We start from the raw sequence: 50,691 nt of genomic DNA, 5'->3' as shown, positions 1-50,691 counted from the left end.
GCTGCGCGGCCCGGCCTGTTGCTCACCCCACGCTGCGAGGCGTAACTAACCCAAGGACTCTGGTCGCCGCTGGATGAAAACTCAGGGGCACGTCACCTCTTGGACGGTACAGGAAACGATGATGTAGACGTGATGTATGGCGTCGGGCAGCGCATCAGCACGCAATCCCTTGAGAGCCTTTCCACCAGACTTGCTAAATTATCCGCCGATGCCCACGACCACGGCATAGCATTGGCGCAAGGACTTCCTTCCCGCATCGATCCCCGTAGCTGGTCCACTGCGATCCAGCGCCTTCTGAACGGTCAAGCTCAACGAGCGGATTCAGGCGACTCCGACGCGCTTCCTCTCGTGGAACTTCGTATTCGCAAGAGGGATGCCGCTCTCCTGTCGGAACAGCTTGTCGACAGACCGCTAATGGGTTCTGCATCATGCAGGGACGCCGCCTTGGCGCTGGGCACATCGGGTCAGTTCGTCGCAGCCGCCGTTTCGGCCGGCCTTATAGAGGGCGATACAAAGAAGCGGGGCGCCGGCGTGTCCTTGGACAGCCTCAAGCAATTCCATGCGCGCTACATCCTGGCGTGTGAGATCGCCGCGCGCCTCGAATGCCGCCTTCATCAGGTGCGCAGCAGGCTGGATGTAGAAAACCTCGTCCCTATTCACACCGTCTATCGCGTGAGAATTTGGGAAAGGAGAGCCATCGAGGGTTTCCTCCGTGCTCATGAATCAATCTGATGAAATCGAATGCAGAACTGACTCAAGTTGATGAAAGCGCATCTGATTCCCGAAAAATTAGCTGAGATATTTCCCTTAGAATTCTGTTTGATCTTTTCATCGCTGAATCACATCGTATGAAAGTGGACAGCGAAGGCGCGACGTCGTCGCCGCGCCTTCCTTCCGACCTCAGTTCGCCGCTTCGACCGTCACGCCGCGCTTTTGCAGGATGGCCTGGACGCTGTCGTCGCCGGTCAGGTGGGCCGCGCCGACGGCGATGAAGGCGGTGCCGGAGCCTTCAAGCATCGTCTGGATCTGGTTGGCCCAGTCGGTGTTCCGATCAACCAGAACGGACTGATAGGGGGCCGGCGAGGCCTCCTTCATTTCCGTGATCGTGACGCGGTCCAGCGTCGCGACGTCGCCCCGGGCCCAGGCCTCGACCATTTCATCCAGCTTGGTGGCGGCGTTCTCATAGTCCTTCAGGGTCTCGCGCAGGAAAGCCAGCTGCACATCGTCGGGCAGGCCGGCCAGGATGCCGATCTGTTTGTCGATGGTCTCGAAGCCGTGGATCGGCTTGCCCGCCGCCTCGGCCCGCGCCTTCAGCACCAGCTCGACGCCGGACTTTGGGTCGTAGCCGGCCTTGATCAGCGGCGCGACCGACAGGCTGAGCGCCGCCAGCCAGGGCTTCATCGGTTGAAGCTGGGCGGCCGAGGCGCCCATGACCTGGGCGGCCGCGTCCAGTTCGGCGTTTTCTTGCGGCGTCAGGCGGCTGGACAGGGGCGTCTCGGGCGACAGACCATGCTGCTGGATCAGCGGCATGATGGCGGCCTGGTCGTCGGGGTTGCTGATCTCGAACCAGATGTCCGAGGCGCTGTCGAAGGCGGCCTCGACACGGGGGCTGGACCAGCCGGTCGTCGGGCGAAGCACATGGACCGAGCCGAACAGATACAGGGTCGAATCCGCATCCCTGACCACCCACAGGGCAGGGCCTTCGCCCTGGATCGGCGCTGGCGCGGCGGGCGCGGCGGTCTGGGCCAGGGCGTCGGCCGGGACGCCGGCGATGGCGACGAACAGGGCCAGGCCGCCGGCGACGCCCACGGCGCCGCGCGCCAGGCTGGAAACGGACGACAGAAGACGATCGGTGAAGGTCATGAGAGGTCTCGCTGTTTTCGAAAGGGAAGGAGAAGAAGGACCGATCAGGCCAGGCCGCGACGCACGCTGATCCACACGGAGCAGCCCAGATAGAGCGCCATCAGCACGGCGTAGATGTCCCAGGCCGTGATGGCGGGCGCGGCGCCCAGACGCTCGGCGGCGGCCCAGAAGAACAGGACCAGCTGGCCCGCAAAGAAGGTGACGGCCGCCGCCTCGATCACCGCCCGACGCAGAAGCTCGTCGGCCTGGCGATAGACGCGCACATTCATTACTGTGTGGAGCACCAGCAGAAGGCCGATGGCACTGAGGCCGAGCAGAGGATTGACGCCCGCCAGGCTGAAGACGACCGGCAGGGTCAGGATGACGCCGGAAAAGCCCATGACCAGCGCCTGAAACCGGGCCAGAGCCGTCTCATCCGGCGAGGCGGGACCGTCCAGATTATACATCCGGCCGAGGCGGTCGGGGTTCAAACTGACGTAAAGCGCCCACAGCGATCCCGCGACCAGGGCCAGACCGACCAGCATCGCCAGGCCATCCGACCAGCGCAAGTCCATGTCGGTCGGTCCGAATCCGCCGGGCGCGATCCTGGCCAGCCAGGCGCCGACGCCGTAACCGATCACCCCGAAGACGGCGCCGAAAACAAAGGCGCGAACCCAGCGCGGCCAGGATGCGGGAGAGAGGGTGGAAGGCTTCATTTCGTCGGCTCCTGATCGTCCGAGAAGATGGATTCGATGGGCTGGCCGAAGACGCGGGCGATCTTGAAGGCCAGCGGCAGGGAGGGGTCGTAACGGCCGGTCTCCAGCGCGTTCACGGTCTGGCGCGACACGCCCAGATGTTCGGCCAGCTGCGCCTGGCTCCAGTCGCGCTCGGCGCGCAGGACCTTGAGACGATTGTTCATGGCTCAGCCCCGCATCCGCGCCAGCCACCACCACACCCAGACGACGGTGTAGCCGATCAGGATGGGAGCGATCATCAAGGCGGCGCCGGCGGACACATAGTCGATGGGCGCACCGCCCGAGCCGATCTGGCGCGCGATGATGTCGCGCCACGGTCCGGCCGAGGACAAAATCAGGCCGACGCCGCTGACGCACATGCCCGCCGTGCCGCCCCAGTACCAGGCCGCCTTGTGCGCCTCCCGCGCAGCCTCATCGATCACGCGCATCCATTCGGCGCCGATCCACAGGGCGCCGGCCATGATGGCGGCGGCGAAGACTGCGGTCACGATCAGTTCGCCCATCTCGGGCGCGATCCATCCCGAACTGGAGGCGTAGCCGACCGCGATGCCGCCGAGGAAGGCGAACAGCAGGCCGCCGCCGAACGTGATCACCGTCGCCTTGATTACCGGCCGCCACTTGCGCATCCGTCAACACCCCTTGTCCTATTGACAAGCTACATTGACATTCCTGCTCGGACGCTGTCAAGCGCCCTTTCCACGCCGAGCCTTTTTATTCGACCTTGGCGGCGGCGATCAGTTCGGGACGGGCGATGGCGCGGGGCGCGGTTTCGACCGGCGTCAGATCCGGCAAGGCCTTGCCCTCGTGATCGACCTGCAGATCCTCGAACCGGCGGGCGGAGACCATGACCTGGCTTTCCAGCGAACCGACGAACTGATTGTACTTGCCGACGGCCGTATCCAGGGCGCGTCCGACGGCTGAGGCATGACCGCCCATGACCGACAGCCGCTTGTAGAGTTCGCGGCCCAGGGCGGCGACCTTGTCGGCATTGGCCGCCTGCTCTTCCGCGCGCCAGCCATAGGCCACGGCCTTGCACAGGGCGAACAGGGTCGAAGGGGTGACGATGACGACGCGGGAGGCCATGGCCTGGGTCATCAGGTCCGGCTCGTGGTCCAGAGCCGTGACCAGGAAGGCATCGCCGGGCACGAACAGGACGACGAAATCCGGGCTAGGCTTGAACTGGTCCTGATAGGCCTTGGACGACAGCTGGCGCACGTGGGTCTTCAGGCTGGCGGCGGTGCGCAGGCCGACCGAGCGGGCGCGCGCCTCCTCGTCGCCCTCTCCGTCGTCGAAGGCCAGCGGGACCTTGGCGTCGATCACGAACATGCCGCCGCCGGGCAGGCGGACGATGAAGTCGGGGCGGTTCTGGCGGCCCTCGTCGTCGGCGCTGGAGGTCTGTTCGGTGAAATCGAACCGCCCCGCCATGCCGGCGGCCTCCAGGACGTTACGGCACGTCTGCTCGCCCCAGCGGCCGCGACGGCCCGTATTGCCGCGCAGGGCCTCGGTCAGCTTGCGCGCCTCGTCGCGCGTGGCGGACGAGGCCGTCATCAGCTGGGCTAGTTGTTCACGCAGCCCCCCGGTCTCCTCAGAGCGCGTCTTCTCCAGCGCGGCGACATGCTCCTGAAACTTGGTCAGGGTGTCGGCGACGGGTTTCAGCTGGGCGGCCATCCGCTCGCGCGCCAGCTGATCCTGGGCGCGAAAGGTTTCGGTCGCGCGGCTGACCATCTGATCCGCCACGACCTGGGCCGACTGCGCGGCCTGGGCCTTGAGCAGTTCGCCCATGGTCACACGGCTTTCCTCGACCAGATCGATGCGGGCCTCCGCCGCCGCAAGCGCGCCGCTTGTCCTCTGCCAGCCCATATAGGCCCACAGAAAACCGCCCGCGAAGGCGGCGGCCAGGACAGCGAGGATCGGCACAAGCATGTTCATGCTCCGTTCCTAGCGGGAGTCGCCATCAATGAGAAGCGGGGCCCTTCCGGCGCCGCTTGCCCGGAACGTCGCCGTTGCGATGACGTTGGTGTCTCAGCCATTTGCACGAAGGACCCGCTCATGACCCCGGAAAAGCCCCACCGCCACGACACCGCCGCCGATGCGGTGCACGACGGCCGGCCGGTCGACGCCGAACTGGCGCGCAGCGGCCGCAAGAACCCGCGCATCGCCGTCATCCTGGCGATCTCGACGCTGGCGGCGGCCATTCTGCTGCTGGGCCTGTGGTTCGTGACCAACGGGGCGTTCGATTCAAAGAACGCGGAGACCGGGCCCGAGGCGGCCGCCGCCGAAACCCAAGCCTTCGCCGGCGACAGCCAGACGCCGCCGGCCGCCGATGCGCCGACGGATGAAACGGGCCGCGCCGTGCCGACCCCGACGGGCGAAGCGCCGAACGTCAACGCCCCGACGGTTCCTTCGAACTAACTCGGTCAGGCCGGGCGGCGGGCGCGAAGGGCCTGGACGATGGTGCCGTCGTCCAGCCAGTCCAATTCTCCGCCGACCGGCACCCCGCGCGCCAGCGAGGTGATCTCCACATCCGGACCGGCGATCCGCTCGGCGACATAGTGGGCGGTCGTCTGGCCATCGACCGTGGCCGGCAGGGCCAGCACGACCTCGCGCACGCCCCCGCCCCTGACGCGCCCGACCAGTTCCGTGACCCGCAGATGCTCGGGCCCGACACCGTCGAGAGCGGACAGCAGTCCGCCCAGCACATGATATTTGCCGCGAAAGGCGCCGGATCGCTCCATCGCCCACAGGGCCCCGGCCTCCTCGACCACGCAGATCAGACTGTTGTCTCGCGCTCCATCCGAACAGATGGCGCAGGGGTCGCGCGTATCCGGCGCGCCGCAAACCGAGCACGACACGACCTTTTCCGCCGTCTCGGCCAGCGACGCCGCCAGCGGGACCAGCAACTGCTCGCGTCGCTTCAACAGCGCCAGCGCCGCGCGCCGCGCCGAGCGCGGACCCAGGCCCGGCAGTTTGGCGAGAAGGGAGATCAGCCGTTCGATCTCCGGCCCGGCGGAGGCGGCCATCAGAACAGTTTCGGCATTCCGGGAATGTTCATCCCGGCCATGGGGCCTGCGGCCTCGCGCATCAGGGCGTTGTTCTGCTCATCCAGCTTGCGCTTGGCGTCGGCATGGGCGGCGACGATCAGATCGGCCAGGATTTCGCCCTCGCCCGGGCTCAGCAGGCTGTCGTCGATCTTGATGGCCGTAATCTCGCCAGGGCCCTTGAGGGACACCGAGACGAGGCCGCCGCCAGAAGAACCCTCGGCGATCGTTTCGGCCATCTTGGCCTGGGCGTCCTGCAGCTTTTGCTGCATCGCCTGGGCCTGCTGCATCAGTTGGGTCAGATCTTTCATGCCCTCTAGATAGGGCGAACCAAGCCTGGGCGACAGAGGGGTTGTGCGCGGTGCGCGATATCGAAACCCAGCCTTTCGAGATTGGCGCTTGCGGCTGTTTCAAAACACCCTAATTAGCACCCGTGCTCGTTGCTATTTAAGTCAGGACGCATCCCATGGCCTATGACGCTACTCATCAACGCGACGTCCCGCTGTCGGACGCCGCCCTGTCGCAACTGTTCACCGAGGCGCGTACGCGCAACGGCTGGACCGACCGCCCCGTCGCGCCGGAACTGCTGCACAAGCTGTATGACCTGACCAAGTTCGGGCCCACGGCGGTCAACGGGTCGCCCGCCCGCTTCGTCTTCGTCACGTCTCCCCAGGCCAAGGCCCGCCTGATCCCGCTGATGAGCGAGGGCAATCGCGACAAGACGCAGCAGGCCCCGGTGACGGTGATCGTCGGTCAGGACATGGATTTCCACGACCATCTCGACGCCCTGTTCCCCCACGCGCCGGGCGCCAAGGCCTGGTTCGCCGACGAGGCCGCTCGGCGTGAGACCGCCTTCCGCAACGCCTCGCTGCAGGGCGGCTATTTGACCATCGCCGCCCGCGCCCTGGGCCTGGATGTCGGCCCGATGTCCGGCTTCGACGCCGCCGGCGTGAAGGCCGAGTTCTTCCCCGACAGCCATGTCGAGCCGAACTATATCCTCAACCTCGGCTATGGCTCGGACGAGAACCTGTTTCCACGCTCGCCGCGCCTGTCGTTCGATGAGGCCGCGCAGATTCTCTGAGCCGAGCTCTCGGCCCGAAACGAAGAAGGGCGGCCCGTCGGGCCGCCCTTTTGTCGTTCATCGCCGGAACGATCAGGTGTTGGGGGGCGCAGACGCCGTCGCGGCGGGCGGGGCCGCCGGGGTCGCCTGAGACGCGGCGGGGGCGCCGGCGGCCGGGGTCGTGCCGGTCGCTTCCGTCGCCGCAGCGCCTTCGGTCACCGGGGCCTCGCCCGTCGCAGGCGCGCCGGCGGCCGGCGCGGCCGCGCCAGGCTGACGGGTGGGATCCGGCGCGGGGATGGCGAAGCCGCCCGAGCCCTGCGTGCGCAGCCAGGCGATCAGATTGATGCGCGTCTGGGTGTCGCGGATGCCGGCGAAGGACATCTTGGTGCCGGGCACATATTTGGCCGGGGCCGTGATGAAGCTGTTGATCTGGTCATAGCCCCAGGTCGGCGCCTCGGCCTTGTGCTTGGCCATGGCGTCGGAATAGGCGAAGCCCGGACGGTGCATGACCGGCCCGCCGACCACGCCCCACAGGTTCGGACCGATCTTGTCGGCGCCGCCCTGGTGCGCGTCATGGCAGGCTTGGCAACGCGCGAAGGCGGCCTCGCCGGCGGCCAGATCGGCGGTCGGCAGCACCGTGCCCCAGTCGGGCGCCAGTTCGGCGGCTTCACCGCCGGCGGCCTCTTCCGGCGCATCGACGAAATAGCCCATCTTTTCGGGGGCTTCCGAATGATAGACGAGGCCCGAGGCCTGCTGGACGACCAGGATGACGAACGCCGTCCCCAGAGCCGCGCCGAAAATCTTGTTCCACTTAAGATCGCCGCTCATACGCCTGGTCGTTTCCCTCTGCCGGCCGGGCCCCTCGAAAACACGCCCCGGACATAATCTTGCTTTGGCGTCTCTGGCACGGTAGCGCCGCCTTCGCAACCGGCCCAACGCGCGACGGGCCAGACAGGCGTCAGGGAAGTCGATGAATCCGTTGATAATGATACCGGCTCGCATGGCCGCCACCCGCCTGCCGAACAAGCCGCTGGCCCTGATCGGCGACACGCCGATGATCGTGCGCGCCTATCGCCAGGCCGAGGCCTCGGGCCTGCCGGTCGTGGTCGCCGCCGGGGATCCCGAGATCGTCGAGGCGGTGGAAGCCGCAGGCGGCCGCGCCGTCCTGACCGACCCGGCCCTGCCGTCGGGCTCGGACCGCATCCGCGCCGCCGTGGACGCCATCGACCCCGAGGGCGATTTCGACGCCGTCATCAACGTTCAGGGCGACATGCCCTTCGCCAGCCCGGGTCTGGCCGTCGCCTGCGCCGCCATCCTGCACGGCGAGCCGACCTGCGACATCGCCACCCTGGTCGCCGCCGAGGCCGAGGCGTCGGATCGGACCAATCCCGACGTGGTCAAGGCGGTGCTGGCCCTGGGCGAAGGCGAACGCCAGGCGCGCGCCCTCTATTTCACGCGCTCGACCCTATATGGCGACGCGCCCGTCTGGCGCCACATCGGCGTCTATGGCTATCGCCGCGAGGCGCTGAACCGTTTTTGCGCCGCATCGCCGTCGCCGCTGGAGAAGCGCGAGAAGCTGGAGCAGCTGCGCGCGCTCGAGATGGGCATGCAGATCTGGGCCGCCGTCATTGATGAAGCCCCCCTGTCCGTCGACAATCCGGCGGACCTTGAGGCGGCGCGGGCGCTGGTCTGACGCCGGAATTGCATCCGGCGAAAATGGTGCAATGGCGTGCAATTTCGGCGGGCAGGACTGTTTTTATTCAGGAATAGTTTGCGCCGAATTGCACCGGTGCAATTCCGTTTGCGATGCTGGTCGCGCGACGATGTCAAAGACCCGTCGGCATCATAGGCCGGGCCGGGGCCCTGTATGGCAGACGGTCGGTGCGAAGCCGTAAACCCCTGAAACGACGCCGATTCGTTCTCTGGGTTAGGATGGAAAGTCATTGAATGCTCTCCCTCCCCGTTGCGGGAAGGGAGAGGCAGTCGTCAGGCCTCCTCGACCCAGGCCTGGATCAGGCTGTGGGCGATGGCGAAGGGCGGCGGGGCCTGAATGCTCGGATGCTCGCCCGCCAGCACGGCGCGCGCCTCGGCCCGCGTCAGCCAGGCGACGGCTTCCAGCTCGGTCTGGTCCGGTTGCGCCTGATCATCCGACACCTCCGCGATCAGGCCGATCATCAGTTGCGACGGAAAGGGCCAGGGCTGGCTGGAGTGATAGGCCGTGGCGATCACGGTCAGGCCGGCCTCCTCCTTCACCTCTCGGGCGCAGGCCTCCTCGATAGATTCACCCGGTTCCAGGAACCCGGCCAGGGCCGACATCCGTCCGGCAGGCCAGGCCGCCTGGCGTCCCAGCAGGCAGATGGGCTCGGCCCCGCCCTTATAGACCGGCAGCATGATGGTGACCGGATCGACGCGCGGGAAATGCTCGGTCCCGCAGGCCGGACAGACCCGCTTCCAGCCGCCCGACGCCGTCTCGCCCAGCGTGCCGCAGTTGGCGCAGAAACCGTGTTTGCGTCGCCAGTCGAACAGGCTCTTGGCGCCGCCGGCCATGGCCGCATCCGCCGCCGGCAGGCTCGCCGCCGCCGCACGCATCTCCTGAAAGGCGCCCAGCCCGGCCAGCGGCCCGTCGGTCGGATCGATGGAGCCTTCGAACTCGATGGCGAAGACGGGTTCGTCGTTCCACAGGCCCAAAAACGCCTCGCGGTCCCGCACCAAGGTGCGCGCATGACGCATCTGCAGCCATGCCAGCCTCGGCCCCTCGCCCGTCTCCTCGATCAGCGGCCGCCCTTCCCAGAGCGCCAGGGCCTGGGCGTAGGGTTTGGCGGCCTGCTCGGCCAGCCAGTCGGGATCATTCCTCAGGTCGCCGGCCCGATCGAGCGGATTGCCGGCGAAGGTGTTCTGATGGGCCATGCGGGTTTGTAGCTCTTGATTCCGGCGTCCGCACCCGTCATATCTCCGCTTGGAGATCGCGGGCGAAGGCTTCGCCAATCTGGTCAGGGCCGGAAGGCAGCAGCCACAACGAATTCCCCTTCGGGTCGCGGTCTCTACTTCCTCACATCTTTAGTGCGCTATCGCTCGCCGCGCGGCGGCTCGCTGCTTGAGCGCGTCTGGTGCGCTAACGCTCGCAACGCGGTTGCGCGCTGCTTGAGCGCATTGGTGCGTCTGTCTCCTCCCTGCGCAGCGGGGAGGGGGACCGCGAAGCGGTGGAGGGGCTCTTGACGTCCCACAGACAGCGATGATGCGGCAAGAGCCCCTCCGTCACGGCGCGAAGACGCGCCGCGCCACCTCCCCGCAAAGCAGGGAGGAGACGAGGGCCGAGAATCGCTTCTTCCCGCCCGTCACCCGCTGTAAGACTTCCTCCCATGACGGACAGCGATACGAATCTCGACGGCCCGCCCTGGGAAGAGGATGACGTCGCCCCGCGCGACGAGAACACCGACGACATGTTCGGCGGGCCCGCCGCGGCGACGCCTGAGCCTGTCGTCGCGCCTGCTCCCGCTCCCGTCGAAGTCGAAGCTCACGCCGATGACGGCGCCGCCTATCAGGTGCTGGCGCGCAAATACCGGCCGCGCACCTTCGAGGATCTGATCGGGCAGGAGGCGATGGTGCGCACCCTGACCAACGCCTTCGCCACGGGCCGCATCGCCCACGCCTTCATGCTGACGGGCGTGCGCGGCGTCGGCAAGACGACCACCGCCCGCCTTCTGGCCCGCGCCCTGAACAACGGGACCGACGTCATCGACAAGCCGTCGCTGACCCTGAGCGCCCACGGCCGGCACGACGCCGCCATCATGGCCGGCCAGCACATGGATGTGATGGAGATGGACGCGGCGTCGCACACCGGCGTCAACGACATCCGCGACATTCTGGAAAGCGTCCGCTATGCGCCCGTCGAGGCGCGCTACAAGGTCTATGTGCTGGACGAGGTCCACATGCTGTCGACGCAGGCGTTCAACGCCCTGCTGAAGACGCTGGAAGAGCCGCCGCCCCACGCCAAATTCATCTTCGCCACCACCGAAATCCGCAAGGTGCCGGTGACGATCCTGAGCCGTTGCCAGCGCTTCGACCTGCGTCGGGTCGAGCCGGAAATCCTGGTCGAGCATCTGGGCCGGATCGCCGACCGAGAAGGCATGAAGATCGAGACCGACGCCCTGGCTCTGATCTCGCGCGCGGCCGAGGGGTCGGTGCGCGACGGCCTGTCGCTGCTGGATCAGGCCCTGGTGCAGGCCGAGCGGGGCGAGACGGTCAAGACCGAGACGGTGCGCGACATGCTGGGTCTGGCCGACCGGACCCAGACCATCGCCCTGTTCGAAAGCGTCATGGCCGGCCGTACGCCCGAGGCGCTGGAGAGTTTCCGCACCCTATATGGCTTCGGCGCCGATCCGGTGCAGGTGACCAACGACCTGTTGGAACATTGCCACGCCGCCTCGGTCGCCAAGATGCTGGGCCCGAACGCGACCCGCCTGCCCAATGATCAGGCGCAGAAGCTGGCGGCCCTGGGCGCGGCCATTCCGGCGGCGACATTGTCGCGCACCTGGCAGATGCTGCTGAAGGCGCTGGACGAGGTGCGGCGCGCGCCCAATCCGGCCGATGCGGTGGAAATGACCATCGTGCGCCTAGCCTACGCCGCCGACCTGCCGGGACCGGAGGAGGCGCTGAAGCGGCTGCAGTCCGGCGAACTTATCGGCGGCGGCTCGGCCCCGCGTGGCGGCGGCGGAGGCGGCGGCGGAGGAACCTCGGCGCAACTGGCCGCTCGCCCGGTGATGGCGCCCGCCCTGCCCGATCCTCAGACTTTCGAACAGGTCGTCGCCCTGATCGGCGAGAAGCGCGAGGTCGGGCTTCAGATGGATGTCGAGCGGTATGTGAAGCCGGTCTCGTTCAAGCCCGGCGCCATCGTTTATGAAAGCGTCCAGGGCGCGCCCATCGAACTGGCGCGCAAGCTGTCGGCCCGCCTGCGCGAATGGACCGGCCGCACCTGGCTGATCGCCGCCAACGGCCAGGGCGGGGCCGAGACGGTCATTGAGATCCAGAAAAAGGCCCGCGCCGCCGAACGGGCCGAGGTCGAGGCCAATCCCTTCGTCCAGGCGGTGCTCCAGGCCTTCCCCGGCGCCAAGCTGGGCGAGATCAAGACCATCGCCCCGACCGTGGTCACTCCTGAAATCCCCGACGTGGTCGAGGACGACGACGAGGATTGAGGGTTCGGCCTACCGCGGCGCGCGCTTGGCCAGGATGCGTTGCAGGGTGCGGCGGTGCATGCCCAGGCGGCGCGCCGTCTCCGAGACATTGTGGTCGCAAAGCTCATAGACGCGCTGGATATGTTCCCAGCGCACGCGGTCGGCGCTCATCGGGTTTTCGGGCGGTTCGGGCGAATCGCCGGTGGCGAGCAGGGCCTTGACCACGTCGTCGGCGTCGGCAGGCTTGGACAGATAGTCGACGGCGCCGGCCTTGACCGCCACGACCGCCGTGGCGATGGCGCCGTAGCCGGTCACCATGACGATGCGGGCGTCCTCGCGCTTCTCGCGCACCGCCTCGACGATCTTCAGGCCGTTGCCGTCCTCAAGCCGCATGTCCAGCACGGCGAAGGCCGGCGCCTTGTCGCGCAGCAGCTGCATCGCCTCGGCGACGGATTCGGCGGTCGTCACCTGAAAGCCGCGCGCCTCCAGCGCCCGCCCCATGCGGGTGCGCAGGGCCTGGTCGTCATCCAGCAGCAGCAGGGTTTTGTCGGGCAGGGCGGCGATGCGGGCTTCGAGTTCTGACATGCGTTTCTCTCTCCTGCCGCTTCAAGTCGGGACGGGTAGCGCGCGGGTCAAGGCCAAGGTTCCACCTGCGACGCTTCGACCCAATCCGCTTATGCCGCGACCTCCAAGGCGGGCCGCGCCCAGCGCACCGCCACGCGTGCGCCGCGCAGTGAACCCTTGGCGTCCGACTGCGGCAGGCCCTGGCCCACGCTGACCGACCCGCCGGTCCGTTCCAGCAGGGTGCGGGCGATAAAGAAGCCCAGCCCCATGCCGCCCTGGCTGGGGGCGATGGGCGGCTCGACCGTTGCGCGCGGTTTGGACGGACGGGCCGCGGCGGCGATCTGGGCGGCCAAGGCTTGGCGCGCCTTGCCCTGAGGCCGGCTGGTCACATAGGGCTCGCCCAGCCGGGGCAGAATGTCGCCTGCGAAGCCCGGCCCATCGTCCAGAATCTCGATCTCGATCCAGCCGGCGTCCACCACCGCCTGGACCCGCACGGTCGTCTTGGCGAAATCGGCGGCGTTCTCGACCAGGGTGGACAGGCCGTGGATCACCTCGGGCATCCGGCGCACGCGCGGCGCGGGCTGACCCGGCGGCGTCTTGACCAGAACGTCAAAGGCTAGGTCGAAGCCCCGGTGCGGCTCCACCACCTCTTCCAGCAAGGCCTTCAGAGAGACGTCGGCATAGAGGGCGTCGTCGCCCTCGGGCTGCTGCGACAATTGGGTCAGGATGCCCCGGCACCGTTCGGCCTGTTGCAGGATCAGGGCCGCATCCTCGGCCGCGTCGCTGTCGGGGGCCGAGGCGCGCTGAAGCTCTTTCGCCACCACCTGAATGGTCGCCAGCGGCGTGCCAAGCTCATGCGCCGCCGCCGCCGCCAGTCCGCCCAGCGCCGCCAGCCTCTGTTCGCGTTGCAGCACGTCCTGGGTGGTCGCCAGGGCCAGTTCCAGCTTCTCCGCATCGGCCGCCACCCGCCAGGCGTAGCCGGCGGTGAAGACCACGCCGGTCACCAAAGCCATAGCCATGCCGAGGCGATACAGGGTCGGCAGGTGGAAGTTCTCGTGTGGTCGCCACGGCAGAGGCTCGGACCAGAAGAACAGCACCCCGACCGCGATCAGGGCCAGCACGCCCAGCATCAGGGCCTGACGCGCCGGCAGGGCCGCCGCCGCGATGGTGACGGGCGCGACCAGCAGCAGGCAGAACGGGTTCTCCAGCCCGCCGGTCAGACCCAGCAGCACGCCCAGCTGGAAAATGTCGAAGCCCAGGTGGATCGCCGTCGTGCGCCCGTCCGGCAGGCTGGCCTCCAGCCGGCGCACCCGCGCCATGGCCCCCACATTCACAGCCGCGCTGATGGCGATCACGATCAGGCAGGGCCAGAGCGGCAAGGGAAAATGCAGCCCCTGATGCGCCGTCAGGATCGCCGCGCTCTGGCCGATGATCGTCAGCCAGCGCAGAACGATCAGGGTCCGCAGCGAAAACCCCCGACCGCGACGCGGCGCGTCGCCCCAGCCGTTCAACGGCTCCGAAGAGGATACGCCGTGCGGCGCCATGCGGGCTTCTGTCGAGGTCACACGCCTTCTATAGACCGATCACATCCGTTTCGTGAGAGGCCGTCATGCCGCGTCGTTCCATCCTGCTGTTCGCGGGCGCCTGCATCGCCATCGCCGTGGCGCTGGCCATCATCACCGTCGTGGTGGTCAGCGGTCGTGCGCCCACGTCGGACGGCGCCGAGGTGACGTCGACCGGTCAGCCTCTCGTCGGCGGCGACTTCCAACTGGTCAATCAGGATGGACAACCCGTCGATCAGACGATTCTGAACGGCAAATGGAGCCTGGTCTTCTTCGGCTTCACCTATTGCCCCGAGTTCTGCCCGACCACCCTCGCTGAGCTGGGCGCGGTGCAGCAGCGGCTGGGCGACAAGGCGGACAATCTGCAGATCGTCTTCGTCAGCATCGACCCTGAACGCGACACGCCCCAGGCGCTGAAGGACTATCTGTCGTCAGACGGCTTTCCCAAAGGGACCATCGGCCTGACGGGCACGCCCGAACAGGTGGCGACGGCCGCCAAGGCCTATCGCGCCTTCTACCAGAAGGTCGGCGAGGGCGAGGGCTATACGATGAACCACTCCCTGACCGTCTATCTGATGAGCCCGGACGGAAAATTCCGCACCGCCGTCGCCTATGGAATGGGTCCGGACAAGACGACCAGGATCATCGAACAGGCGATGGCGCGGGGTTAGCGGCGATCCCATAATCCTTTTGCAGGGTGATGCATTATATGTTGCCCTGCACAAACGGCGCTCGGCCGTATCGGATCGTCATGCTCTACGCCTTTCATGAACTCGCCTACCAGTCGGCCCTGCCGTTCCGTGTCGGCGCGCAACTGGCCCGCAGCTTCTGGACCTCGCCGTTCAACCCGGCGGCCGACACCGCCATCGGCCGCACGGCCTACGCCTCGGCCGAACTGTTCGAGAGCGTGACGCGGCGCTACGGCAAGCCGGCCTGGAAGCTGGAAACCATCGACATCGGCGGCAAGCCGGTGCGCACCACCGAACAGGTGATCTGGCAGAGCCCGTGGTGCCGCCTGGTTCGCTTCGCCCGCAACATCGGCGATCTGAAGCGCGCCAAGAAGCCCGCCTCCGGCCCGGCCGTCCTGATCGTGGCCCCGCTGTCGGGCCATTACGCCACCCTGCTGCGCGGCACGGTCGAGGCCTTCCTTCAGGACCACGATGTCTATGTCACCGACTGGGTCAACGCCCGCCAGGTGCCGATGCTGGAAGGTCGGTTCGACTTCTTCGACTACATCGACCACGTCCGGCTGATGCTGGCCGAGATCGGCGGCCGCGCGCACGTCGTCGGCGTGTGCCAGCCTGGCCCGCCCGTTCTGGCCGCCGGCGCGATCATGGCCGAGGACGAGGACGAAAACCGCCCCCTGTCGATGACCTTCATGGGGTCGCCCATCGACGCGCGCCTGTCGCCGACCGTGACGAACCAGCTGGCCGAGGAAAAGCCCTTCACCTGGTTCAAGTCGAACATGATCCACACGGTGCCCCTGCCCTATGCGGGCTTCGGGCGGCGCGTCTATCCGGGCTTCGTCCAGCTCTACAGCTTCATGTCGATGAACGAGGATCGCCACCGCGACGCCCACTGGAACTATTTCACCAGCCTGATCGCCGGCGACGGCGACGAGGTCGAAAAGCACGAGGAATTCTACGACGAATATCTGTCGGTGCTGGACCTGACCGAAGAGTTCTACCTCCAGACCATCGACATCGTCTTCCAGCAGCATCTCTTGGCGCGGGGCCTTTTGGAGCATCGCGGGCGCAGGGTCGATCTGTCCAGGATCACCGACATCGGCCTGATGACCGTGGAGGGCGAGAAGGACGACATCTCCGGCGTCGGCCAGACCCAGGCCGCGCACGGCCTGTGCCCCAATATCCCCGAGGATCGCCGCGTCCTCTACGTCCAGCCGGGCGTGGGCCATTACGGCGTGTTCAACGGCCGTCGATTCCGTGACGAGATCTATCCCCGCGTGCGCGATTTCATCGCCCAGAACGAGGCCGCCGGTGGCGTACCGCAACGGTCAGCGGCTGCCGCTTGACGAAAGCGGGGCCGGCGCGGGTCCCGTTCTAAGACTGTCGGTCAATCCGCGCGCCCGGCGTCTGTCGGTGCGGATCGACGCGCGCGCCGGCGAGGCCGTGGTCATCGCCCCGACCGAGCGCGGCCTGAGCCAGGCCGTCGCCTTCGCCCGATCCAAGGCCGTCTGGATCAGCGAACGCCTGGCCGTCCGCCCCAAGAGCCGCCCGCTGGAACCGGGCCAGGTCATCTCCCTGCGCGGCAAGCCTGTGCGGCTTGAGGCGGCGCCCGGCGCGGGCGCCGCACGCCTGGTTGAGGACGGGACGATCATCCGCTCGGGCGGGGAGGGCGAGGCCTACGCCCGCCGCGTCGAGAACCTGCTGAAGCGCGAGGCGCGCGATACGCTTCTGGAACGCACCGACCACCATCTGCGCGCACTTGGCCAGGGCCCGGTCAAGATGGGCATCGCCGACACCCGGTCGCGCTGGGGCTCGTGCAGCCCGCACAACCGCACCATCCGCTACTCCTGGCGCGTCATCATGGCCCCGCCCCCGGTCATCGACTACCTCGCCGCCCACGAGGTCGCCCACCTGGTCCACGCCGACCACAGCCCGGCCTATTGGTCCGTGGTCGAACGCCTGGTCGGGGATCACAAGCCCTGGCGCAAATGGCTGAAAGACTACGGCGCCGCGCTGCACGCCGTGGGGCGCTAGCTGACGACAGTCTCCTCCCCATCGCTGCGCGACAGGGAGGAGACTGTCGTCAGAAGAACAGGGCGTCGCCCTTTCGCTCCGGCGCCGGACGGCCTTCGGGCTGCTGCGGGTTCGGCGCATTGCGATAGCCGCCCTTGGGGGACGCCGGGCTGGACGGCTGCGGCGACTGCGGCTGCATCGGCGCCTGGTCGTCCGGGACATAGGGTTCGCCCGCCAGAGGATCGACGGGTTCGATGGGCAGGCCGTTCTGGTCCAGACCGCTCATGAGATCGCCGACCGGATCGGGCGCGACCCAGCCCTCGGGCATCGGCGGTCCGTTGGGGATGGCGGGGGCGTCCAGGCGCGGCAAGGCCGCCTCCATGAAGCCCTTCCAGATGGCGGCGGGCGACGAGCCGCCGGTCACGCCGCGCATGGCGGTGTTGTCGTCCTTGCCCACCCAGACGGCGGTGACGAAGCCGCCGGTATAGCCGACGAACCAGGCGTCCTTGTAATCCGAGGTCGTGCCGGTCTTGCCCGCCAGGTCGCGGCCCGAGATCGCCGCCGACCGGCCCGAGCCGCTGGTCACCACGCCGCGCAGCATCTGGTTCATGTAGTACAGCGACGGATTGTTGATCGCCTGACCGCTCTGGCCCGACTGGCGCTGATAGATGACGCGGCCCTGGGGGGTGCGGATGCGGCTGATGCCATAGGCGTCGACGCGGCGCCCGCCGTTGGCGAAGGCGTCATAGGCTGTGGCCATCTCGATCGGCGAGACCTCGACCGCGCCCAGCGCCATCGCCGGCTCCAGACCGATGCGGCTTTCGATGCCCAGACGCCGCGCGGCGCGGGCCACGCTGTCGCGCCCGACCTGATCGGCGACATAGGCCGCCACCGTATTGGTCGACTGGGCCACGGCCTGGGCCAGGGTCATGTTGCCGCTGAAGGTGCCGGAATAGTTGCGGGGCGACCAGTTGCCGATGGTGATCGGCTGATCGACCACCGGGGTCTGGGGCGTATAGCCGGCCTCGACCGCCGCCAGATAGACGAAAGGTTTGAAGGCCGAACCCGCCTGGCGCCTGGCGTCGACGGCGCGGTTGAACTGGCTGTCGGCATAGGAGGAGCCGCCGATCATGGCGCGCACCCGGCCGTCGCCGTCCAGCGCGACCAAAGCCGCCTGCTGCACGCCCTTGCCGGCGTCGCGGTCCAGGATGCGGCGCACCGACCGCTCGGCCGCCGTCTGCAGCGTCAGGTCCAGCGTGGTCTCGACCACCATGTCCTCGGTCGGTTCGCCGACCAGGCTGCGGATCGACTTGTCCAGCCAGTCGATGAAATACTGGGCGTGCTGGGTCGCCAGGGTGCGCGAGACGATGACCGGCTGGGTCACGGCCTGTTCGCGCTGGGCGGCGGTGATGACGCCGGCCTCTTCCATCTCGTTCAGCACGACGGTGGCGCGGGCGGCGGCGCGCTCGCTCTCGGACACCGGCGAATAGCGCGAGGGCGCCTTCAGCAGACCGGCCAGCAGCGCGGCCTCTCCGACCGTCAGATTCTTGGCCGACTTGTCGAAATAGCGTTGCGACGCCGCCTCGATCCCATAGGCGCCGGCGCCGAAATAGACCCGGTTCAGATACAGGGCCAAGATCTCCTTCTTGGAGAATTTCATCTCCAGCCAGACGGCCAGCATCAGCTCCTGCACCTTGCGGCGCATGTTCTGGTCGGGCGTCAGGAACAGGTTCTTGGCCAGCTGCTGCGTCAGGGTCGAGCCGCCCTGCACCACCCGCCCGGCGCGGACGTTGGTCGCCATCGCCCGCATCATGCCGATGGGGTCGAAACCGGGGTGGTGATAGAAGCGCCGGTCCTCGATCGCGATGAAGGCGGCCGGCACATAGTCCGGCAGAGCGTCCAGATCGGCGGGCGGCGCCATCTGGGTGCCTCGCGTCGCGATCAGCGCCCCATTGCGATCCAGATAGGTGATCGAGGGCTGGCGATCGACCTGATACAGGCTGGAGGTGTCCGGCAGGCCGCGCGCGAAGACGGCGAAGAAGACGACCAGGAAGATCAGCCCCCAGACGGCCAGCACGGCGCTCCAATAGAACAACCGTCCCAGGGCCGACCGGCGGGGCTTGCCCTGCGCCTGTGGTCCGCCCGCATTCACCGGTCCCGCCATGTCCGTCCTTCAGATGCCGCCTTGGGCGAGTTTTCGTTCATCGGCTGTGTATCGCGTATGAACGCCCGCCGAAACGGTCCCGCCGACTTCACGGGATCGTGAGCGGCTATTTCGCCGAAAGAAAGGCGCGCCGGGCCAGCCACACGCCGGTTTCCGCCCCATCGTATTCGACGCGCAATCCGGCGTCAGCCAGCAGGGCGCGATAGGCCTCTGGGTCCAGACTGGCGTGATAGAGCGGCTCGCCCCGCCACTGTCCGATGGTCTCGCCGTGCGCCTGGCCAGAGGTGAACATCAGCCGCCCGCCCTCGGCGACGCACGCGGCCAGCTTCGGCAGCACCCTGCTCTGATCATCTGGGCTGAGATGAAACAGACTGTGCCAAGCCAGAACGCCGTCGAACGGACCCGGCGGAAGGGCATCGCGCATATCCGCCACGGACCACACGCCCGTCGGCAGCGTCGCCTGAGCATGGGCGATCAGGCCCGGCGACGCATCCATGCCCGTCACCTGATGTCCCAGCTCCAGCAGGGCGGCCCCTATGGGCCAGCCCGAACCGCAGCCGGCGTCCAGAATAGATGCGCCTGCAGGCAGGCCGGCGACAAACCGATCCAGCCATATCGCTTCGTCCACCCCGCCGTCGCCGGAATACAGGGTCGCGCCCCGATCCCGGACCCAGTCGTCGGCCTTGTTCCGATAAAGGCCGACGATCCGTTTCGCGGACGGATGGGTCACGGCGCCTATTTCGCCACGAAGGCGTCCAGGTCGGCGTAGAAGGCCTGGGGCTGGTCAAACATGATGAAGTGAGCGCTGTCGTCGATCCGTTTCAGCGTCACGCCCGGCAGGCCGGCATAGGACATCTGATAGATGCTGTCGGTGATCTGGGGCGTCATGCGCGGATCGTTGAACTTGGCGTACACCACCTCGGTCGGGACGGTGATCCTGGACAGTTCGGGACGCAGGTCCGTCGTGATCAGCTCGCGGAAGGCGGCGGCCGAGACCTTCTGGTCGCTATCGCGCATGTCTTTCAATGCTTCGGCGCGGCGGCTTTCGGTGTTGATCATGCCGTTGATGCTGGCGGTCGCCTGGGCGACATAGGCCTCGCGCGGGCTGTTGGCTTGGGCGGCCCAGATCTGGTCCGCAACCGGGGTCACGCTTTCGGCCGAGGCGCCCGGCGCGGCGAACATCGCGCCCATGAAGGGGATCATGTCCACGACCATCAGCTTGCCGACCGCATCGGGATGGCGCGCGGCCAGCATCATGCCGATGGTCCCGCCCATCGAATGGCCGACGACGACGGGCTTGGTCAGGCCCTTGTCGCGGATGTAGCGGGCGATCTCTTCCGCCACCGGCGCGGCGACCGGCGAAGGGGTTGCGCCCTGCGCATTGCCCTCGGCCGGCGCGCCGGCGAAGCCCTGCACATGAATGCGGTGCACGCGCCAACCCACGCCGTCCTGCGCCGTCAGATGATCCACCGTCCCCTGCCAGACCTCGGGCGACGAGCTGAGACCGGGGATCAGGATGATGTCGCGTCCATCCATGTCGCCATCGACGCGGACATGGATGCGGTCAGACTGGAAATCGGCATGCTGGTGGCCGTGGGCGTGACCCGCCTCCGCGTGGGCGCCATGCCCGTCCTGCGCCAGGGCGGCGGGTGCGACACACAGCAGGGCGGCGGCCGCTGCGGCGCCGACGGCGCGGTTCAGAATGGATACGATGGTCATGATCAAACTCCCCTTTGACGCCCGCTTATGACGCACCAACTTTGATATGTAAAGTTCTCTGTCAGGTGACATGAGACAGGCGGCGCGCGGCTCTGTTAGACAGTCGGTATGAAGCTCGCCGACGCCGCTCCCGTCCAGTCCCCTCAGGTCGAACCCGCCCCTTCAAAAGCCGGCGCGCAGCCGTTCGGCAAGAGGTTCGTCACCGACGCCTGGTATTTCGTCGCCCTGGGCCGCGACGTCGCCCCGGCCAGCCTGAAACGCTACGAGATCATGGGCGAGCCGGTGCTGATCGGCCGCACCCGCGCCGGCCAGATCTATGCGATGCGCGACATCTGTCCCCACCGCGCCGCGCCCCTGTCGGCCGGCAAGCTGGTCGAAAAGCCCGGCGAGGGCGAGACGGTCGAATGCCCCTACCACGGCTGGCGCTTCCGCCCCGACGGCGTCTGCGCCGCCATTCCTTCGCTGGTCGAGGATCAGGCGTTCGAGGCGAACCGCATCCGCGTACGGTCCTATCCGGTGCGCGAAAGCCAGGGCCTCGTCTTTATCTGGATGGCGTCGGACACCCGCAATCCAATGGAGCCGGACCATGAGCCGCCGGTCTTCCCCGGCGTGGTCGGCGGCGAGGCCAAGCTGGTCGAGGCGATGGATTTCGACAGCCATATCGACCACGCGGTCGTCGGCCTGATGGACCCCGCCCACGGTCCCTACGTCCACCAGCAATGGTGGTGGCGGTCCGAGCATTCGATGCACGAAAAGTCCAAGGCCTTCGCCCCGACCGCGTTCGGCTGGGCCATGGTGCGGCATGCGCCCTCGTCGAACAGCCGCCTCTATAAAATCCTTGGCGGCGCGCCCGCGACCGAGATCACCTTCCGCCTGCCGGGCTTCCGCTGGGAGCATATTCAGGTGGGTGAAAAACAGGTCCTGGCCCTGACCTGCCTGACGCCGATCACCGACACCAAGACGCGTATCACCCAGATCTTCTGGTCCGACCACTGGGTGTTCGGCCTGGCCAAGCCCTTCCTGCGCATGGGGATGGTCGCCTTCCTGAAACAGGACGGCGGCATGGTGAACCTGCAGAACGAGGGCCTGCGCTACGACCCCGCCCTGATCTGGATCGACGACGCCGACAAACAGGCCAAATGGTATCAGCAGCTGAAGCGTGAATGGGCCAGGAGCCGCGCCGAGGATCGGCCGTTCGTCAACCCGATCCAGCCTGTGACGCTGAGGTGGAAAAGCTGAAGACGAACGCCTCCTCCCCACATCGTGGGGAGGAGACATCGGGTTATTACAGCTTCAGCCCGTGCTCGGAAGCCAGATCGACCAGCTTCATCATCGGGCGCGGGCCCCAGTGGGCGATGACTTCGGAGGCGGCCAGAGAGCCCAGCTTGCCGGCCTCTTCCAGCGTCAGGCCGCGCGCGAGGCCCAGCAGGAAGCCGGCGGCGTACTGGTCGCCGGCGCCGGTGGTGTCGATGACCTTGGCGACCGGATAGGCGGCGACCACGACGCGCTCGTCGCCCTTGATCACGACCGAGCCGTGCTCGCCGCGCGTGACGGCGGCGATCTCGACGATGGCGGCCAGTTTCGCGGCCGCGGCGTCGAAGTCTTCGGTTTCGAACAGCGCGCCCAGTTCGGCCTCATTGGCCAGGACGATGTCGGCGGACTGGGTGATGAAGTCCAGCAGTTCGGCGCGCCAGCGGGCGACCACGAAGGTGTCCGACAGGGTGATGGCCACCTTGCGGCCCGCCTTGTGCGCGGCGGCGGCGGCGCGTTCGAAGGCGGCGCGGGCAGGCGCAGGATCGAACAGATAGCCTTCCAGATAGACGATCTCGCTGGAGGCGATCAGGGCCTCGTCGATGTCGTCGGCATACAGCTGGTTCGCGGCGCCCAGGAAGGTCGCCATGGTGCGCGCCCCGTCCGACAGGACGTTGATCAGGCAACGGCCGGTGCCGAACCCCTGATCCGCCCCGCCCGTCAGGACCGGGGTGTCGAAGTGGACACCGGCAGCGCGGATGTCGTGGGTGAAGACCTGGCCGAGGGTGTCGTCCGCGACCTTGCCGATATAGGCCGCGCGGCCGCCGAACGAGCCGACGCCCGCCACGGTGTTGCCGGCCGATCCGCCCGAAGCCTCCACGCCCGGCGCCATGGCGTCGTACAGGGCGGCGCTGCGTTCGGCGTCGACCAGTTGCATGGAGTTGGGCGCCAGGTCCTGGGCCGTCAGGAAGGCGGCGTCGCAGGGGCTGAGGACGTCGACGATGGCGTTGCCGACGGCGCAGACATCATATTGGGCGGTGTTCTGGGTCATGGTCGCGCCTTAGCCGGTCAATGCCCGCACGTCACCCGAAATCACATAAGGAAGCCCTTATATGCTTCGCGTCGCTTCGTTATGAGGACTGCATGACCCAGATCGCCGTCCTGACCCCCGATCCTGCCGACAAGACCTATGTCGGGCGTTGGCCCGAGGTGCTGGAACGGTTGAAGGCGACGCTGGAGAGCACGGGCGCGACGGTCACGGCCACGCCCTGGAGCGATCATGTCGAGGACGCGTCGGGCCTCAAGGCCTATGACCTGATCCTGCCGGTCATCGCCTGGGGCTATCATCGCGATCATGGGCGCTGGCTGAAGGCTTGCGCGACGTGGAGCGAGGCCGGTCTGGCGGTCGCCAATCCCGCCGAGGTGCTGCGCTGGAATTCGGATAAGGCCTATCTGGCGCGGCTGGCGGACAAGGGCGTGCCGATCCCGCCCACGCGCTGGACCGATTGCGTGACTCAGGATCAGGTGGACGCCGCCTTGGCCGAAACGGGCGCACCGGTGCTGATCGTCAAACCCACGGTGTCGGCCGGGGCGTTTCGCACCCTGCGCCTGACGCCGGGCGAGGTGTTGGACGACGCGCCCGAGGGCGCGGCGATGCTCCAGCCCTATCTGAAGTCGATCGAGACCGAGGGCGAGACCTCTCTTCTGTTCTTCGGCGGCCGGTTCAGCCATGCGGTTAACAAGCGCCCGGCGGCCGGCGACTTCCGCATCCAGATGCAGTTCGGCGGCCTGTATAGGGCCGTGACGCCGGACGCGGCGGCGATGGCCTTGGCCGAGCAGGTCCTGGCCGCCATCGACGAACCGCTGCTCTACGCTCGCATCGATATGGCCCGCGACGACGACGGCCAATGGGTGCTGATGGAGGCCGAACTGATCGAGCCGGACTTCTACCTGGACCACGACCCTGCGAACGGCGCCGGCTTCGCCGAGGCCGTCAAGGCGCGACTGAAGACCTAGGCCGCCTCGTGCTGAAGCGCGCCCGAACCGGGCCTGAGCTCAGAACTCTTCCCAGTCCGACTGAACGACGGCCACAGCGGCCCGCCCGCCCCCGCCGGCCGCCATGCGAGCGCGCGCAGGCGCGGCGTGGGCGCGGGCGAAGCTTTCGACGCGCGCCTTCATCTGCTGGACGGGGGCTGCGTGGATCGGCGTCGGGGCCGTTGCGACCTGGCTGGTCTCGAAGCGGCCGACCAGTTCGGCCAGTTCGGCGGCCTCGCGGCTCAGGCTCAGGCTGGCGGCGGTTGATTGCTCGACCATGGCCGCGTTCTGCTGGGTGACCTGATCCATCTGGTTCACGGCGGTGTTGACCTCGGCCAGACCCACCGCCTGTTCCTGGGTCGAGGCGCGGATCTCGCTCATCAGGGTGGTGATCTCCTCGATGCGGCCGGCGATACCGGTCAGGGCCTCGCCCGACTGCCGCACCAGAACCACCCCGTCCTTGACCTGGGTGGAGCTGGCCGAGATCAGCGTCTTGATCTCCCTGGCCGAGTCCGCCGAACGCTGCGCCAAAGCCCGCACTTCGGAGGCCACGACGGCGAAGCCGCGACCAGCCTCGCCCGCACGGGCCGCCTCGACCCCGGCGTTCAGCGCCAGGAGGTTGGTCTGGAAGGCGATCTCGTCGATCACGCCGATGATCTGGCTGATCTCGTTGGACGAGCGTTCGATCTCGCCCATGGCCGCGACGGCCTTCTGGACGACCACGCCGCCGGCCTCGGCCTGGGTTCGGCCCTGGATGACGACGGCGTCCGCCGCCTGGGCGTTCTCGGCCGTCTTGCGCACGGTGGCGGTGATCTGGTCCAGCGCGGCGGCCGTCTCTTCCAGACTTGCGGCCTGCTGCTCGGTGCGACGCGACAGATCTTCGGCGGCGCTGCCGATCTCCTGTGCGCCCGACTGCATCGACCCGGCGTTGACGCCGATGACCCCGACCGCCTCGTCCAGCGCCGCCATGGCCTGGTTGAAGTTGTCGCGCAGCACGGCGTAGTCGCCGGGGAAATCGTCCTGGATACGATAGGACAGATCGCCGGCGGCCATGGCCGACAGGCCCCTGGCCGTACCCTCGACGACGGCGGCCTGGACCTGGGCGGCCTGATGGTCCGCCTCGGCCCGGCGTTCGCGCTCTTCCTCGACGGCGGTCACGTCCATGGCGAACTTGACCACCTTGTAGGGGCGTCCGTCGCTGTCCAGAATTGGATTGTAGCTGGCCTCGATCACCACCCGCTGGCCGCTCTTGCCGTAGCGCACGAACTTGTCCGCCACGAACTCGCCGGCGTTCAGCTTTCGCCACAACTCGGCATAGGCCGGCGCCTGCGCCTCGGCCGGATCGACGAACATCCTGTGATGGCGGCCGACGATGTCGGCCAGCTCATACCCCAATACCGAAAGGAAGTTGGGATTGGCCTCCCGAACAGTCCCATCCAGATCGAACTGGATCACCGCCTGGGAACGACTGACCGCAGCCATCATACTGCGCAGCTCGTTGAGCGTCTTGTCGTCTCGGGTGTTGGCGAAAAGGCGCAATGCAAAAATCTTTCGTGCTAAGATGAACGTTAATGCCACATCAACACTTTAAATCAGGTGTCGGCATGGTTAGCGCGCTAAAGGCTCAACCTGGGGGAGAATATTCCTCTACGATCTAGCTTTAGCCGCTTTAAAGCCGCCACGCCGCCCACTGGTTCCATGAGGTCGTATTTGTCGCCACGTCCGCATCTGCTGTCGTCAGATCAGCGCAGCACTCTTCAGTTGGACGTCGCCATGACGCTGATGGTGACGGCCAAGCGATGGAAGTTGCGCGTTGCAGACCTGTTTCGGGAGTCCGGCCACACGGGCGCGCCGACCGTGGTGCTTTATTTCCTGGCGGACGAGCCCAAGGGCCTGACGCTTTCAGAGTTGGCGAACAGGATGGAGTTGTCCGGCGCATCGTTGACCCGTCTGGTGCAAAGACTCGAGAAGGACGGGATGGTCAGCCGGCGCCGCATGATCGGAGATGGCCGGTCATGGCTGATTAAGATGGAGCCGGCCGGGCGCGCCGAAATGGAGGCGTTTGAGCTCCATGCCGCAGCCATGCGCGAGAGAATGTTCGAAGGTGTGTCGGACGAGGATATGGCTGCCGCACTTCGCGTGCTGAAGGCCTTGGCCGAGAAACTGACCCACGGCCCCGACGCCGCTCCGGGGATCTAGCCCGCCGCCTCGCCCAGCGCCATCAGGCCCGCCCGCGACGGGCACAGGTCGGCGATGATGCAGGACAGGCATTTGGGTTTGCGCGCCGTGCAGGTGTAGCGGCCGTGCAGGATCAGCCAGTGGTGCGCTTTGGGCAGCCAGTCCTCCGGCACGACCTTGAACAGCTGGGCCTCGACCTTGTCCGGCGTTCCCGCATTGGCCAAGCCCAGCCGATGCGAGACGCGAAAGACGTGGGTGTCGACGGCGATGGCCGCCTCGATCCCCAGTTCGTTCAATACCACCGAGGCCGTCTTCCGCCCCACGCCGGGCAGAGCCTGAAGATCGGCGCGGTTCAGCGGGACCTCGCCCCCATGCTGGTCCAGCACGATGCGGCTCAGCGCGATGACATTCTTCGCCTTGCCGCGATAAAGGCCGATGGAGGCGATGTATGGGATCAGCCCCTCCTCGCCCAGGGCAAGCATCTTCTCCGGCGTGTCCGCGACCTTGAACAGCCGCTCGGTCGCCTTGTTGACCGACACGTCCGTCGCCTGGGCCGACAGGGCGACGGCGACGACCAGGGTGAAGGGATTGCAGAAATCCAGCTCGGTCTTGGGCTCGGGCATGACGCCGGACAGGCGTTCGAAGATCGCCTCGACACGGTCTTCGTCGGGCGGCCAGCGCAGCATGGGTATGGCCGCCCCGGTCATCACGGCCGGGCGTTTGGCAGGCTTGGCGGCGGGCTTTCTGGCCTTGGCGGGCTTCATGCCTCGCTGTCGTCCTCGGGGCGGCGCGGGTCAAGACCCAGGCCCTTGAGCGCTTGGGCGGTCAGGGCGGCGTCGGCGGCGCGCTCGCCCTCCATCCAGGCGCCGTGGGCCGTGCCGTAATAGACCGGCGCGGTCGCCTCGCCGGCCAGGAAAATGCGGTCCTCGACCGACGTGCGCAGCTTCGCCCGATCCGCCGCATGGCCCGGCAAGGCATGGGAATAGGCCCCGCGCGACCAGGGATCGACGCCCCATCCGCTGATCGCGACCGCCTCCAAGCGCCGGCGCATGTCCGACCCCAGAGCCGCGACCAGTTCGGACACGGCGAAGTCGAACAGGGCGGCCGGCCCCTGCGCCTCCAGCCCCCAGGCGAGGTCGGCCCCGAAATAGGCCTCGATCATCGGCCGCCCGAACGGCCGCAGGTGATAGCCGCCGGTCTCGGCCGTATCGGTGCGGGTCCACAGCTGGGTGTCGGGCTGGAAATCGCCGGCGCCGCGCACCGTCATATGCACCTTGGACGCCAGGCCCAGCGGCACGCCCGCCGTCGCCTCGAGCAGGGCCGGAACCGGCGGATCGATGCGGATCGCCTCGCCGGCGATCAGGCTGTTGGGCACCGTCAGGATGACGATCCGCGCCGTCAGTTCACCGCGATTGGTTTCCAGCCGCAGCACCGGTCCCGAACGGTCGATGCGGCTGACGGCGCAGTCCGTGACCGTGATGGACGAAACAGCCTCGCCCAGCCGGGCGATCAGCCGGCCATAGCCCTCGCGCACCCGCCAGTTCACGCCGGTGTCGCCATAGGCGTCATAATCCAGGCTGGACACCTCGGCGAACCGCGCGCCGTTCAAGGCGCCCGAGATGGCGTCCATGTGCGGGTTCCAGCGACTGTCGGGATCGAAGAAGTCCGACGCCGGGCGATCCTCACCTAGCGACGCCGCCTCGCTCACCCGCTGGTCGAAGGCGGCGAAGGCCTCGCCGAACGCGGCCTGATCCGCGCGGGTCATTTCGTGGTCGAAGGCCTGAGTGCGCCAGGGCGGCGGGGTCTGATCCAGCGTCAGCCCCTCGGACTCGACCCGTCCGGCCAGCACATTGTCGTCGGCCGAATGCAGCCAGCCGCACCCCATGTCCAAGCCTTCGCCCTCGGCCCGAACCGTCCAGGCGCGCCCCCCGATCCGGTCGCGGGCCTCCAGCACCAGAACCGACAGGCCGGGCCGCAACAGACGGCGCGCGGCGGCGATGCCGGCGGCGCCTGCGCCGATCACCACGACATCGACCCGGGACGGCAGCGGCTGGGAGGCGGAGATGCGGGCGTTCATGGGGTCAGGACATACACGAAAACCGGTCGTGATCGGCGCCGTTCCGGTCGCCTATTGATTTTTGGACGGCGCGGTCCATTTTAGCGCCGCTTCAAAACGCCGCACCTCCCCCGGATATTCCATGTCGCCTGAACTCAAGAAACGCCTGCCGCTGTTTGCGGCCGCCCTCGTCGGCCTGGCCCTGATCGTGGGCGGCATCGTCTGGTGGGTGAACGGCCAGCGTTGGGAAAGCACCGACAACGCCTTCGTCCAGGCCGACACCACCCTGGTCAGCCCCCAACTGTCCGGCCGGGTCACCGAGGTTCTGGTGGGCGACAACCAGCGGGTCGCGGCGGGCCAGATCCTGGTCAAGCTGGACGATTCCGACCAGAAGGCTCAGCTCGCTCAGGCCGAGGCCAATCTGGCCGCCGCCATCGCCGCCGTCGGCCATGTCGACGCCCAGGCCGAGCAGGAACAGGCCACCATCGCCGCCCGCGCCGCCTCGGTCGCCCAGGCCAACGCCCAGGCCGGCCTGGCCCGCGCCGAGGTCGATCGTTACGGCAAGCTGGCCGAACAGGGCTGGGTCTCGCAGCAGCGCATCCAGACCGAGCGCGCCTCGGCCGCCACCGCCGCCGCCAGCGTGCAGCAGGCCCAGGCCGCCCTGGTCGCCGAACAACGCACCGCCGGCGTGCTGAGCTCGACCCGTCAGCAGAGCGTCGCCGCCGTCGAACAGGCCCGCGCCGTGGTCGAACAGGCCCGTATCGCGCTGGAGCGCACCGTCATCCGCGCCCCGGTCGCCGGCGTCGTCGGCGCCCGCAGCGTGCGGCCCGGCCAGTATGTCAACGCCGGCACGCAACTGCTGTCGGTCGTGCCCCTGACCAACACCTACATCGTCGCCAACTTCAAGGAGACGCAGCTGGACAAGGTGCGCCTGGGCCAGACGGTCGAGATTTCGGCCGACGCCTTCCCCGGCCGCAAGATCGAGGGCCGCGTGGACAGCTTCGCCCCCGCCACCGGGTCCGAATTCGCCCTGCTCCCGGTCGAGAACGCCACGGGCAACTTCACCAAGATCACCCAGCGCGTGCCCGTCCGCATCGTCGTCAGCGGCGCAGACCGCAGCCTGGCCCTGCGTCCCGGCCTGTCGGTGGACGTCAAGATCGACTTAAAGAGCCAGGGCGGCCAGAGCTTCGCCGAAGCCGCCACGACGACCGGAGCCGCAGGCCAGTGACCGCCGCCAACCCCGCCGCAGATGGCGGGGCCCCTGTCGCGCAAAAGGGTCCCGTCGCCGGCCATCCCGAGATCAACTGGACCATGCTGTTGCTGGGCTTCGCCGGCATGGTGGTGGGCCAGTTCATGGCCATTCTGGACATCCAGATCGTCGCCGCCTCCCTGCCCCAGATCCAGGCGGGGGTCGGCGCCTCGGCCGACGAGATCAGCTGGATCCAGACCGCCTATCTGATCCCCGAGGTGGTGATGATCCCCCTATCGGGCTTCCTGTCGCGGCTGTGGGGGACGCAGCGGCTGTTTCTGGTCTCCTGCGCCGGCTTCGTGCTGATGAGCGTCGCCACGGGCCTTTCGTCGTCGATCGACATGATGATCCTGTTTAGGGCCATCCAGGGTTTCGTGGGCGGGGCCATGATCCCGACCGTCTTCGCCGTCGCCTTCACCGCCTTTCCGCCCGACAAGCGCGTCACCGCCAGCGTCGTCATGGGCCTGATCGTCACCCTGGCGCCGACCGTCGGACCCACGCTGGGCGGGCACCTGACGGAGTGGCTGAGCTGGCGCTGGCTGTTCTTCATCAACGTCGGGCCGGGCCTGCTGGTGCTGTTTCTGGTCGGGCGCTACGGCAACTTCGACAAGGGTGATCCGTCGCTGGCCAAGGGCTTCGACTGGTGGGGCCTGGGTCTGATGGCCGCCTTTCTGATGTCGATGCAGTTCGTGCTGGAAGAAGGCGCCAAGAACGACTGGTTCGACGACACTCACATCCTGCTTTTGACCATCGTGGCGGCGGTCGCCGGACCGATCTTCATCTGGCGGTCCCTGACCTATCGCCAGCCGATCGTGGAGTTGCGCGCCTTTGGCAATCGCAACTTCCTGGTCGGGTTCATCATGACCTTCATCGTCGGGTTCGCCCTGTTCGGCGGCACCTTCCTGCTGCCGCTCTTCCTGGGCCGTGTGCTGGGCTATTCGTCGTCAGAGGTCGGCACCACCATGGTCGTATCGGGCCTGGCCATGTTCGCCACCGGCCCGTTCGCCGGACGACTGGTGCGCAAGCTGGATGCGCGGGTGCTGATGTTCGGCGGCTTCATGCTGTGCGCCTGGGGCATGTGGGAGGCGCGCGTCGTCACCGACGACTGGGGCTTCTGGAACTTCGCCTCGGTCCAGGCCTTCCGCGGCGTCGGCGTGATGCTGGCCATGATCGCGTCGCAGCAGGTGACGATGGCGACCCTGCCGCCGCACATGGTCAAGAACGCCTCGGGACTGGTGAACCTGTCGCGCAACGTCGGCGGCGCCTTCGGCCTGGCGATCCTGAACACCAGCCTGACGTCCAACACCGCCCTGCACATGAGCGAACTGACCAGCGCCATCGGTCAGGGCGACCAGGCGATGCGCAACATGATGGCCGGCATGGCCCAGCGGTTCTCCGGCTCCATCGACCCGGCCGCCTCGGCGATGAAGGCCATCTATGGGATGTTGCAGAAACAGGCGACGACGATGGCGTTCGGCGACGCCTTCGCCCTGCTGGCCATCCTGTGCGCGGGCGCGGCCTTCGTCACCCTGGCCGCCCAGCCGGTGAAGGCCCAGGCCGGCGCCCCGCCCTCGGACGTCCACTGATGGCGCGCCGTCTCGGACAGGTCGATGAACGCAAGAGCGAGGCGATCCTGGACGCCGCCGCGACCCTGTTCGCCGACAAGGGGTTGCAGGCCAAGATGGACGAGATCGCCAAACTGGCCGGCGTCTCCAAACAGACGGTCTACAACCGCTTCGCCTCCAAACTGGAGATCGCCCAGGCCCTGGCGTCAAAGCGGGTCGAGGACATCGTCGCCCCCCTGCGCGGCGCCGGCGATCCGCAGACGGTGCTGGAGGCCCTGGCCCTGACGCTGCTGAACCGGGTGTGCAGCGGCGACAAGGTCGGCTCGATGCGCGGGGTCGCCCTGGTGTCGGTCGAGGCGCCTGACATCGCCCACGCTATCTACGAAGCCGGCCCGCGTCGCAGCCTGCGCGAACTGGCCGCCTGGCTGGCGGAACAGACGCGGCTGGGCCGGATGAGCGTCGCCGACCCGGGAGAGGCGGCCGAGATGTTCGCCGGCCTTGTGCTGGGCCACGGCCATCTGCGCGCCATGCTGGACGTGCCGCAGCTGGAGGCCGAGAAACGCCAAGGCCGCGCCAGAGAGGCCGCGCGTATCTTCATGGCCGCCCATCCGCCCGCCACGGCCGCCAAGACTTCCTGAGCCCGGCGCGCTACAGTCGCCCACCCTGTCGCTTGAGACCGCCTTCATGCTGATCCACCTGTCCTCCTGGCCCGAAATCGACGCCCGACTGAACGACGGCGGCCCGCTGTCCAGGACAGTGGTCGTGCCCATCGGCTCAAACGAGCAGCACGGGCCGACGGGGCTTCTGGGCACCGACTGGCTGTGCCCGGAGATCATCGCCCATGCGGCCGAGAAGACCGACGCTGACCTGATCGTGGCCCCGACCTTCAACATCGGCATGGCCCAGCATCACCTGGCCTTCGCCGGCACCATCAGCCTGCGCCCCTCGACCTTCATGGCCGCGATCACCGACTGGGTCTCGTCCCTGAACCGTCACGGGTTCGAGCGGATCTACTTCCTGAACGGTCACGGCGGGAACGTCGCGACCATCGAGGCGACGATCTCGGAAATCTACGCCGAGTGGAGCTTCGTCGAGGACAGCCCGCCCTTCATCCTGAAGCTGAAGAACTGGTGGGACCTGCCCGGCGTCAATGGCCTGTGCAACCGGCTGTTCCCGACCGGCCACGGCATGCACGCCACCCCATCCGAGATCGCGGTGACGCAGGCCGCCTATCCCGAGCGGATCAAGACCGCCGACTACAGCCCGCAGATCGCGCCGAACGGGCCGATCCGCGACGCCCTCGACTATCGCGCCCGCTTCCCCGACGGCCGGATCGGCTCGGACCCAGGCCAGGCCAGCCCCGAGAAGGGCCAGCAGATCATCGACGCGGCGGTCCCCGCCCTGTTGAGTGACATCGCGGCCTTCGCCGCAGAGACCCAACCGGGAGCGTCGCTCTGACCCGCAAGACGCCCACAGCCGCCAGCGCCGCCGTCGTCGGCGCCGAAATCCTAGCCGCCTCGGCCGAGGTGATCGCGGCCCGCACCGGCCTGATGGCGCAGGGCCTGACCAGCGCCAAGGGGCAGGACCTCAGGGAACTGTCGCTGATGAGTTCCGAGAAGACCGAGGCGCTGTCCGCCTCCGCCGACGCCATGGCCGCCAGCGCCGGGGCCATCGGTCAGCGGCTGGGGCGCGTGGCGCTGGACGAGAGCGCCCATGCCCTGCGGGCGGCGGCGGCTGTGACCCAGGCCCGCACCCCGGCCCAGGCGGCCGAGGCCCAGTTCAGCTACGCCATTAGCTGGTGGAGCCGGGCGGCGGCCCAGGCCATGACCCTGAACGGCGAACTTCTGAAGGCTCAGGCCGAGGCGCTGGCCCCGATCCACAAGACGGCGACCGCCAACGCCAAACGGCTGCGCAAGACGCGCTAGGTCGGCTCCACCAGCTTCAGCTTGGGCTTCTTGACCTTGGCGGGGCGGTCGGCCTTGTTGGCGGCCTTCTCGGCCCTCTTGGCTTCTTTCTCGACCGCCTTCAGCGCCTTCTTGGCCGCCTTGGCCTCGGCCTTGGCGGCGTCAGGGGCGGCGTCGGCGGCGGCGGCCAGATCGGCCAGCTGATTGAGGAAGGTCTCGCGCTGGCCCTTGGGCAGCAGGGCCATGATCCGCTTGTCGGCGGCCTCGACCAGCGGGCGGGCGGCCTCCAGACGGGCGGCGCCCTCAGCCGACAGACGCACCGCCTTGGCGCGCGCATCCAGGGTCGAGCGTTCCCGCTCCAGCAGGCCCTTGGTCGTCATGCGCGCGACCAGATCGGCCAGGGTCGAGCGATCGATGCCGGTCATCCGCACCAGTTCGGTCTGGGTCAGGCCGGCCTTGATCGAGACCGCCTCCAGCACCGCGAACTGGCGCTGGGTCAGGCCGTCGGCGCCGGTCTCCTCGGCATAGATGTCGAGCGCCAGCTGCAAGGCGCGGTGCATCAGGTGGCTGGGCGAGGTGGCCAGGGGGCCGACCTTCCTTGCCGCTTTTCCCGCCTTCACCATCGCGCCGCTCCCCTGAAGTTTCGTCCGAACACGTATCAGCTCTGCTTTACGATTTGACGGGGAAAGCGCGTCGGTTCCGTGACAGTTCCGCTCGCGCCCTAGAGCCCCGTGTCGGGCGAGACGGGGGCCGGCTCGTCGTCCTTGATCAGGTGCTTCATGATGAAGAAGACCTGCCAGACGCCGAACACGGCCGAGGCGATCCACAGTCCGCCGCGGAAGGCGACCCATGTGTCGTCGGACTGGGTGCGCCAGACGATCTCGTTGATTATGCAGACGGCGGCGAAATACAGGCCGTAACGCAGGGTCAGCCCGCGCCAGCCCGCGTCGGTGATGCGGATCGCCTCGCCCAGCAGATATTTGAACGGATAGCGGTTCAGCGGCAGCGACCCCAGCAGAACGACCGCCAGCAGGCCGTTCTGGATCGACAGCTTGATCTTCAACAGGTTCGGATCGTGGAAGACGATGGTCAGCACGCCGAAGATCAGGGCGAAGCCGCCGGTCAGCAGCGGCAGGGGGGCCAGACGACGCTCGACCACATAGCCGACGATCAGGGCGATCAGCGAGGCGCCGACCAGGACCCACGTCGCCTGAACCAGGGCTTCCTGCCCGTCCAGACCGCGCGCGAATCGGTTGATCGCATAGGCGGCCATGAAGGCCACAAGCGCGCCGAAATCGACGGCCTGGCGGATGTTGGAAGCCTTTTTCGGCGTCTCGGTCATGTCAGTCTTCCAGTCCCACCAGTGAGCGGGAGAAGGCGCGGGCGTCGAACGGTTGCAAATCCTCGACCCCTTCGCCGACGCCGATCAGCATCAGGGGGGCGTCGGACGCCTGGGCCACCGGCACCAGCACGCCGCCGCGCGCGGTGCCGTCCAGCTTGGTCATGACCACGCCGGTCACGAAGGCGGTGCGGCCGAAGATCTGTTCCTGGGCCAAGGCGTTGCGGCCGACGGTGGCGTCCAGCACCAGCAGGGTGTCGTGCGGCGCCTCGGGATCGACTTTCTTCAGCACGCGGACGATCTTGAGCAGTTCGTCCATCAGGGCGGACTTGTTCTGCAGCCGGCCGGCGGTGTCGATCAGGACGACGTCATAGCCTTCGGCCCGCGCCTTGGTATAGGCGTCGAAGGCCAGGCCCGCGGCATCGGCGCCGTCGCGACGGCTCTCGAAGTCGGCGCCCGAGCGCTCGGCCCAGACCTTAAGCTGTTCGCGGGCGGCGGCGCGGAAGGTGTCGCCGGCCACGATCATCACCTTGGCGCCCTTGCCCGTCAGATCGGCGGCGATCTTACCGAGCGTCGTGGTCTTGCCCGATCCGTTCACCCCGACGAACAGAACGACATAGGGTTTGGGGCCGGACAGAGGGTCGAAGGTCGCCTGGCGCGGCGACAGTTCGGCGGCGACCGCCTCGGCCAGCGCCTCCTTGACCTCGCGCTCGGGCGCGTCCTTGCCAAACTTCAGCGCGCGAAAGCGTTCGACGATCCGGGCCGAGGCGGCCGGGCCGAGATCGCTCTCCAGCAAATGCTCCTCCAGCTGCTCCAGCGAGGCCTCGGACAGCGGTTCCTTGACGAAGGTGGCGACGACCTGATCGGTCATCTGTCTGGAGGAGCGCGAGAGCCCAGCGGACAGGCGCTGGAACCAGCCCTTTTTCGGCGTGTCGTTCATGCAGTGGCTTTAGCGGGGGCGAAGGCCAACGTCATCCGCATTCGCGAAGGTCGTCCGCGACGTTTCGGACGGTCGGCGACAAAAACACCGTCTAATTCGTCTAATTGGTCTGAAATCGAGGCCTCCCTGTCAGCGTGCGTGCGAAAGCGAGGAGTATACACCCCCGCAAAATCGACGATGGCGGAAGGTCGCGAGAAACCGGCAAGCCGTTGAAAGCGCGAGTTTTGGAGCCGCCGGTTAGGATGGCTGCCGTCATTTCGCTTTCGTCATCCTCCAGCAAGCCGGTGACGGCGCAGACCGTGGGACCCAGCAGCGCCGAAGGCGATGCGTCGGCTGGGCGAATGTTTGAAGCCTGGCGTGCACGACAGGTTCGCGCTCTCGCGCGCCGCTGCCCCCCCCCGGTCGCTGCGCGTCGGAGGATGACGAAAGAGTACAGGCATGAAGTCGTTTCCGTCCCTTCATCATTCGCGCCTATATGAAGGCTGACGACCGGCGCGGGCCGGGTGATGCGGACGATCCGATGGCTGATGCTCTGTTCCATTCTCCCAAGACCCACGGCTTCGTGCGCGTGGCGGCGGCGACACCGGTCAGCCATGTGGGCGACCCCAAGGCGAACGGGCAAGATCACGTCGCGCTGATCCGTCAGGCGGGCGAGCAGGGCGTGGACCTGATGGTCTTTCCCGAGCTGTCGCTGTCGGCCTATGCGATCGACGATCTGCATATGCAGGCGGCGCTGCTGGACGAGGTCGAGCGGCAGATCGCCGTGGTCGCGGAGGCGACGGCCGAGGCGGACGTCGTGGCGGTGGTCGGGGCGCCGATCCGCAACGGCGACGCCCTATATAACTGCGCCGTGGTTATCGGGGCGGGCGAGGTGCTGGGGGTCGTGCCCAAGACCTATCTGCCCAACTACCGCGAATACTATGAGAAACGCTGGTTCGCGCCGGCGACGGCGCGCGCCGAGGACGTGATCGCGCTGAACGGCGAGACGGTGGATTTTGCGCCGGGCCTTTTGTTCGAGGCGGTCAACCGGCCGGGCTTCGTCTTCTCGGTTGAGATCTGCGAGGACTATTGGGCGCCGCTGCCGCCTTCGACACGGGCGGCGCTGGCGGGCGCGCGGATCCTGCTGAACCTGTCGGCGTCCAACATCGTCATCGGCAAGGCGGACGAGCGGGCGATGCTGAGCGCCAGCCATTCAGCGCGGACCCTGTCGGCCTATGTCTTCGCCGCCTCGGGCTGGGGCGAGAGCACCACCGACCTGGCCTGGGATGGGCAGGCGACGATCCATGAACTGGGGTCGAAGCTGGCCGAAGGCGAGCGGTTCGCCCTGGAGAGCCATCTGACGATCGCCGACGTGGACGTGGACCGGATCGGGCTGGACCGGTTGCGCAACGGCACCTTCGCCGAATGCGCTAGAAACGAAGGCGAGGCGGCGACGGTCGTGCCCTTCATGGCGCGCGAGGACCATGAGGCCAGCGAACTGATCCGGCCGCTGGACCGGTTCCCCTTCGTGCCGGACGACGCCGGGCGGCTGGATCAGGACTGCTATGAGGCGTTCAACATCCAGGTGCAGGGGCTGATGCGCCGCATGACGGCGACCGGCGCCAGGTCGCTGGTCATCGGCGTGTCCGGCGGGCTGGATTCAACCCAGGCCCTGCTGGTCGCCTGCCGCGCCTTCGACCGGCTGGATCTGCCGCGGACCAATATCCTTGGCTTCACCATGCCGGGGTTCGCGACCTCGGACGGGACCAAGTCCAACGCCTGGGCGCTGATGACCGCGCTGGGCGTCACGGGCGCAGAGATCGATATCCGCCCCGCCGCCGAACAGATGTTCAAGGACATCGGCCACCCCTATGCCGAGGGTCAGCCGGTGCACGACATCACCTTCGAGAACGTGCAGGCGGGCCTGAGGACCGACTATCTGTTCCGGCTGGCCAATCAGCACAGAGCCTTCGTGCTGGGGACCGGGGACCTGTCGGAACTGGCGCTGGGCTGGGCCACATACGGCGTCGGCGACCATATGAGCCATTACAACGTCAACGGCGGGGTGGCGAAGACGTTGATCCGGCATCTGATCCGCTGGGTGGCGGCGGGCGACCTGATCGGCGCTGGCGCGCGCGACACGCTGCACGCCATTCTGGACACCGAAATCTCGCCCGAGCTGGTGCCGGCCAAGGACGGGGTGATCCAGTCGACGGAAGGGACCGTCGGCCCCTATGCGCTGAACGACTTCTTCCTGTTCTACATCAGCCGGTTCGGGATGACGCCGTCCAAGGTCGCCTTCCTGGCGCACCAGGCCTGGGGCGATGCGGGCGCAGGGCATTGGCCGGCGAATACGCCGGACGACGAGAAGGTCGAATATGATCTGGCGACGATCAAGGGCTGGTTGAGGAAGTTCCTGATCCGCTTCTTCCAGACCGCCCAGTTCAAGCGCTCGGCCCTGCCGAACGGGCCAAAGGTGGTCACCGGCGGGTCGCTGTCGCCGCGCGGCGACTGGCGCGCGCCGTCCGACGGGAACGCGCGGGTGTGGCTGGACGAGCTTGAGGCGAACGTGCCGGACTGACCGTCTCCTCCCCATTGCATGGGGAGGAGACGCGGCCCTAGAAGCTTGGCCATGACCGACGACGTGACCAAAGATTCCAACGGCAACCTCCTGGCCGACGGCGACAGCGTGACCCTGATCAAGGATCTGAAGGTCAAGGGATCGGGCGGGGTGACGCTGAAGCGCGGGACGCTGGTCAAGAACATACGCCTGACCGGCGATCCGGACGAGATCGAGGCCAATGTGGAGAAGGTGCGCGGCCTGGTCCTGCGCACCGAGTTCGTGAAGAAGGCCTGACCCTCTTCCCTTCGCGCGATGCAGCCGCCATCTAGCGGCCTATGACCGATACCCTCGCCGCCCCCGCCTCGACCGCTTCCGCCAACAGCAAGATCCCCGTCACCGTCCTGACCGGCTATCTCGGCGCGGGCAAGACGACGCTGCTGAACCGGATCCTGACCGAGGATCACGGCAAGCGCTACGCCGTCATCGTCAACGAGTTCGGCGAGATCGGCATCGACAACGATCTGGTGGTCGGCGCCGACGAGGACGTGTTCGAGATGAACAACGGCTGCGTCTGCTGCACGGTGCGGGGCGATCTGATCCGCGTGGTCGCCGGCCTGATGAAGCGCCAGCGCCCCGGCAAGCCCGCCTTCGACGCCATCATCGTGGAGACGACCGGTCTGGCCGACCCCGGCCCGGTGGCCCAGACCTTCTTCGTGGACGAGGACGTCATGGCCAAGACCCAGCTGGACAGCGTCACGACCCTGGTCGACGCCAAACATGTGATGGCGCGGCTGGACGACTCCAAGGAGGCGCGCGAGCAGGTGGCCTTCGCCGACCGGATCATCCTGAACAAGGTCGATTTGGCGACCGCCGACGAGCTGGACGCGGTCGAGGCGCGCCTGCGGGCGCTGAACCCGCTGGCGCCCATCGTGCGCGCCGAGCGCTCGAACGTGCCGCTGGATCAGGTGCTGGGCCTGGGCGCCTTCGATCTGGAGCGCATTCTCGAGGTCAAGCCGGACTTCGTGAACCCGCCGCACGGCGCGGACGGCCATGTCCACGACGAACACTGCGGTCATGACCATCACGACCACGACCATGGGCACGATCATCATCACCACGACCACGCGCATGATCACGCCCACGGCGCGCGAGGCCACGCCCACCAGGACGACATCAAGGGCATCTCCCTGTCGCTGGATCGGCCGCTGGACGGGGCGAAATTCACCGCCTGGTTGGACCGGCTGCTGGGCGAGCAGGGTCAGAACATTCTGCGCGCCAAGGGCATCATCGACGTCAAGGGCGAGAACCGCCGCCTGGTCTTCCAGGCCGTGCACATGATCCTGGAAGGCGACCTGCAACGCGAATGGGGCGTCGCCGAACGCCGCTGGAGCCGCGCCGTCTTCATCGGCCGCGATCTGGACGAAGCCGCGCTGAAGGCCGGCTTCGAGGCCTGCGCCGCCTGATCTCAAAGGTAGACGGATAGACAAAAGGCCGGCGGAGCAATCCACCGGCCTTTTTCTTTGTTCAGCCCTTCTCGAACAACTTGTTCCAGCGGCGCTTGTCGCGGGCCTTCCAGGCGCCGCGGTGGTAGGCGTCGGAGCCGATCAGGGGGACGACCGTGGTGGCCTCGGCGAAGACCATCTGTTCGTGGGTGGTCTGGACCTTGCCCCACGAGGCCGCCTCTTTCAGCGTCGAGGACGAGCAGGCGCCGTCGCGGACGTCGGCGACGGTGATCTGGACCGCATAGCGGTGCATCTCGGCCTCGACGCCCAGGATTTCGGCGCAGACGACGGTGTCCTGGGCGAAGTTCTTGGGCACGCCGCCGCCGACCATGAACAGGCCGGTGACGCCGGCGGCGATCTTGATGTCGGTCAGTTCGCGGAAGTCGGCGATGGCGTCCAGCATCAGATAGGGCTGACCGGCGGCGGCGCGTTCCTTCTGGTGCTTGACCAGGCCGAAGCCGGCCGATGAGTCGACGAAGGCCGGGCAGAAGATCGGCACGCCCTCTTCATAGGCGGTCTGGATCAGCGAGCCGGGCTTTTTCGCATTGCCCTCGCTCAGCCACTTACCCATCTCCCAGATGAATTCGCGGCTGGAATAGCCGCGCGGCTCCAGACGGTTGGCGATCTCCAGGATGGTGTGGTCGCAGGCCTGGAGTTCTTCCTCGTCGATATAGGTGTCGTAGATCCGGTCGATGTAGTTGTCGCGCAGGACGTTGTCGTCCACCTCGCCGGCCGCCTGATAGTGTTTGAAGCCCAGGGCCTCGAAGAAATCCATGTCGACGATGGAGGCGCCGGTGGCGACCACGGCGTCGACCATGCCGAACTTCACCATGTCGCGGTACACGTGCATGCAGCCGCCGGCCGAGGTCGAACCGGCCAGGATCAGCCAGGGCGAGCAGTCCTTGTCCTCGATGGCCATCGAGAAGATGTCGGCAGCGCGGGCGGTGTCGCGCGACGAGAAGGACATCTTGCGCATCGAGTCGATGATCGGACGCGCGTCGAAGCTGGTGATGTCGACATGCTCGACGACATTCTGCAGCAGCTGGGCCTTGGTGTTCGATTGAACGGGAGCGTTCATTTCGGCGGTTTCCCTGTGATTTGAGCGCCCGTCGAACAAGCAGACGTGCCGGGACGGAGCGACCGACAGGACCGATAGACGCCCAACCATCGGCCGTCACCCTCGGACTTGATCCGAGGGCCGGACGTTCCGCCGCGCGTTCCTCGCAAGGAAGACGCAGACGGGCCGCTCCTCGGGTCTTGCCCGAGGATGACGGTTGCAGGTGCTAGCGTGCTACTTCCGGCGCGACTTGCGCTGACCGGCCTTACCCTTGGGACGTGACAGGCGCACGACCTTACGGGCGTTCTCTTCCGCCGTGGTGCGCACGGTGGGGATGGAACGCGGGGCCAGACCGTACAGCGAGGCCATCGGGGCGTCCTCGACCGCGGCGATGTCGTGTTCGCCATAGCCGTTGAAGCCGGTCGACATGGCGACGCCATAGGCGCCCAGCATGCCGATTTCGATGAAGTCGCCTTCGCGCACATCGGCCGGCAGCCAGAAGGGTCCCGGCATATGGTCGATGGAATCGCAGGTCGGGCCGTAGAACTGAAACGCCTTCAGCTCGCCCGCGCTTTCGCCGTCCCGGACCAGCTTGGTCGGGAAGGGCCAGCGCGAGTGGGTCGCGTCGAACAGCGAGCCGTAGGAGCCGTCGTTCAAATAAAGGGCGTCGCCCTTGCGCAGGTCGACACGGGCCAGGATCGACGAGGATTCGGCGACCAGCGCCCGGCCGGGCTCGCACCACAGCTCGGTCGTTTCCGACACCGGCATCTCGTTGAAGCCGCGATGGATGGCGTCGGCGTATTCGCTCATGTCCGGCGGGACCATGCCCGGATAGACGGACGGGAAGCCGCCGCCGACATCGACGATATCGACGATCACGCCCGCACGGCTGATCGACCGGCCGACCTGGGCCATGGCGGCCTGATAGGCGGTCGGGCGCATGCACTGGCTGCCGACGTGGAAGGAAACGCCCATCAGGCCGTCCTTGACCGCCTGGCGCGTCGCCATCAGCAGGGCCGGCGCCTGATCCGACGACACGCCGAACTTGCCCGACAGCGTATAGGCGGCGCCGTCGGCCGAGACGGCCATGCGCACGATCAGGTTCAGGTCGTCCGCCCCGCCGGTGGCGTCGAGGATCTTGTTCAGCTCGTCGATGCAGTCGAGCGAGAAGGTGCGCACGCCGTGATCGAAATAGGCCTTGGTGATCGCAGAGCGGCTCTTGACCGGATGCATGAAGGCCAGGCGAACGTCATGGCTGACCGAACGAACCAGCTCGATCTCGGCGATGGACGCCACATCGAAGCCGCGAACGCCGGCCTCGATCAGGGTTTCGACGACCCAGCGCGAAGGGTTGGCCTTCACAGCGTAGAAGACGTCGGCCTTTAGATTATCCTGGAACCAGCGCGCCGCTACGGAAACCGAACGCGGCCGCACGAGGGCGACGGGACGTTCAGGGGACCGCTCACGGACCAGGTCCAGGGGAAGCTGATACGTGCGCAATTCACGTAACCCCCTGCTAATTGTTAAACCCAGACCGGCGTTAGCGGCGCAGACAGGACCTACGGGGTCCGCCGGAAAGCGCGATATGGGGACGCGCGACTGTCATGTAAAGAGGTTTTTTCATGGCGGGGCCGGCAAGAAGCGGTGCGAAGCGTCGGGGAAACTGGCGACCAACGGCTGCGTTAGGCTTTCGAGGGGACCGTCATGAATCGCTGGATCTTTCTGTTTCGTCGCCTGTCGCGGCAACTGTGGTGGCGCGCCAGCCTGTATGCCGCTCTTGGCGTGATCGCCGCATTGGCCGGGGCGTGGGGCGCGCCGTTCGCCCCTGACGTTCTGGCCGAACGGTTCGGCGGCGATTCCGTCGAAGCGGTGCTGACGATCCTGGCGTCCAGCCTTCTGGCGGTGGCGACCTTTTCGCTGGGCGCCATGGTCACAGCCTATACCAGCGTGTCGAGCGCAGCGACTCCGCGAGCCGCCGCCCTGATCACCGGCGACGAAAGCACGCAAAAGGCCCTGTCCACCTTCGTGGGGGCCTTTCTCTACGCCATCGTCGGCGTCACCGCGATCAACGCCCAGTATTACGGCCCGGGCGGACGAGCGATCATCTTCGTCTTCAGCCTTGGCGTCGTGGCGCTGGTGGCCTTTCGTCTTCTGACTTGGGTAAGCCGCCTGACCAGTCTGGCGCGGCTCAGCCATACCGTCGAGCGGGTCGAGGCCGAGGCGGCCAAGGCGCTGAAGGCGGACGCGGAACGACCACGCATGGGCGCTGCGTCGGGAACGCTTTCGCAAGGCCGGATCGTCGCGGCGGCGTCGACCGGCTACGTCCTGAACGTCGATGTCCAGCACCTGCAGACGCTGGCGGAACGGGCGGATGCGCGGGTCCAGATTCTGGCGCGGCCCGGCGCCTTTCGCATGCGGGGCGAACCCTTGGCGCGTCTGGACGGCGACAAGATCGCCCCAGATGCGGTGCTCAGCGCCTTCATCCTAGGTCGGGAACGGTCGTTCGATCAGGATCCGCGCTATGGCCTGATCGTCTTGGGCGAGATCGCCGACAAGGCGCTGTCGAGCGCCGTCAACGACATCGGCACGGTCGTGTGCGTCGTCGGATCAGGCGTTCGGCTGCTGGATCAGTGGGCCGATCAGAGAACCGAAAAGGTGGCGGAGTGTGACCGCGTTCTGGCCGAGGCGCTGGACGCATCCGAGCTGCTGGACGACATCTTCGGCCCGGTCCTGCGGCATGGGGCCCACGATCTGACGGCCGCCATCAGACTGCGCAAGGCCCTGGCGTCGCTGTCGGTCCATCCGGTTCTGGCGGGTCCGGCGCTGGCCATGGACGCCCGGCTGCTACAGGCGGCGCAGCCCCAGGACGCGGCGGACGGGGCGCTTCTGCGGCGTTGCGGCCTGGGCGAGACCGTAAGGGCGGACTAGACGAAATCCCACGCCCCGTGCGATTAAGACTTGCCCAAGCGTGATTTCAGCTTATTGCGGCGCCCCTTCGCCATAGCCTCCTAGCGAGTTCATGAGTTCATCCGCAGCCGCCGCCGCCCCTGGGCTAGTCCTGGCGCGTGACGTGTCGAAGACCTTCGGATCGCGAAAGGCGCTGGACGGCGTCTCGATTTCCGTGGCCTCCGGCGAAATGGTCGCCCTGATCGGTCCGTCCGGTTCGGGCAAGTCCACCCTGCTCCGCTCCATCACCGGCCTGCAGTCGATCGACGCGGGCGCCGGCACCATCCAGGTGTTCGGCGAGACCGTGCAGAAGGACGGCCGGGTCACCGGCGCCGTGCGCAAGGCGCGCAGCAAGCTGGGCATGATCTTCCAGCAGTTCAATCTGGTCGGTCGCCTGAGCCTGTTCTCCAACGTCATGCTGGGCGCGCTGGGGCGTCTGCCCGGATGGAAGGGCCTGCTGGGCCTGTGGCCCCAGGCGGACAAGGACAAGGCCATGGCGGCCCTGCACCGCGTCGGCGTCAGCGACTACGCCGCCCAGCGCGCCAACACCCTGTCGGGCGGGCAGCAGCAGCGCGGCGCCATCGCCCGCGCCATCGTGCAGGGCGCCAAGGCCATCCTGGCCGATGAACCCGTCGCCTCGCTGGACCCGGTGTCCGCCCGCAAGGTGATGGAACTGCTGGTCGAGCTGAACAAGCGCGACGGCATGGGGGTGATCGTCACCCTGCACCAAGTCGACTACGCCATCCGCTACTGCGACCGCGTCATCGCCCTGCAAGGCGGCAAGATCGTCTATGACGGCCCGTCCACGGCGCTGGACCAAAAGCGCCTGATCGAAATCTACGGTCCCGAGTTCGAGGACGCGTTCTGGGAGACCAAGGCATGAGCCTGTCGCGCATTTCTCCTACCCGCCGCCTGTTCGCTGCGGCTGGCGCCGCCGTCATGATCCTGGGCCTGGCGGCCTGCGGCGGCGGCGAGGACAAGAAGGCTGCGGGCGGCACGGCGAGCGAGATCACCTTCTCGATCCTGTCCGCCGAAGGCCAGGCCTCGGCCGGTCCGCTGTGGCAGCCGCTGCTGGACGACATGTCCAAGGCCATCGGCGTGCCGGTGAAGCCCTATTTCGGATCGAACTACACCGTCCTGGTCGAGGCCATGCGCGGCAACCACACCCAAGTGGGCTGGTTCTCGGCCAAGCCTGAGGTCGAGGCCATCGACCGCGCCAAGGCCGAGGTCATCGCCCGCACCGTCAACCGCGAGGGTCTGGACAGCTATCAGTCCACGCTGATCGTCAAGAAGGGATCGGGCATCACGCTGGATCAGGTCATGGCGTGCGGCAAGAAGTACAACTTCGGCATCGGCGACGCCCAGTCGACGTCGGGCACCCTGGCCCCGCTGACCTTCCTGTTCAATCCGCGCGGCGTGGTCCCGAGCCAGTGCTTCAAGACTGTGCGCTCGGCCAACCACCAGGCCAACGCCTTCGGCGTGGCGACCGGGGTGATCGACGTGGCCACCTCCAACAGCGTGAACACCATCTTCATGCGCAAGGAGAACCCGCAGCTGGCAGGCCAGATCGAGGAGATCTGGACTTCGCCGCCCATCCCCGAGAGCGGCATCGTCGTGCGCGAGGACCTGGATCCGGCGCTGAAGGAAAAGATCCGCAGCTTCTTCCTGACCTATGGCCAGGGCGAAGGCGCCGAGGCCGAGCGGCAGCGCAAGGTTCTGGCGGACCTGGAATATTCGCGCTTCACCGCCGCCGACGACAGCTATCTGGACCCGATCCGCGAGATGATCGCCGACCAGAAACTGGGCGAGGCCCGCGCCAAGGGCGATACGGCCGCCGCCGCCGCCGCCGAGCGCGAGCTTCAACGCCTGCGCAGCCTGCGTGAGGTCCGGCCTTGACCGCAGTCGCGTCTCCCGCCGTCGCGATTCCGGCGGCGCCCAAGAAGTCCGCCCTCGCCTGGGTCGCCGACGTCCTGGTCTGGGGCGGCGTCGCCGCCGTCCTGCTGTACAGCATCGACGCCGTCGATCTGGGCAACATCTCGCGCCTGTTCGCCGGCAACGACAGCACCCAGCTGTTCGTCCACGACCTGCTGCGTCCCGACTTCAGCGACTGGAAGATGTTCGTCGCCAAGATGTGGGAGACGGTGCAGATCGCCCTGTGGGGCACCTTCCTGGCCGTGATCCTGGGCATTCCGCTCGGTCTGGCGGCGGCGCGCAACATCGCGCCCGTCTGGATCGTGACGCCCGTGCGCTGGATCATGAACCTGCTGCGTTCGGTGCCGGATCTGGTGATCGGCCTGCTGTTCGTGACCGCCGTGGGCCTGGGACCTCTGGCGGGTGTTCTGGCCATCACCCTGAATACGGCCGGGGTTCTGGCCAAGCTGTTCTCGGAAGCGGTCGAGTCGATCGACAAGGGTCCGGTCGAGGGCGTGCGCGCCACCGGCGCGGGCAAGCTGCACGAGATCGTCTGGGGCGTCCTGCCTCAGGTCGCGCCGCTGTGGACCTCGTTCGCCCTGTACCGTTTCGAATCCAACAGCCGGTCCGCGACCGTGCTGGGTCTGATCGGCGCGGGCGGCATCGGCCAGGTGCTGTTCGACAGCATGAACGCCTTCGATTTCCGCGCCGTCTCGGCCATCGTGATCGTCGTCGTGGTCGCCGTGACCCTGATCGACACCCTGTCGCAGGTGATGCGCCGCCGCCTGCTGTAGCGCCGGCGGTTCCCTTCGCGGGACTGTCATAATCCTCTGCTCTAAGCATCGCGAAATCGATGCTCAGGGAGAGCCTTGGATGATCCGCACACTGAAACTGGCGGCTTCGGCCGCCGCCCTTCTGGCCCTGGCGGCCTGTGGCGACAACGGCGGGGGCGGCTCCGCCTCCGGCGCGCGCTCCGGCATCTGGGCGGCCGGTTCGTCGACCGTCTTCCCCTTCGCCACGCGGGTCGCCGAGACCTTCGCGCGCGGTTCGGGCGCCGCGGCGCCGCGCGTCGAATCGCTGGGCACCGGCGGCGGCATCCAGGCCTTCTGCCAGGGCGTCGGCCCGACCACGCCGGACATCGCCAACGCCTCGCGTCAGATGAAGCAGTCCGAGTTCGACCTGTGCGCCAAGAACGGCGTCACCGACATCGTCGAGATCAAGATCGGCTTCGACGGCATCGTCATCGCCACGGCCCGTAACGGCAACGGCTTCAACTTCGAACTGAACGACCTGTACGAGGGCCTGGCCAAGGAAGTGCCGGGCGCCGACGGTCAGTTCGTCGCCAATCCGGCCAAGACCTGGAACCAGGTCAACGCCGGCCTGCCGAACCAGCGCATCCAGGTCTATGGCCCGCCGCCCACCTCGGGCACGCGCGACGCCTTCCTGGAGCTGGGCATGACGCCGGGCGCCAAGCTGGTGCCGGCCGTCAAGGCGATCGAAGGCAACAAGGACCGGTTCGAAGCCATCGCCCACACCCTGCGCGAGGACGGCGCCTGGATCGATTCCGGCGAGAACGACAACGCCATCGTCCAGACCCTGACCCGCACGCCGGGTTCGCTGGGCGTGTTCGGCTATTCGTTCCTGGAGCAGAACCTGGATACGGTGAAGGCCGAGACCATCGACGGCGTCGCCCCGACCGCCGACACCATCGCCAGCGGCGCCTATCCGCTGTCGCGCAGCCTCTACATCTATGTGAAGAAGGCCCACATCGGCGTCATTCCGGGCCTGCAGCAGTTCGTGCAGGAGTTCCTGTCGGAAGGCGCCGCCGGCAAGGGCGGCTATCTGGCTGATCGCGGCCTGATCCCGCTGCCGGAAGACCAACTGCTGGCCCAGCGCGCGACCATCGCCGCCATGACCCCGATGGCCCGCCCCGCCAAATAAGGCGGAACCCGACCGCCGTTCCGCCCCTTCTTTCACCGGTTCGCCCCGTTGAAGCGCGAAGCGCTTCAACTGAAGCGCACGAGGCCGTAGAAGGGGCGGGATAGCTGTCAGGATGATTTGATGACCACCACGCCCGCGCGCCTGCGCAAGGCCGTACTGCCCGTCGCGGGCCTCGGCACCCGGGTTCTGCCCGGCACCAAGACGACCCCCAAGGAACTGCTGAACGTCGTCGACCGGCCGATCCTGTCCTACATCGTCGAAGAGGCGCGCGAGGCAGGGATCGAGCACATCGTCTTCGTCACCGGCCGCTCCAAGGGCGCCATCGAGGACTATTTCGATCATCAGATCGAACTGGAAGCCCAGCTTCAGGCCAAGGGCAAGACCGACATCCTGGAGATGATGAACGCCGAACTGGCCTCGGCCGGGGAGATGAGCTTCACCCGCCAGATGCAGCCCAAGGGCCTGGGCCACGCCGTCTGGTGCGCGCGCGACATCATCGGGCACGAGCCGTTCGCCGTCATCCTGCCCGACGTGATCGTGGATTCTCAGCCCGGCGCCCTGAAGCAGTTGGCCGAGGTCTATGCCGAGACCGGCGGCAACATCATCGGCGTGGAATCCGTCCCCGAAGATCAGACCCACAAATACGGCATCGTCGATCCGGTCAGCCGCGACGGTTCGCGCATCGTCATGAAGGGCATGGTCGAAAAGCCCGCCGCCGGAACTGCGCCGTCCAACCTGTCGATCTCGGGCCGTTACATTTTGCAGCCGGAAATCTTCGACCTGTTGGCGACGCAGGAAAAGGGCGCGGGCGGCGAGATCCAGCTGACCGACGCCATGGCGCGACTGATGGCGGACCAGAGCTTCACCGCCGTCGAATATGCGGGCGTGACCCACGACTGCGGCGACAAGATCGGCCTGCTGCGCGCCAACGTCGCCCTGGCCCTGAAACGCCCTGATCTGGGCGACGCGGCGCGCGAGGCGATCGCGGGCCTGCTCTGACGCTAGGGAAGGCGGCGGGGGTTCCGGTTTACGCCCGCCCCTGCTAACCCTCCGCGCAAATCATCAGGAGACGAACCATGGCGACTTCCGAAGGCTGGGACATGCCGACCGGCGACCTCATGAAGGGCAAGAAGGGCCTGATCATGGGCGTGGCCAACTCCAGCTCCATCGCCTGGGGCATCGCCTCGCAGCTGGCCGCCCAGGGCGCCGAGCTGGCCTTCACCTATCTGGGCGAAAGCCTGGAGCGCCGCGTGCGTCCGCTGGCGGAAAGCGTCGGCGCCAAGCTGCTGATCCCGGCCGACGTCACCGACGACGCCTCGATGGACGCGGCCTTCGCCGAGCTGGAAAAGACCTTCGGCACGATCGACTTCGTCGTCCATTCGGTGGCCTTCGCCAACAAGGATGAGTTGAAGGGCAGCTTCGTGGACAACACCACGCGCGACAGCTTCCTTCTGGCCATGAACATCTCGGCCTTCAGCTTCGTGGACGTCTCGCGTAGGGCGGCCAAGCTGATGCCGAACGGCGGCAGCCTGATCACCCTGACCTATCTGGGGTCCGAGCGGGTCATTCCGAACTACAACACCATGGGCGTGGCCAAGGCCGCGCTGGAAGCCGCGACCCGCTATATCGCGCGCGACCTGGGTCCCAAGAACATCCGCGTCAACGCCATCTCGGCCGGGGCCATGCGCACCCTGTCGCTGGCCGGCATCTCGGGCGGGCGCGGTCTGCACTCCAAGTCGGCCCAGTTCTCGCTGATCAAGGAAGAGACCTCGATGGAAGGCGTCGCCGGAGCGGCCCTGTGGCTGTGCTCGGACCTGGGCCGTTCGACCACGGGCGAAGTCGTCCACGTCGATGCGGGTTTCCACGCCGTGGGCCTGCCGGAAGACATCGAAGGCTGATCAGGAGGGCTGGATCCCAGCCTTCCGCCATCCGAGACGACGGTTTAAGGCCGGGGCATGACTGCTCCGGCCTTTTCCATGCGCGCCCTGCCCGCCTCGGTCTTTTCGTCCGCCGCCGTGGCGACGGTGATCGGGTTTGGCGGGACGGTCGCCCTGGTGGTCCAGGCCGGCCAGGCCTTGGGCGCGGACGCAGGCCAGATCGGGTCGATGGTGACGGCCCTGTGCCTGGGCATCGGCTTGCCCGGCGCGGTGCTGAGCTGGCGGCTGAAGATCCCCGTGGTGCTGGCCTGGTCCACGCCGGGGGCGGCCCTGCTGGCGGCCACAACCCTGGGCCTGTCCTGGCCGACGGCCGTCGGCGCCTTCGTCTTCGCCGCCTTGCTGATGATCCTGACCGGCCTGATCCCGGTGCTGGGGCGGCTGGCGGCGCGGATACCGGCGGCCCTCGCCTCGGCCATGCTGGCGGGGGTGCTGCTGCCCTTCGTGCTGAGACTGTTCAAGGTGGCGCCGGACGAGACGGCCTTGGTTGTCGGGCTGATCGCGGTGTTCCTGATCTTCAGACGGCTATGGCCGACCTGGGCCTTGCCCGCCGTGCTGGCGGCGGCCTTTGCGGTGCTGGCGATGCGAGGGCAGCTGGCGCTCCCCGCCGCGACCGGCCTGTTCGGCCATCTGGAGCCGGTCGCGCCCGTGTTCGACTGGAAGGCGGCGGTCAGCCTTGGCTTTCCGTTGTTTCTGGTGACGCTGGCGGCCCAGAACCTGCCCGGGCTGGTAGTGCTGCAGAGCGCCGGCTATCCGCCGCCCGCCAACCGACTGATCCTGTCCACCGGCGTCGCCAGCCTGCTGATCGCGCCGTTCGGCGGGCATGGGGTCAATCTGGCGGCGATCACGGCGGCGATCTGCACGGGGCCGGACGCCCATTCCGATCCCACCAGGCGCTGGATCGTGGGCGTGATCTATGGCGGTCTTTATCTGGTCGTGGCCCTGTTCGCCGCGCCGTTGGCCGGACTGTTCATCGCCATGCCGCCGGCCGTGCTGGCGGCGGTGACGGGTCTGGCGCTGATCGCGCCGCTGACCGGGGCGGTGCACAACATGATGACGGAGGTCGGATCGCGCGAGGCGGCCGTGCTGACGTTTGCGGCGACGGCGTCGGGCCTGACCCTGTTCGGCGTCGGATCGGCCTTCTGGGGTCTGGCGGTCGGGTTTGCCGCGCTGGCCGCGATGCGCTGGATCAGACCGCCGGCCTGATCCAGCTGTAGATGCTAGTCGCGCAGCGAGGCCGGGACCTGGCCGCCGTTTTCGGCCAGCTTCTTCCACACGGTCTTGGACAGGGCGATGTTCTGTTCGGCCGAGCCATGCTCGCCAGCGTGGACGTTCAGCTCCTCGGCCAGTTCCTTGCGGGCGGCCAGGCTGGAATCCAGGTCCAGCAGCTTAAGAAGATCGACGATCGAGGTCCGCCAGTTGCCGCCGCCGCCCTTGGACGCCGCAAGATCGCTGAGCACCGCCTCGACATCGACGGGCGGCAAGGCCGGCGCGGCGGTCGGGGCCGGCGCCGCGTTGGGCGCAGGAATTCCGGCCGTAGAGGCCGGCGGCGGAACAGGGGTCGCCTTCGGTTTGTGGCCCGTGATCTTGTTCCAGATCGAAGAGAAGATGCCCATCGGTCGCGCTCCTGTTGGTGTGAGCAGACAACGCGACCGACGGGGCGAGGTTCAGATCAGTCGCGCGCCGGGATGTTGAGGCCGCGCTGGACGGCGGGGCGCGCCAGGCCGCGCTCCAGCCAGGCGGCGACGCGCGGGAAGTCGGCGAAGCC

General features: G+C 67.5%; 52 protein-coding genes and 1 other RNA gene (1 of these 53 running past the window's edge). 28 read left to right on the top strand and 25 right to left on the bottom strand.

What is annotated here, in order from left to right:
- The first annotated feature begins 99 nt into the window (after window positions 1–99).
- On the top strand, window positions 100–732 hold the full coding sequence (locus ABIB58_RS13200; RefSeq protein ID WP_354041386.1) for a hypothetical protein: 633 nt from the start codon (window positions 100–102) through the stop codon (window positions 730–732).
- Window positions 733–900: 168 nt separating this feature from the next.
- Here ABIB58_RS13200 and ABIB58_RS13195 read toward each other — a convergent pair whose 3' ends face one another.
- From ABIB58_RS13195 to ABIB58_RS13175, 5 genes are all read right to left on the bottom strand, one after another.
- Window positions 901–1,863, bottom strand: coding sequence for a TraB/GumN family protein (locus tag ABIB58_RS13195; RefSeq protein ID WP_354041385.1), 963 nt, complete (start codon window positions 1,861–1,863; stop codon window positions 901–903).
- 44 nt (window positions 1,864–1,907) lie between these two features.
- A complete protein-coding gene (locus tag ABIB58_RS13190; RefSeq protein ID WP_045809575.1) occupies window positions 1,908–2,558 on the bottom strand; it encodes a hypothetical protein in 651 nt (216 codons plus the stop codon).
- The gene (locus ABIB58_RS13185) at window positions 2,555–2,761 is read right to left on the bottom strand and encodes a helix-turn-helix transcriptional regulator (protein ID WP_039244055.1); all 207 of its coding nucleotides are present in this window, start codon (window positions 2,759–2,761) and stop codon (window positions 2,555–2,557) included. The genes ABIB58_RS13190 and ABIB58_RS13185 overlap by 4 nt, the downstream gene beginning before the upstream one ends.
- 3 nt (window positions 2,762–2,764) lie before the next feature.
- Window positions 2,765–3,223, bottom strand: a complete 459-nt coding sequence (locus tag ABIB58_RS13180; protein WP_052689435.1) for a hypothetical protein — start codon at window positions 3,221–3,223, stop codon at window positions 2,765–2,767.
- A gap of 85 nt (window positions 3,224–3,308) precedes the next feature.
- Complete coding sequence (locus ABIB58_RS13175) at window positions 3,309–4,526, bottom strand: DNA recombination protein RmuC (RefSeq protein WP_045809574.1); 1,218 nt, start codon at window positions 4,524–4,526, stop codon at window positions 3,309–3,311.
- A gap of 120 nt (window positions 4,527–4,646) precedes the next feature.
- Here ABIB58_RS13175 and ABIB58_RS13170 point away from each other — a divergent pair, with 120 nt between their 5' ends.
- The gene (locus tag ABIB58_RS13170; protein WP_052689434.1) at window positions 4,647–5,009 is read left to right on the top strand and encodes a hypothetical protein; all 363 of its coding nucleotides are present in this window, start codon (window positions 4,647–4,649) and stop codon (window positions 5,007–5,009) included.
- A 5-nt stretch (window positions 5,010–5,014) separates the two neighbouring features.
- On the opposite strand, the gene recR is transcribed toward ABIB58_RS13170, so the two are convergent.
- Together recR and ABIB58_RS13160 are read right to left on the bottom strand one after the other, a co-directional pair.
- Window positions 5,015–5,617: a recombination mediator RecR gene (recR, locus tag ABIB58_RS13165; protein WP_045809573.1), complete on the bottom strand. Its 603-nt coding sequence runs from the start codon at window positions 5,615–5,617 to the stop codon at window positions 5,015–5,017.
- Window positions 5,617–5,946, bottom strand: coding sequence for a YbaB/EbfC family nucleoid-associated protein (locus ABIB58_RS13160; RefSeq protein WP_039244052.1), 330 nt, complete (start codon window positions 5,944–5,946; stop codon window positions 5,617–5,619). The genes recR and ABIB58_RS13160 overlap by 1 nt, the downstream gene beginning before the upstream one ends.
- A 155-nt stretch (window positions 5,947–6,101) precedes the next feature.
- On the opposite strand from ABIB58_RS13160, the gene ABIB58_RS13155 reads away from it, so the two are divergent.
- Window positions 6,102–6,716: a malonic semialdehyde reductase gene (locus ABIB58_RS13155; protein ID WP_354041381.1), complete on the top strand. Its 615-nt coding sequence runs from the start codon at window positions 6,102–6,104 to the stop codon at window positions 6,714–6,716.
- 72 nt (window positions 6,717–6,788) lie between these two features.
- Here ABIB58_RS13155 and ABIB58_RS13150 read toward each other — a convergent pair whose 3' ends face one another.
- A complete protein-coding gene (locus tag ABIB58_RS13150) occupies window positions 6,789–7,523 on the bottom strand; it encodes a c-type cytochrome (protein ID WP_039244051.1) in 735 nt (244 codons plus the stop codon).
- Window positions 7,524–7,665: 142 nt separating this feature from the next.
- Here ABIB58_RS13150 and ABIB58_RS13145 point away from each other — a divergent pair, with 142 nt between their 5' ends.
- Window positions 7,666–8,388: a 3-deoxy-manno-octulosonate cytidylyltransferase gene (locus ABIB58_RS13145; protein WP_354041379.1), complete on the top strand. Its 723-nt coding sequence runs from the start codon at window positions 7,666–7,668 to the stop codon at window positions 8,386–8,388.
- 293 nt (window positions 8,389–8,681) lie between these two features.
- Here the strand turns inward: ABIB58_RS13145 and nudC are convergent, their stop codons facing one another.
- A complete protein-coding gene (nudC, locus tag ABIB58_RS13140) occupies window positions 8,682–9,602 on the bottom strand; it encodes an NAD(+) diphosphatase (protein WP_354041377.1) in 921 nt (306 codons plus the stop codon).
- A 47-nt stretch (window positions 9,603–9,649) separates the two neighbouring features.
- Here nudC and ffs point away from each other — a divergent pair.
- An RNA gene (gene ffs / locus ABIB58_RS13135) (signal recognition particle sRNA small type) lies at window positions 9,650–9,745 on the top strand.
- A 309-nt stretch (window positions 9,746–10,054) separates the two neighbouring features.
- On the top strand, window positions 10,055–11,887 hold the full coding sequence (locus ABIB58_RS13130) for a DNA polymerase III subunit gamma/tau (RefSeq protein WP_354041375.1): 1,833 nt from the start codon (window positions 10,055–10,057) through the stop codon (window positions 11,885–11,887).
- A gap of 9 nt (window positions 11,888–11,896) precedes the next feature.
- On the opposite strand, the gene ABIB58_RS13125 is transcribed toward ABIB58_RS13130, so the two are convergent.
- Window positions 11,897–12,451: an ActR/PrrA/RegA family redox response regulator transcription factor gene (locus ABIB58_RS13125; protein WP_045809566.1), complete on the bottom strand. Its 555-nt coding sequence runs from the start codon at window positions 12,449–12,451 to the stop codon at window positions 11,897–11,899.
- Window positions 12,452–12,540: 89 nt separating this feature from the next.
- Window positions 12,541–13,995, bottom strand: a complete 1,455-nt coding sequence (locus ABIB58_RS13120; protein ID WP_231576538.1) for an ActS/PrrB/RegB family redox-sensitive histidine kinase — start codon at window positions 13,993–13,995, stop codon at window positions 12,541–12,543.
- Between the two features lie 44 nt (window positions 13,996–14,039).
- Between ABIB58_RS13120 and ABIB58_RS13115 the strand changes: the two genes are divergently transcribed.
- The 3 genes from ABIB58_RS13115 to ABIB58_RS13105 all read left to right on the top strand — a co-directional run bounded on the left by ABIB58_RS13115 (window position 14,040) and on the right by ABIB58_RS13105 (window position 16,712).
- Complete coding sequence (locus ABIB58_RS13115; RefSeq protein WP_354041372.1) at window positions 14,040–14,663, top strand: SCO family protein; 624 nt, start codon at window positions 14,040–14,042, stop codon at window positions 14,661–14,663.
- Window positions 14,664–14,743: 80 nt separating this feature from the next.
- On the top strand, window positions 14,744–16,024 hold the full coding sequence (locus tag ABIB58_RS13110) for a polyhydroxyalkanoate depolymerase (RefSeq protein WP_354041395.1): 1,281 nt from the start codon (window positions 14,744–14,746) through the stop codon (window positions 16,022–16,024).
- Window positions 15,990–16,712 (top strand): M48 family metallopeptidase, encoded by a 723-nt coding sequence (locus ABIB58_RS13105; protein WP_354041370.1) that lies wholly within the window; start codon window positions 15,990–15,992, stop codon window positions 16,710–16,712. Before ABIB58_RS13110 ends, ABIB58_RS13105 begins: the two co-directional genes overlap by 35 nt.
- Before the next feature lie 49 nt (window positions 16,713–16,761).
- On the opposite strand, the gene ABIB58_RS13100 is transcribed toward ABIB58_RS13105, so the two are convergent.
- From ABIB58_RS13100 to ABIB58_RS13090, 3 genes are all read right to left on the bottom strand, one after another.
- The gene (locus tag ABIB58_RS13100) at window positions 16,762–18,855 is read right to left on the bottom strand and encodes a transglycosylase domain-containing protein (RefSeq protein WP_354041368.1); all 2,094 of its coding nucleotides are present in this window, start codon (window positions 18,853–18,855) and stop codon (window positions 16,762–16,764) included.
- Between the two features lie 106 nt (window positions 18,856–18,961).
- Window positions 18,962–19,585: a class I SAM-dependent methyltransferase gene (locus ABIB58_RS13095; protein ID WP_354041366.1), complete on the bottom strand. Its 624-nt coding sequence runs from the start codon at window positions 19,583–19,585 to the stop codon at window positions 18,962–18,964.
- Window positions 19,586–19,590: 5 nt separating this feature from the next.
- A complete protein-coding gene (locus tag ABIB58_RS13090; RefSeq protein WP_354041364.1) occupies window positions 19,591–20,574 on the bottom strand; it encodes an alpha/beta fold hydrolase in 984 nt (327 codons plus the stop codon).
- Between the two features lie 108 nt (window positions 20,575–20,682).
- On the opposite strand from ABIB58_RS13090, the gene ABIB58_RS13085 reads away from it, so the two are divergent.
- Window positions 20,683–21,813 carry an aromatic ring-hydroxylating oxygenase subunit alpha gene (locus tag ABIB58_RS13085; protein WP_354041362.1) on the top strand — a complete coding sequence of 377 codons (1,131 nt, stop codon included), beginning with the start codon at window positions 20,683–20,685 and terminating at the stop codon, window positions 21,811–21,813.
- Window positions 21,814–21,859: 46 nt separating this feature from the next.
- Here ABIB58_RS13085 and ABIB58_RS13080 read toward each other — a convergent pair whose 3' ends face one another.
- Window positions 21,860–22,876: an adenosine kinase gene (locus ABIB58_RS13080; RefSeq protein WP_354041360.1), complete on the bottom strand. Its 1,017-nt coding sequence runs from the start codon at window positions 22,874–22,876 to the stop codon at window positions 21,860–21,862.
- Window positions 22,877–22,968: 92 nt separating this feature from the next.
- Between ABIB58_RS13080 and ABIB58_RS13075 the strand changes: the two genes are divergently transcribed.
- Window positions 22,969–23,841: an ATP-grasp domain-containing protein gene (locus tag ABIB58_RS13075; RefSeq protein WP_354041358.1), complete on the top strand. Its 873-nt coding sequence runs from the start codon at window positions 22,969–22,971 to the stop codon at window positions 23,839–23,841.
- A 39-nt stretch (window positions 23,842–23,880) separates the two neighbouring features.
- Here the strand turns inward: ABIB58_RS13075 and ABIB58_RS13070 are convergent, their stop codons facing one another.
- Window positions 23,881–25,398: a methyl-accepting chemotaxis protein gene (locus ABIB58_RS13070; protein ID WP_354041356.1), complete on the bottom strand. Its 1,518-nt coding sequence runs from the start codon at window positions 25,396–25,398 to the stop codon at window positions 23,881–23,883.
- Between the two features lie 234 nt (window positions 25,399–25,632).
- On the opposite strand from ABIB58_RS13070, the gene ABIB58_RS13065 reads away from it, so the two are divergent.
- Window positions 25,633–26,058, top strand: a complete 426-nt coding sequence (locus ABIB58_RS13065) for a MarR family winged helix-turn-helix transcriptional regulator (RefSeq protein ID WP_354041354.1) — start codon at window positions 25,633–25,635, stop codon at window positions 26,056–26,058.
- Here the strand turns inward: ABIB58_RS13065 and nth are convergent.
- Entirely contained in the window at window positions 26,055–26,801 is a 747-nt protein-coding gene (gene nth / locus ABIB58_RS13060; protein ID WP_354041352.1) for an endonuclease III, read from the bottom strand. The genes ABIB58_RS13065 and nth overlap by 4 nt on opposite strands.
- Window positions 26,798–28,114 carry a flavin monoamine oxidase family protein gene (locus ABIB58_RS13055; RefSeq protein ID WP_045809553.1) on the bottom strand — a complete coding sequence of 439 codons (1,317 nt, stop codon included), beginning with the start codon at window positions 28,112–28,114 and terminating at the stop codon, window positions 26,798–26,800. The genes nth and ABIB58_RS13055 overlap by 4 nt, the downstream gene beginning before the upstream one ends.
- 121 nt (window positions 28,115–28,235) lie before the next feature.
- On the opposite strand from ABIB58_RS13055, the gene ABIB58_RS13050 reads away from it, so the two are divergent.
- The 5 genes from ABIB58_RS13050 to ABIB58_RS13030 all read left to right on the top strand — a co-directional run bounded on the left by ABIB58_RS13050 (window position 28,236) and on the right by ABIB58_RS13030 (window position 32,832).
- Window positions 28,236–29,321 carry an HlyD family secretion protein gene (locus ABIB58_RS13050; protein ID WP_354041349.1) on the top strand — a complete coding sequence of 362 codons (1,086 nt, stop codon included), beginning with the start codon at window positions 28,236–28,238 and terminating at the stop codon, window positions 29,319–29,321.
- Window positions 29,318–30,928 carry a DHA2 family efflux MFS transporter permease subunit gene (locus tag ABIB58_RS13045; protein ID WP_502909761.1) on the top strand — a complete coding sequence of 537 codons (1,611 nt, stop codon included), beginning with the start codon at window positions 29,318–29,320 and terminating at the stop codon, window positions 30,926–30,928. Before ABIB58_RS13050 ends, ABIB58_RS13045 begins: the two co-directional genes overlap by 4 nt.
- Window positions 30,928–31,545 (top strand): TetR/AcrR family transcriptional regulator, encoded by a 618-nt coding sequence (locus tag ABIB58_RS13040; protein ID WP_354041347.1) that lies wholly within the window; start codon window positions 30,928–30,930, stop codon window positions 31,543–31,545. Before ABIB58_RS13045 ends, ABIB58_RS13040 begins: the two co-directional genes overlap by 1 nt.
- A gap of 46 nt (window positions 31,546–31,591) precedes the next feature.
- Window positions 31,592–32,365, top strand: a complete 774-nt coding sequence (locus ABIB58_RS13035; RefSeq protein WP_354041345.1) for a creatininase family protein — start codon at window positions 31,592–31,594, stop codon at window positions 32,363–32,365.
- 68 nt (window positions 32,366–32,433) lie between these two features.
- Complete coding sequence (locus ABIB58_RS13030; RefSeq protein WP_052689433.1) at window positions 32,434–32,832, top strand: phasin family protein; 399 nt, start codon at window positions 32,434–32,436, stop codon at window positions 32,830–32,832.
- Here the strand turns inward: ABIB58_RS13030 and ABIB58_RS13025 are convergent.
- From ABIB58_RS13025 to ftsY, 3 genes are all read right to left on the bottom strand, one after another.
- On the bottom strand, window positions 32,829–33,434 hold the full coding sequence (locus ABIB58_RS13025; protein WP_045809547.1) for a MarR family winged helix-turn-helix transcriptional regulator: 606 nt from the start codon (window positions 33,432–33,434) through the stop codon (window positions 32,829–32,831). The two genes, ABIB58_RS13030 and ABIB58_RS13025, sit on opposite strands and share 4 nt — an antisense overlap.
- A gap of 98 nt (window positions 33,435–33,532) precedes the next feature.
- On the bottom strand, window positions 33,533–34,153 hold the full coding sequence (locus tag ABIB58_RS13020; protein ID WP_045809546.1) for an inner membrane-spanning protein YciB: 621 nt from the start codon (window positions 34,151–34,153) through the stop codon (window positions 33,533–33,535).
- Between the two features lies 1 nt (window position 34,154).
- Entirely contained in the window at window positions 34,155–35,090 is a 936-nt protein-coding gene (ftsY, locus tag ABIB58_RS13015; RefSeq protein ID WP_045809545.1) for a signal recognition particle-docking protein FtsY, read from the bottom strand.
- Window positions 35,091–35,610: 520 nt separating this feature from the next.
- Between ftsY and ABIB58_RS13010 the strand changes: the two genes are divergently transcribed.
- The 3 genes from ABIB58_RS13010 to ABIB58_RS13000 are packed head-to-tail and all read left to right on the top strand — an operon-like array spanning window position 35,611 to window position 39,095.
- Window positions 35,611–37,650 (top strand): NAD(+) synthase, encoded by a 2,040-nt coding sequence (locus tag ABIB58_RS13010; protein WP_354041342.1) that lies wholly within the window; start codon window positions 35,611–35,613, stop codon window positions 37,648–37,650.
- A gap of 51 nt (window positions 37,651–37,701) precedes the next feature.
- A complete protein-coding gene (locus tag ABIB58_RS13005) occupies window positions 37,702–37,926 on the top strand; it encodes an alkylphosphonate utilization protein (RefSeq protein WP_039245979.1) in 225 nt (74 codons plus the stop codon).
- Between the two features lie 41 nt (window positions 37,927–37,967).
- Entirely contained in the window at window positions 37,968–39,095 is a 1,128-nt protein-coding gene (locus ABIB58_RS13000; RefSeq protein ID WP_354041339.1) for a CobW family GTP-binding protein, read from the top strand.
- A 61-nt stretch (window positions 39,096–39,156) separates the two neighbouring features.
- Here ABIB58_RS13000 and ABIB58_RS12995 read toward each other — a convergent pair whose 3' ends face one another.
- Together ABIB58_RS12995 and ABIB58_RS12990 are read right to left on the bottom strand one after the other, a co-directional pair.
- Window positions 39,157–40,212 (bottom strand): 1,9-bis(guanidino)-5-aza-nonane synthase, encoded by a 1,056-nt coding sequence (locus ABIB58_RS12995; protein WP_039245978.1) that lies wholly within the window; start codon window positions 40,210–40,212, stop codon window positions 39,157–39,159.
- A gap of 213 nt (window positions 40,213–40,425) precedes the next feature.
- Window positions 40,426–41,691 (bottom strand): type III PLP-dependent enzyme, encoded by a 1,266-nt coding sequence (locus ABIB58_RS12990; protein WP_039245976.1) that lies wholly within the window; start codon window positions 41,689–41,691, stop codon window positions 40,426–40,428.
- A 204-nt stretch (window positions 41,692–41,895) separates the two neighbouring features.
- On the opposite strand from ABIB58_RS12990, the gene ABIB58_RS12985 reads away from it, so the two are divergent.
- The 8 genes from ABIB58_RS12985 to ABIB58_RS12950 all read left to right on the top strand — a co-directional run bounded on the left by ABIB58_RS12985 (window position 41,896) and on the right by ABIB58_RS12950 (window position 50,129).
- Window positions 41,896–43,119, top strand: coding sequence for a DUF2254 domain-containing protein (locus ABIB58_RS12985; RefSeq protein WP_045809540.1), 1,224 nt, complete (start codon window positions 41,896–41,898; stop codon window positions 43,117–43,119).
- A gap of 91 nt (window positions 43,120–43,210) precedes the next feature.
- Window positions 43,211–44,020 (top strand): phosphonate ABC transporter ATP-binding protein, encoded by an 810-nt coding sequence (phnC, locus tag ABIB58_RS12980; protein WP_017506638.1) that lies wholly within the window; start codon window positions 43,211–43,213, stop codon window positions 44,018–44,020.
- The gene (gene phnD, locus ABIB58_RS12975; RefSeq protein WP_295209041.1) at window positions 44,017–45,033 is read left to right on the top strand and encodes a phosphate/phosphite/phosphonate ABC transporter substrate-binding protein; all 1,017 of its coding nucleotides are present in this window, start codon (window positions 44,017–44,019) and stop codon (window positions 45,031–45,033) included. Before phnC ends, phnD begins: the two co-directional genes overlap by 4 nt.
- Entirely contained in the window at window positions 45,030–45,842 is an 813-nt protein-coding gene (gene phnE, locus ABIB58_RS12970) for a phosphonate ABC transporter, permease protein PhnE (RefSeq protein ID WP_137720274.1), read from the top strand. Before phnD ends, phnE begins: the two co-directional genes overlap by 4 nt.
- Before the next feature lie 79 nt (window positions 45,843–45,921).
- Window positions 45,922–46,989, top strand: coding sequence for a substrate-binding domain-containing protein (locus ABIB58_RS12965; protein WP_354041335.1), 1,068 nt, complete (start codon window positions 45,922–45,924; stop codon window positions 46,987–46,989).
- A 120-nt stretch (window positions 46,990–47,109) separates the two neighbouring features.
- The gene (gene galU / locus ABIB58_RS12960; RefSeq protein ID WP_017506634.1) at window positions 47,110–47,988 is read left to right on the top strand and encodes a UTP--glucose-1-phosphate uridylyltransferase GalU; all 879 of its coding nucleotides are present in this window, start codon (window positions 47,110–47,112) and stop codon (window positions 47,986–47,988) included.
- A gap of 101 nt (window positions 47,989–48,089) precedes the next feature.
- A complete protein-coding gene (locus tag ABIB58_RS12955; protein WP_162237597.1) occupies window positions 48,090–48,887 on the top strand; it encodes an enoyl-ACP reductase FabI in 798 nt (265 codons plus the stop codon).
- Window positions 48,888–48,944: 57 nt separating this feature from the next.
- Entirely contained in the window at window positions 48,945–50,129 is a 1,185-nt protein-coding gene (locus ABIB58_RS12950; RefSeq protein ID WP_354041332.1) for a benzoate/H(+) symporter BenE family transporter, read from the top strand.
- Window positions 50,130–50,143: 14 nt separating this feature from the next.
- Here ABIB58_RS12950 and ABIB58_RS12945 read toward each other — a convergent pair whose 3' ends face one another.
- Together ABIB58_RS12945 and ABIB58_RS12940 are read right to left on the bottom strand one after the other, a co-directional pair.
- Window positions 50,144–50,539 carry a DUF3597 domain-containing protein gene (locus ABIB58_RS12945; protein WP_354041330.1) on the bottom strand — a complete coding sequence of 132 codons (396 nt, stop codon included), beginning with the start codon at window positions 50,537–50,539 and terminating at the stop codon, window positions 50,144–50,146.
- A 56-nt stretch (window positions 50,540–50,595) separates the two neighbouring features.
- Window positions 50,596–50,691: the end of a glutathione S-transferase N-terminal domain-containing protein gene (locus tag ABIB58_RS12940; protein ID WP_354041328.1), read on the bottom strand. 621 nt of this gene lie beyond the right edge of the window; only the last 96 of its 717 coding nucleotides appear in the window; the start codon falls outside the window, past its right edge; its stop codon occupies window positions 50,596–50,598.

Source organism: Brevundimonas sp. UYEF29 (genome assembly GCF_040546195.1).
GTDB classification, from domain to species: Bacteria; Pseudomonadota; Alphaproteobacteria; order Caulobacterales; family Caulobacteraceae; genus Brevundimonas; species Brevundimonas huaxiensis.
This window is presented reverse-complemented; position numbering and strand designations above follow the sequence as displayed.

Excerpts from the sequence above, each read along its gene's own strand:
- ABIB58_RS13195 (WP_354041385.1), bottom strand. The coding sequence starts at position 1,863 with ATGACCTTCACCGATCGTCTTCTGTCGTCCGTTTCCAGCCTGGCGCGC.
- ABIB58_RS13190 (WP_045809575.1), bottom strand. The coding sequence starts at position 2,558 with ATGAAGCCTTCCACCCTCTCTCCCGCATCCTGGCCGCGCTGGGTTCGC.
- ABIB58_RS13185 (WP_039244055.1), bottom strand. The coding sequence starts at position 2,761 with ATGAACAATCGTCTCAAGGTCCTGCGCGCCGAGCGCGACTGGAGCCAG.
- ABIB58_RS13180 (WP_052689435.1), bottom strand. The coding sequence starts at position 3,223 with ATGCGCAAGTGGCGGCCGGTAATCAAGGCGACGGTGATCACGTTCGGC.
- ABIB58_RS13175 (WP_045809574.1), bottom strand. The coding sequence starts at position 4,526 with ATGAACATGCTTGTGCCGATCCTCGCTGTCCTGGCCGCCGCCTTCGCG.
- ABIB58_RS13170 (WP_052689434.1), top strand. The coding sequence starts at position 4,647 with ATGACCCCGGAAAAGCCCCACCGCCACGACACCGCCGCCGATGCGGTG.
- recR (WP_045809573.1), bottom strand. The coding sequence starts at position 5,617 with ATGGCCGCCTCCGCCGGGCCGGAGATCGAACGGCTGATCTCCCTTCTC.
- ABIB58_RS13160 (WP_039244052.1), bottom strand. The coding sequence starts at position 5,946 with ATGAAAGATCTGACCCAACTGATGCAGCAGGCCCAGGCGATGCAGCAA.
- ABIB58_RS13155 (WP_354041381.1), top strand. The coding sequence starts at position 6,102 with ATGGCCTATGACGCTACTCATCAACGCGACGTCCCGCTGTCGGACGCC.
- ABIB58_RS13150 (WP_039244051.1), bottom strand. The coding sequence starts at position 7,523 with ATGAGCGGCGATCTTAAGTGGAACAAGATTTTCGGCGCGGCTCTGGGG.
- ABIB58_RS13145 (WP_354041379.1), top strand. The coding sequence starts at position 7,666 with ATGAATCCGTTGATAATGATACCGGCTCGCATGGCCGCCACCCGCCTG.
- nudC (WP_354041377.1), bottom strand. The coding sequence starts at position 9,602 with ATGGCCCATCAGAACACCTTCGCCGGCAATCCGCTCGATCGGGCCGGC.
- ABIB58_RS13130 (WP_354041375.1), top strand. The coding sequence starts at position 10,055 with ATGACGGACAGCGATACGAATCTCGACGGCCCGCCCTGGGAAGAGGAT.
- ABIB58_RS13125 (WP_045809566.1), bottom strand. The coding sequence starts at position 12,451 with ATGTCAGAACTCGAAGCCCGCATCGCCGCCCTGCCCGACAAAACCCTG.
- ABIB58_RS13115 (WP_354041372.1), top strand. The coding sequence starts at position 14,040 with ATGCCGCGTCGTTCCATCCTGCTGTTCGCGGGCGCCTGCATCGCCATC.
- ABIB58_RS13110 (WP_354041395.1), top strand. The coding sequence starts at position 14,744 with ATGCTCTACGCCTTTCATGAACTCGCCTACCAGTCGGCCCTGCCGTTC.
- ABIB58_RS13100 (WP_354041368.1), bottom strand. The coding sequence starts at position 18,855 with ATGGCGGGACCGGTGAATGCGGGCGGACCACAGGCGCAGGGCAAGCCC.
- ABIB58_RS13090 (WP_354041364.1), bottom strand. The coding sequence starts at position 20,574 with ATGACCATCGTATCCATTCTGAACCGCGCCGTCGGCGCCGCAGCGGCC.
- ABIB58_RS13085 (WP_354041362.1), top strand. The coding sequence starts at position 20,683 with ATGAAGCTCGCCGACGCCGCTCCCGTCCAGTCCCCTCAGGTCGAACCC.
- ABIB58_RS13080 (WP_354041360.1), bottom strand. The coding sequence starts at position 22,876 with ATGACCCAGAACACCGCCCAATATGATGTCTGCGCCGTCGGCAACGCC.
- ABIB58_RS13075 (WP_354041358.1), top strand. The coding sequence starts at position 22,969 with ATGACCCAGATCGCCGTCCTGACCCCCGATCCTGCCGACAAGACCTAT.
- ABIB58_RS13065 (WP_354041354.1), top strand. The coding sequence starts at position 25,633 with ATGACGCTGATGGTGACGGCCAAGCGATGGAAGTTGCGCGTTGCAGAC.
- nth (WP_354041352.1), bottom strand. The coding sequence starts at position 26,801 with ATGAAGCCCGCCAAGGCCAGAAAGCCCGCCGCCAAGCCTGCCAAACGC.
- ABIB58_RS13055 (WP_045809553.1), bottom strand. The coding sequence starts at position 28,114 with ATGAACGCCCGCATCTCCGCCTCCCAGCCGCTGCCGTCCCGGGTCGAT.
- ABIB58_RS13050 (WP_354041349.1), top strand. The coding sequence starts at position 28,236 with ATGTCGCCTGAACTCAAGAAACGCCTGCCGCTGTTTGCGGCCGCCCTC.
- ABIB58_RS13040 (WP_354041347.1), top strand. The coding sequence starts at position 30,928 with ATGGCGCGCCGTCTCGGACAGGTCGATGAACGCAAGAGCGAGGCGATC.
- ABIB58_RS13035 (WP_354041345.1), top strand. The coding sequence starts at position 31,592 with ATGCTGATCCACCTGTCCTCCTGGCCCGAAATCGACGCCCGACTGAAC.
- ABIB58_RS13025 (WP_045809547.1), bottom strand. The coding sequence starts at position 33,434 with ATGGTGAAGGCGGGAAAAGCGGCAAGGAAGGTCGGCCCCCTGGCCACC.
- ABIB58_RS13020 (WP_045809546.1), bottom strand. The coding sequence starts at position 34,153 with ATGACCGAGACGCCGAAAAAGGCTTCCAACATCCGCCAGGCCGTCGAT.
- ftsY (WP_045809545.1), bottom strand. The coding sequence starts at position 35,090 with ATGAACGACACGCCGAAAAAGGGCTGGTTCCAGCGCCTGTCCGCTGGG.
- ABIB58_RS13010 (WP_354041342.1), top strand. The coding sequence starts at position 35,611 with ATGGCTGATGCTCTGTTCCATTCTCCCAAGACCCACGGCTTCGTGCGC.
- ABIB58_RS13005 (WP_039245979.1), top strand. The coding sequence starts at position 37,702 with ATGACCGACGACGTGACCAAAGATTCCAACGGCAACCTCCTGGCCGAC.
- ABIB58_RS13000 (WP_354041339.1), top strand. The coding sequence starts at position 37,968 with ATGACCGATACCCTCGCCGCCCCCGCCTCGACCGCTTCCGCCAACAGC.
- ABIB58_RS12995 (WP_039245978.1), bottom strand. The coding sequence starts at position 40,212 with ATGAACGCTCCCGTTCAATCGAACACCAAGGCCCAGCTGCTGCAGAAT.
- ABIB58_RS12985 (WP_045809540.1), top strand. The coding sequence starts at position 41,896 with ATGAATCGCTGGATCTTTCTGTTTCGTCGCCTGTCGCGGCAACTGTGG.
- phnC (WP_017506638.1), top strand. The coding sequence starts at position 43,211 with ATGAGTTCATCCGCAGCCGCCGCCGCCCCTGGGCTAGTCCTGGCGCGT.
- phnD (WP_295209041.1), top strand. The coding sequence starts at position 44,017 with ATGAGCCTGTCGCGCATTTCTCCTACCCGCCGCCTGTTCGCTGCGGCT.
- ABIB58_RS12965 (WP_354041335.1), top strand. The coding sequence starts at position 45,922 with ATGATCCGCACACTGAAACTGGCGGCTTCGGCCGCCGCCCTTCTGGCC.
- galU (WP_017506634.1), top strand. The coding sequence starts at position 47,110 with ATGACCACCACGCCCGCGCGCCTGCGCAAGGCCGTACTGCCCGTCGCG.
- ABIB58_RS12955 (WP_162237597.1), top strand. The coding sequence starts at position 48,090 with ATGCCGACCGGCGACCTCATGAAGGGCAAGAAGGGCCTGATCATGGGC.
- ABIB58_RS12950 (WP_354041332.1), top strand. The coding sequence starts at position 48,945 with ATGACTGCTCCGGCCTTTTCCATGCGCGCCCTGCCCGCCTCGGTCTTT.
- ABIB58_RS12945 (WP_354041330.1), bottom strand. The coding sequence starts at position 50,539 with ATGGGCATCTTCTCTTCGATCTGGAACAAGATCACGGGCCACAAACCG.